The sequence below is a fragment of the Rhizobium freirei PRF 81 genome, assembly GCF_000359745.1.
GTDB lineage: Bacteria > Pseudomonadota > Alphaproteobacteria > Rhizobiales > Rhizobiaceae > Rhizobium > Rhizobium freirei.
Genome location: NZ_AQHN01000056.1, coordinates 452,501 through 495,851 on the forward strand (window position 1 = coordinate 452,501; position 43,351 = coordinate 495,851).

Sequence of the window (43,351 nt, forward strand, 5' to 3'; positions counted from 1 at the left end):
CTCGGCAACGAGCCGCCAATCCTGGCCGACGGCAGGCGAGCTCCGGATCGGCGCGAGGTTTCCCTGCGATGGCTTTCCGGCACCTTCCTCACCGGCCTCACCTCCAGCATATTGATGGGTGTCGCCCTGTTTGCAGCGCTCGACGGGCGCCAGCAGCTAGCCATCCCCGCCGAGGCCTATGCGATATGGGACAATCATGACGCCACGGACAAACAGGTCACCCGCGGCGGCCGCCTGATCTCGACCGCGATCGCCTCCAAGCCTTCCGACCGCAACATTCTGGAAGTGTCGACCGTGGTGCGTGACGGCGACAAGGAAGTGGTGCGTCGCCAGCCCTTCGCGCATGTGAAGATCGCGCTCGCCACCAACCGCGCCGCCAGCGAAAGCTATCCGCCCTTCGACCCGCTGGCGATCTTTTCCACCGACGAAAACATACCGCAGCCCGCCAACCGCACCGGGGCAATCTATGGATCGGACGTCGAATCCGAGGTCAGCCTCAAGACCATATCCTTTCCGACCAAGGACATCCCCTTCCAGCTCGCCGGCTCCATGTCGCTTGAGGAAGTCGAGGAGAATGTCCGCTCCAACGGTTCGGTCCTGGCTGAGAGCAACACCCAGCTCTCGGCACTGTATTATGTGGACCCGCGCCGCTTCGCCAATGACGACGCCGATGTCGACCTGACGGCTGTCCTGGCGGCCCGCATCGTCGAGGAAAACATGTCGGTCTCCGCCTCGCAGGCTGTGACCCCGCAGACCGAGGAGTTTGCCGACGACATCATCCCCGTTCGGCAAAACATGACGATTGCGGCGGCGTTGACCAATACGGGCTACCCGAAGGCCGATGCAGACGGCATTGCCGCAAAGATCCTTCCCGTCTTTGGCTCGTCCGATGTGTCGATCGGCGATGTGCTTCGCATCGGCATCCTTCAAAAAGGCGAGCAGGCAAGGATCATTCGCGCCAGCATCTATCGCGGCACCAAGCATCTGCTGACCATCGCGCAGAACGACCGTGGCGATTTCGTCGCGGGCAGCGCACCGCCGATGCTCGACGCGATCGCCACGGCCTTCGACAATGATGCTCCGGCTCTTGCCGCGGGCCGCGACCTGCCGAACGTCTATGACGGCATCTATCGCGCTGCCCTCTATTACGGCATGAGCAAGGAGATGGTGGCACAGATCGTCAAATTGCTTGCCAGCAATGTCGATTTCCAGGCCCAGTTGAAACCGACGGATTCGCTGGAAGCCTTTTTCTCGGTCACCGACGACAAGGGAATGGCGACGGCTGATTCCGAGCTGCTCTACGTCAATGCCAAATTTGGCGACACGGTTACGCGTTTCTATCGCTTCGAAGATCCAGCGGATCACTCGATCGACTTTTTCGACGAGGGCGGCAAGAGCATCCGGCAGTTCCTGCTACGCAACCCCGTTCCCACGGGCATCTTCAAGTCGGGCTTCGGCATGAGGCGCCATCCGATCCTCGGCTTTGCCCGCATGCATACCGGCGTCGACTGGGCTGCGCCGCGCGGCACGCCGATCATCGCCGCCGGCAACGGCATTGTCGAAAAGGCCGGCTGGGATTCCAGCGGTTTCGGCAACCAGACACTGGTCCGCCATGCGAATGGCTACGTCTCGTCCTATAATCACCAAAGCGCCATCGCCAAGGGCGTCGTGCCAGGTGCAAAGGTGGTTCAGGGTCAGGTCATCGGCTTCATCGGCTCGACGGGCCTGGCAACCGGCCCGCATCTGCACTACGAGCTGATCGTCAACGGCACCAAGGTCGATCCGCTGCGCATCCGCCTTCCCGGCGGCAAGTCGCTCGAAGGCGAGGCCCTCGCCAAATTCCAGGAAGAGCGCAAGCGCATCGATACGCTGCTCAGCGACGACAAAACGAAACAGGTCGCCAGCAAGTAGTAGTCGCGCGCAGCGCGGCAAGACGGTTTCCGGCAATGCGTGAAAGACGAAATGGCGGCACGAAGGCCGCCATCCGCACGTATTCCAAACATTGCCTGTCTTAGAGCGGTTCAGCTTTTCACGGAAACTCTGAACCGCTCTATCTCTTTGTTTTCTGGCAATTCCGGACGGAAAACCGCTACCCACTTTTCCTGGAATTGCGCTAGGCCGCTTCGTTTACGGCCTGACGCGGGCGGAACAGCAATCTGTCCGAACCGCTGGTGACCTTGACCATCGAACCATCCGGAACCTGCCCGGACAGGATCTGCTCGGCGAGCGGATCCTGGACATATTTCTGGATCACCCGTTTCAGCGGCCGCGCGCCATAGACGGGATCGTAGCCCTTGTTGGCGAGCCAATTGCGGGCATCCTCGTCGAGTTCGAGCGTGATCTTGCGTTCCGACAGCAGCTTCAGCAGGCGCTCCAGCTGAATATCGACGATCGCGCCCATCTCATCGCGCTTCAGGCGATGGAACAGGATGATCTCGTCAACACGGTTCAGGAATTCGGGCCGGAAATGCGACCGGACCACATCCATCACCTGCTCGCGCACCTGATCGCTATCATCACCCTCCTTCAACTGGGTCAGGTACTCGGCGCCCAGGTTGGAGGTCATGATGATCATCGTGTTGCGGAAGTCGACCGTGCGGCCCTGTCCGTCCGTCAAACGTCCGTCGTCCAGAACCTGGAGCAGGATGTTGAAGACATCGGGATGCGCCTTCTCGATTTCGTCGAACAGCACGACCTGATAGGGCCGGCGGCGGACGGCTTCGGTCAGCGCACCACCTTCCTCATAGCCGACATAGCCGGGAGGGGCACCGATCAGCCGGGCCACGGAGTGCTTCTCCATGTATTCCGACATGTCGATACGCACCATCGCGGTGTCGTCATCGAAGAGGAAGCGGGCGAGCGCCTTGGTCAACTCCGTCTTGCCGACGCCGGTCGGGCCGAGGAAGATGAACGAGCCGATCGGCCGGTTCGGATCTTGCAGGCCGGCGCGCGAGCGGCGAACCGCACGCGAGACCGCCTGAACGGCATCGCCCTGGCCGACGACCCATTTTGCCAACTCGTCTTCCATCCGAAGCAGCTTGTCGCGTTCGCCTTCCAGCATCTTGTCCACGGGGATCCCGGTCCAGCGGGAAACCACCTGGGCAATGTTGTCGGCGGTGACAACTTCCTGCACCATGGAATCGCGGGCACTGTCCTGCTCTTCCGCAGCGTGAAGCTCTTTCTCCAGATCGGGAATGACGCCATAGGCGAGCTCGCCGGCGCGCTGGAATTCACCCTTGCGCTGAGCGATCGCCAGTTCGTTGCGGGCGTCGTCGAGCTGCTTCTTCAGATCGGCAGCAAGACCGAGTTTCTGCTTTTCGGCCTGCCAGCGCGCGGTCAGCGCATCGGCTTCCTCTTCCAGAGAAGCAAGATCCGTTTCCAGCCGCTTCAGCCGGTCGGCCGAGGCCTGGTCGGTTTCCTTCTTCAGCGCTTCGCGCTCGATCTTCAGCTGGATGATGCGTCGATCGAGTTCGTCGAGCTCTTCCGGCTTGGAATCCACCTGCATGCGCAGACGCGCTGCGGCCTCGTCCATCAGGTCGATGGCCTTGTCCGGCAGGAAGCGGTCGGTGATGTAGCGGTTCGACAGGGTCGCGGCGGCAACCAGCGCGGCATCGGCGATGCGCACCTTGTGATGCTGTTCGTATTTTTCCTTCAAGCCGCGCAGGATCGAGATCGTATCCTCGACCGTCGGCTCTTCGACCATGACGGGCTGGAAGCGGCGAGCAAGGGCCGGATCCTTCTCGACATGCTTGCGATATTCATCGAGCGTGGTTGCACCAACGCAGTGCAGCTCGCCGCGGGCAAGGGCCGGCTTCAGGAGGTTGGACGCATCCATGGCGCCGTCGGCCTTGCCGGCTCCGACCAGCGTGTGCATCTCGTCGATGAAGAGGATGATCTCGCCGTTTTCCGACTGCACTTCGTTGAGAACGGCCTTCAGCCGCTCTTCGAACTCGCCGCGGAACTTCGCACCGGCAATCAAGGCACCCATGTCGAGTGCCATCAGCTTCTTGTCCTTCAGCGATTCAGGAACGTCGCCGTTGACGATACGCAACGCCAGACCTTCGACGATCGCCGTCTTGCCGACGCCGGGTTCGCCGATCAATACGGGGTTGTTCTTCGTGCGGCGGGAAAGAACCTGAATGGTGCGGCGGATTTCGTCGTCGCGGCCGATCACCGGGTCGAGCTTGCCCTCGCGGGCCTCGGCGGTGAGGTCACGGGCATATTTCTTCAAGGAATCGAAGCCTTGCTCCGCATTGGCGGAGTCGGCCGTCCGGCCCTTGCGGATATCGTTGATGACCTGGTTGAGCGCAAGCGGGGTAACGCCAGCCTTTTTCAAAGTGGCCGAAGTCGAAGCCGTAGGCTCGATCGCCAATGCCTGCAAAAGGCGCTCGACGGTGACGAAACTGTCGCCGGCCTTCTTCGCGGCATCCTCGGCCGTGGCGAATACCTTGGCAAGCGGCTGCGCGAGATAAACCTGGCCATCGCCGCCGGAAACCTTCGGCAGCTTGGCAAGGGCCGCATCATTGGCAAGACGGGCAGCCTTGGCATCCCCACCGGCGCGCTCGATCAGCGAGGCGGCCATACCCTGATCGTCATCCAGAAGTACTTTCAGAACATGTTCGGGCGTGAACTGCTGATTGCCCTGCGCAAGCGCATATGTTTGGGCGGATTGCAGGAAACCGCGCACCCGCTCGGAGTATTTTTCAATATTCATATGAGACCTCCATGGACCGGCCTGCCCTGAACGGCGCAGGTCGATGATTGAGACTGAGCCCCCTTAATAGGCAGGCCCGGCCTTGCCGCCATTGAGATTTGCGGCAAAGCAGCTGAGCAGAATATGGGAGGATCGCTTGGAAGTTTAAAGGGTGCAAAAAGCGAAAAAACCAACGGATTTTGCCAGCGGAGCAACATCAGTATTGGGCCGGAAATGTCAAAGCCGGCAGCCACGGCGGGACGAATAGGATACCCACCCGGCCACCCCGCGAAAAAGGCGATGAAACAAAACGGGAGTGGCAGCACTATCTGCGCTGCCACTCCCGTTTCCATATTCGGGCTCTTCCCTCGGGAAAGGAGCGGATTATTCCGAGGCGGCGTCTGCCAAAGCCGGAGCCTCTCCCGATGCAGCCTCGCCCTGGCCTTCCGTGTCACCACCGGCGACGCGGCGCGGCTGACGGCGCGGGCGGTTGCCGGCGTTACGGCGGCGCGGCTGGCGCTCGGTCGCTGCAGCGGGCGTCTCTTCCTCGATCGCCACTTCCGCAGGAATACCCTCGATCACCGGCTGCGGACCTGTGCCATCGATCACTTCCGGCTCGCGAGCCGGAGCCGCAGCAACGGCTGGAGCAGGCTGCTGCTGACGGACCGGAGGCGGTGCCATCTGCGGCTGATCGTCCATCTCGTTCGCATCGATGTCATCGATGTCCCGGTCGGCCGCATCACGCTCGTTGTAATTGTGGTGCTCGTCGCGCTGATAGCGCTCCTGCATCTGCGCCTGGGCGCTGGCGATGATCCGATTGTAGTGCTCGGCATGCTGCAGGTAGTTTTCAGCCATGACGCGGTCGCCGGAGCTCTGGGCATCGCGAGCCAGAGCCGCATACTTCTCGGCGATGTGCTGGGCGGTTCCGCGAATCTTCACATCGGGACCGGAGCTGTCGTAGGTCCTAGTCAGCGGGTTTGAACCCTTGCGGTTGAAATTGTTGTTGTTATTTCCGCCGCCGCCGCCGTTGTTGTTACCACGCCCCCGACCGCGCTTGTTCTGCTGTCCTGGCCTCATAGATCCTTCACCTGAATTCTCTTCGTTGGGATAAAATTCATACACGACACCTGCCGCCGCGGTTCGGACATTCCCGAGCCAGGGCCTGCGTGCCGCAAGCAAACTGCGCTTTAAGCGCTGGTCTGCCGCTCGACTACGTCAGATTAACTGATCACGCATTGGGTTATCTTCAACCTTTGACACTCTTACCAAAGAGCGGATCCCCGAGGCTGTCCAAGAGAGGCGAATCGTCTCGCCTATTCCCAGCCGCCCAACGCGTGAGCGCAACCTATATTGCTTCATCAGGAAATCCAAGCTTTTTCTTCGCGATAACAACAGGGGTCCCACAAATCTGCGCCAAGATCTCGCGTTACTGATGAAACTTAAACACAAGCACCCGGTCGTTCTGGCCGTAGTCACGAACCGCCTCGACAAGGAAAAATCCCGCTCCTTCAAAAAGCGAAGTCACCGTTTCACGCTGATCGTAACCGATCTCAACTCCTAACATCCCATGTGGGTGTAGAAACCGCGCCGCATCCTTTGCGATCGCCCTGTATGCATCCAGCCCATCAACGCCCCCATCGAGGGCCGCGGGAGGATCGAAATCCTTTACTTCTGGAGCGAGAGTGGAAATGACACTGGACGCAATATAGGGCGGATTTGAGACAATCACATGAAATCGTTCGTGGATGGCTTCAAACCAGCTACCCTCCGCGGTCCTGAACCGCGCCGCCAGGCCATTTCGCTCAGCGTTCCCGCGAGCCGTCTCCAGCGCTTCGCCGGAAATATCGGAACCGACACCCGTCGCTTGCGGGCTTTCATGCAGCAGAGCCAAACAGATGGCTCCGGTTCCTGTTCCGATGTCCAGTATGTGGACATTGCCGATCTGGGATTCAAGGCGTCTGACATACGGAAGCATCGTATCGACGAGAATTTCCGTATCGGGTCGCGGCTCGAGCGTCGCCGGCGACAACCGCAGAGGGAGACCATAAAACTCACGTTCGCCGAGAATGCGATAGACTGGCTCATGATTGAGACGGCGGTCGATCGCCGCCCTTGCCGTCTCTGCGTCCCCAGCCGATACCGCATCCGAACCGCGCGTCACCAGCTCTGTGGACGAGAGATGGAGAAGACCGCCGACGAGGATGCGGGCCTCGGTTGCCGGATCGTCGAGATCGGCCTCGGCAAAGCGGACGCGCACCTCCTGCAGAAGTCCGGATACGGTCGGTCCCTGCCCGCCGCTCATGCCTGTTCGCCGAGCTGGGCGAGCTGGCTCGCCTGGTAATCCGCCAGAAGCGCATCGACCACCTCGTCGATCTCGCCTTCCATCATCCGGTCGAGCTTGTAGAGCGTCAGGTTGATACGGTGATCGGTAACGCGGCCCTGCGGGAAATTATAGGTGCGGATGCGCTCAGAGCGGTCGCCCGAGCCGACCTGGCTCTTGCGGTCGGCGGAACGCTCGCTGTCGGCGCGCTGACGCTCCATGTCGAACAGGCGCGAACGCAGGACCTGCATGGCCTTGGCACGGTTCTGGTGCTGCGACTTTTCCGAGCTCGTCACCACGATGCCGGAGGGGATGTGGGTGATACGTACGGCCGAGTCCGTGGTGTTGACATGCTGGCCACCGGCCCCCGAAGACCGCATCGTGTCGATACGGATATCCTCGGGCCGGATCTCGATGTCGATTTCCTCCGCTTCCGGCAGCACGGCGACCGTTGCCGCCGAAGTATGGATGCGTCCGCCCGCTTCGGTTTCCGGCACGCGCTGCACGCGATGGACGCCGGATTCGAACTTCAGCCGGGAAAATACGCCCTTGCCGCTGATGGTGGCGATGATTTCCTTATAGCCGCCCGCTTCGCCTTCGCTCGAGGAAAGGACTTCCACCTTCCAGCCGTTGCTGGCTGCAAAGCGTTCGTACATGCGAAAGAGATCGCCGGCGAACAATGCGGCCTCCGAACCGCCCGTACCGGCGCGGATTTCCAGGATCGCGCTCTTCTCGTCGGCCGCATCCTTCGGCAGCAGCAGGATCTGCATTTCCTGCTCGAGCGCTTCGATGCGCTCCTTGACCTCGGGCAACTCCATCTCGGCGAGATCGCGCATCTCCCGATCGACGGACTTGTCGGCGAGCATGGCGTCAAGATCGGCAGCCTCGGCGATGGCGCGCTCATAGTCGCGGATCTTGGTGACGACCGGCTGCAATTCGGAATATTCGGAAGCAAGCTTCACATAGACGTCCGCGGCCGGGCCGGCGGACATGCGCGCCTCGATTTCGCCGAAGCGGCGCTCCAATTCGCGCATTTTTTCAACGGGAAGCTTCGCCACCCTGGACTCCAATTCTTCTTATTATGTCTGTTGTGATGTGACGCACATGATCTTGCCTGGAACCACTTCGAGCCATTCAGGATCGCGCGCTAAAGCGGAATATTGTGGCTCTCGGCAAAGTGCATAAGGATATCACGCATCGACGTCGTCGGATGCTTGTCGTCCAAAGCCTCTTCCACAACCGTAGACAAGGCCTGGAGATCGAGCCCGAGCAGCATCGCCTTGACCGGGCCGATCGAAGCCGGCGACATCGACACCGAACGTAGGCCGATGCCCAGCAGGGCCATTGCCGAGATCGTCTTGCCGGCCAGCTCGCCGCAGAGCGTCACTGGTGTCTTGTTACGTTGCCCGGCCCGCACAATATCGCGCAGGATGCGCAGGAACGGACGTCCGAGCGAGTCGAAGCGATCCGATACGCGGGCATTGCCGCGGTCCACCGCCATCGAGAACTGGAAGAGGTCGTTGGAACCAATCGAGACGAAATCGACTTCCGCCATCAACTCGTCCAGCTGCCATAGCAGCGCCGGCACCTCCAGCATGGCGCCGAACTGCAGCTTGCGCGGCAGCCCGTGCCCAAAGCGTGACAGATGCTGCACTTCCTTCTGCAGGAGCTCGCGTACGGCCCTGATCTCGGAGACTTCCGTGACCATCGGCACCATCATCTTCAGCTCGGTGTCGGCCGCGGCCTTGAGCATAGCCCGAAGCTGCGTGCGCAACAGGCCCGGCCGGTCGAGCGACAGACGAATGGCGCGCCAGCCGAGAGCCGGGTTTTCTTCCTCATGCGCGCGGAAATAGGGCACGACCTTGTCGCCGCCGATATCCAGCGTCCGGAAGGTGACGACGCGCCCGCCCGCCTGTTTCATCACATTGCGATAGAATGCTTCCTGCTCTTCCGCCTTCGGCATGGTCGAGGCGATCATGAACTGCAGCTCGGTGCGGAAGAGGCCGATGCCCTCCGCGCCAGATTCGGCAAGCTGCGGCAGGTCGACGAGCAGGCCGGCATTCATCAGCAGCGAAACGCGCTGCCCGTCCTTGGTCACCGGTTCAACCGAACGCAAAGCCCGGAACTGCTCCTGACGGCGAGCGCGGAAACGCACCTTCTCTTCGTAGGAGCGCTGGTGATCGGCCATCGGCCGGAGATGCACGTGGCCGCCATCGCCATCGATAATGACGGAATCGCCGTTTTCAGCCAGCGCTACGACGCCGGCCGCCTGCCCGACGACGGGAATGCCCATGGCACGAGCGACGATGACGACATGGCTCGTCACGGCTCCTTCTTCCAGCACCAGACCGCGGATATTGGCACGCGGATAATCGAGCAGTTCCGCCGCACCCATGGCGCGCGCAAAGATAACGGCGTCGTTCGGGAAACCTTCGGCACTGGTGCGGCCCGAGTGGCCGATGAGCTGCCGGAGCAACCGGTTCGCCAGATCCTCGAAATCGTGCATGCGCTCGCGAAGATAGGGGTCGGTCAGGCGCATCATGCGCGCTTTCGTATCGCTCTGCACCTTTTCGACCGCGGCTTCGGCCGTCAGACCGTTGCGCACGGCCTCCTCGAGCTTGCGCACCCAACCCTGGTCGTGCGCGAACATGCGGTAGGTCTCGAGCACCTCGCGATGCTCGCCCTCCATGGAGACGTCGCGGCGCGACAGCATGTCGTCGATCGAGATGCGCAGCGAGCCGAGCGCTTCCGCCAGCCGCCCGATTTCCTTGTCGGCATCCTCGTTCAAAAGGTTGGTGACGACGATGCGCGGCTCGTGCAGCACGACATAACCGAGGCCAATGCCTTCATTATAGGTGTCGCCATCGATGGTGACGGAGCGCGTAAGATCGAGCTCAAGGCCTGGCTTGGTGATCTTCTTCAGCTCACCGGTGGCGATCATCTCGGCGAGCACCATGGCCGTCGTTTCGAGCGCCTCCAGCTCTTCCTCGCGGTAGTTCCGGCTCGCCTTGTTCTGAACGACGAGAACGCCGAGCGAGCGGCCGGTGCGCAGGATCGGCACGCCGAGGAAGGAGTGATAGATCTCTTCGCCAGTTTCCGGCAGGTAGCGGAAGGCGGGATGCGATTGCGCGTCCGAAAGGTTTAGCGGCTGGGCGGAGGCGGCGATCGTACCGACAAGGCCCTGCCCCATCTTCAGTTGCGAGAGGTGGACGGCCTCCTTCTTCAGGCCCTCGGTCGCATAGAGTTCGAGGACACCGTCTGCGCGCAGCACATAGACCGAGCAGACCTCGGCGACCATGTTGCTGGCAATCTGGCGGACGATCCGGTCAAGGCGCTCCTGCGGCTCCAGCGGCTCCGCCATCAACTCGCGTAGCCGCTTGAGCAGAACGCGTGGACCGCCGGATAGGTCTCTCATTGCGCCACTAGCTCCCGAATCAAGATGTCTTGCCCGCGTCAGGGTCGGCCGAAACTCGCCTCCGCAACGGTCCGCCGTCAGCAGTCCTGAATCAACTCTTATCCAGACCGTAGCAGGAATGCAAAGTCCTGACTGCGAGTTCTGCATAAGGACCGTCAATCAGGATGGAAATCTTGATTTCTGACGTCGTAATGGCCTTGATGTTGATGCCTTTTTCGGCAAGTGCCCGGAAAGCGGTCGCAGCCACGCCCGCATGCGAGCGCATGCCGATGCCGATGACAGACACCTTGACCAGACCTGATTCGCTCTGGACGACGTCGTAACCGATCTTTTCCTTGTTCTCGCCAAGGACACGCAGCGCCTTCTCGGCATCGCCCGAGGGAACCGTGAAGGTCATATCGGTCTTGGAGCCGTCCTCGGAAATGTTCTGGACGATCATGTCGACGTTGATGTGGCTCTCGGCCAACGGCCCGAAGATGGCGGCGGAAACGCCCGGCCGGTCGTCAAGACGGCGCAACGAGATCTGAGCCTCATCCTTGGCATAGGCAATGCCGGTGACTACTTCCTGTTCCACGATTTCTTCCTCGTCACAAATCAGCGTTCCGGGCGGATTGAGCAGATCGCCCATGCCCGGAGCATCGGGATCTTCGAAGGAGGAGCGCACGAAGGTGCGAACCTTAAAGACCATAGCCAGCTCGACCGAACGCACCTGCAGCACTTTCGCACCGAGAGACGCCATTTCGAGCATTTCCTCGAAGGCGATCTTCTTCAGGCGGCGCGCCTTCGGCTCGATGCGCGGATCGGTGGTGTATACCCCGTCGACATCGGTATAGATATCACAGCGGTCGGCCTTGACGGCGGCGGCGATCGCGACCGCCGACGTATCGGAACCGCCGCGGCCGAGCGTCGAGACACGGTTGTCCGGACCAAGGCCCTGGAAGCCGGCGACGACAGCCACCTGGCCTTCCTTCATGCGGCGAACCATCTCGCCGCCGTCGATGTCGAGAATGCGCGCAGCGCCGTGGGCGTTGTCCGTTCGGATCGGAATCTGCCAGCCCTGCCAGGAACGGGCATTGATGCCCATGGCCTGCAGCGCGATCGCCAGCAGACCGGACGTCACCTGCTCGCCGGAAGCCACGACCGCGTCATATTCGCGCGCATCGTAGATCGAGTGATTGGCGCCGGCCACTTTCGGTATGTTCTGGACCCAGCCGACCAGTTCGTTGGTCTTGCCGGACATGGCAGAAACGACGACCGCGACCTCATGGCCTGCGTCGACTTCACGTTTCACATGGCGTGCGACGTTCTTGATACGGTCCAGATCCGCGACGGAGGTTCCGCCGAATTTCATCACGATACGTGCCATGTGCCTCTACCAGTACCCAGCGCCGGGCGGCCGAAATGCGATAAGCCCGGCATGCAAAATCACCCTTCCGGTTCGATAGCCGGAAAAGCTTGATCTCAATGGGGCCGTCTCTTAGCGAGTTTGAAAGGCGGGTGCAATAGCTTGGCTCATTCGGCACCGGAATACCTTCTATCAATACTCCACTTTTAGGCTCGACCAGAGCTTATTGAGGATGACGCCTTCCTTGGGGATATTTTCCTTGTTGAGGAAGGTAGCGACGAGAAGGCCGCCCCCTGGCTTCCCCGTTGCGACGATTTCGTAATCCATGACATCGTTGTCCGTCGTCGTCTCGGCCTTGACGCCTTTCAGCACGCTGCCGCCGGGAAGCGTGCGCTGCGTGGCTTCCTTCGTTATTTTCGCGCCGCCGCTGATGCTTTCCTGCACCATCTGCTGCAGTACGAAATCGGTGATGCTGGTGGGATTGAGGCCTTTATATTCCTGGACGATGATGCCGGTGCCGATCGGCGTCATCAGCGCATATTGCTGCACGCCACCGCCGAGATCCGTTTTCGCGACCGTAAACTTGCCGTCATGATCGAAGGAGAACTTGCCGCCGGTAAAGGTCACGGTTTCGCTGCGCTGCAGCGCCACCGAAACCTCGCGGCCGTCCTTCATGGTCACGTCGAGCGTATCGCCGGGATTGATACCCACCTCGACACCATCGATCGTGAGGCGAAACCCCTTGCCGTCCCCGGCGTTTGCTTGGCCCGCCACGAGGCAGCCGATGGCTATAGCGGTCGCGAGACGGAGTGGTCTCATGAGGAACTCCTCTATAAGCCGGTCGATCGGAATCGATCCCGGTTCTGAAAGTCCATGTTACACCCCGGCGTTTGATCGGCCATAAGATACCTCCATGTCAACCTCCGCATCGCAATTCACGCCTCGAGATCAAGATACCTCACAGATGATCGAAGGTCGCAGGCCCTTGACATCGGGTGTCGATCGTCCGACTTCACCCATTGAGTGGAATTATTGCTTGCAGTCGCCCGAACCACGGAACGACGCAAATCACGGAGTGAACCATGAGCGAAACGGTAAAGAGCACGATCGACCAGAGCGAAGTGGACCGTTTCTCCGCCATGGCGGCGGAATGGTGGAGCCCGACCGGCAAGTTCAAGCCGCTGCACAAATTCAACCCGGTTCGCCTTGCCTATATCCGCGACCGCGCCTGCGAGAATTTCGACCGCGACCCGAAGAGCAGCCGGCCGCTTGAAGGTCTACGCGTGCTTGATATCGGCTGCGGCGGCGGATTGCTGTCGGAGCCGATGGCGCGCATGGGCGCCGAGGTCGTCGGCGCCGATCCCTCCGAAAAGAATATCGGTATCGCCTCGACCCATGCGAAGGCCTCCGGCGTTCCGGTCGACTATCGCGCCGTAACGGCCGAGCAGCTGGCCGAAGCCGGCGAGACCTTCGATATTGTACTGAACATGGAAGTGGTCGAGCACGTCGCCGATGTGGAATTCTTCCTCACCACCTGCGCGAAGATGGTGCGCCCCGGCGGATTGATGTTCGTCGCCACCATCAACCGCACCATGAAAGCAGCAGCACTCGCCATCTTCGCCGCCGAGAACGTGCTTCGCTGGCTGCCGCGCGGCACGCATCAATATGAAAAGCTCGTTCGTCCGGAAGAGATCGAAAAGCCGCTCGCCGCCAATGAATTGGAGATCATCGCCCGTACCGGTGTGTTCTATTCGCCGCTGCAGGACCGATGGAACCTGTCAAAAGACATGGACGTGAATTACATGATGCTGGCGAAGCGGGCAAAATTCAGCTGAAGACGCGCAGTCGAGCGAGACGGATTCCTAGACCTTCAAGGCCACCACATGCGCCAGCAAATCGCCCTGGCCTTCGGCATTGAGCGCTGCAATGTCCTTAACCCGGCCTCGGTCGACGTTGACTGAATTGCCATCAGGCCCATAGGGCTGCTTGAACGTAAACGCTGCTGCGCTCGCTCCGCGATCGTGAAGAAGTTCCAGCCGCTCCGCACCATCCCTCCATTGCGGAACGGCGCCAGCATCCACCCACCAGAGCACCAGCGGCGGCCAGTTTTGCCTGACGTTCCAGTGCCGCGCATGTTTCAGCGCATCGGCATGCACGCCGCTATAGCTAAACGCCATCAGCGATTCGATATCTGCCCAGAGCGATAGCGACGATGGGGCGACGGCAAAACCGCTTCCCTCGATGAAACGCGGAAAGACCTGTTCGCCCCAACAGGCGACGCCAGGCTCGCCGGCATAGCCGGAGCGGCCAATGAAACCATGCGCTCGGGCGGCAGCCTCGAAATTCGCCGCTTCGCGCAGGCGAAACCCTTCGACGGCAGGGCTTTCATAGGCCGCGACATGCAGCCCGAAATTATACATCGCGAGATGTTTGCCAGCCTGTGCCGGCATCAGTTGATATCGTCGGGCAGTACGGGGATGGCGGCGATCTCGATGCCCTCTTCAACAAGAGCCTGCGCCTCGTCCGGCGTTGCCTTGCCGATGATCCCGCGCGCATCCGCCTCGCCATAATGGATCTTACGGGCTTCTTCGGGGAATTTCGTGCCGACATCCTCAGCATTGGCCTTGATGGCCTCGACCGCTTCCTTGAGCTTGACCATCGCCTCCTTGCGCGCGGCGTCCATGGCCAGCGTCTGCATCTCGTCCTTCTTACGCGCGGTCGAAACCGAAGGCGCCATCAGAAGCTTGGAGATCGCAGCCGAATTGCAAACCGGGCACGTCAGAAAACCGCTTGCGACCTGACGGTCGAAATCGGCGCTTTCAGAAAACCAGCCCTCGAATTCATGGGCGTTCTCACAGCTAAGCGAATAGCGGATCAAGCAGCGACGCCTCCAGCCGCCGGCGTCGCGATCTTCTCCAGCGAAAATTCGCGCGCATTCTTCAGGTTCGGAATTTTGTCGTGCGCTGATTTCACAGCAGCAACGTCGATCTCGGCGATGACGACGGCCTCGCCCGTGCCGCCGGCTGATGCCAGCACCTTGCCCCAGGGATCGATGATCATCGAGTGACCGAAGGTTTCGCGGCCGTCCTCATGCGTGCCGGCCTGCGCGGCGGCAATCACGAACATGCCGTTTTCGATGGCGCGGGCGCGCAACAGGATTTCCCAATGCGCCTCGCCGGTCTGCTTGGTGAAGGCGGCAGGCACCGTCATCACCTGGGCGCCGGCAACGGCCTGGGCGCGGAACAGCTGCGGAAAGCGCACGTCGTAGCAGATGGAAAAGCCGAGTTCGGCAAAAGGCAGCGAGGTGATGCGCGCCTCAGATCCCGGCCGATAGACGGCGCTTTCGCGCCAGCTCTCGCCATTGTCGAGATCGACATCGAACATATGGATCTTGTCGTAACGATTGATCAGCTTGCCGTCAGGACCGAAGAGAAAACCGCGATTGGCGATCTTGCCGTCATCGAGCGCGATGGCGGTCGAGCCGATATGAAGGTATATGCCGAGTTCCTTTGCCAGCTCGGACGCCGTCTTGACGATGATATCGCCGGCCTCGTCGCGCAAGACTGCGCGCAGACCCGGCCGATCCTTCTGTACCGCACCCGTCATTTCCGGGGTCTGCACATAAACAGCTCCCTGCGAGGCAGCGTCACGCACGAGACGCGCCATGGCGACGGCGTTCTTCACCGGATCGACACCGGAGCACATCTGAATGGCGGCGGCTTTGAAACTCATCGTCGTCTCCCTTGCGAAGCGTCTTAGGCGGCCAGCATCGGATCGAGCTTGCCGGCCCGATCGAGCGCATGGATATCGTCGCAGCCGCCGACATGCTCGTCATTGATGAAGATCTGCGGGAAGGTCGAGGCACCGTTCGCCTTCGCGATCATCTCCTGACGCGCTTCCGGTGAATAGGTCGCATTGTGCTCGACATAATCGACGCCCTTGGATTCGAGCAGGGACTTCGCGCGAGCACAGTAGCCGCAGAACTCACGCGTATAAATAATGACGGATGCCATGATCCACTCCGGAAAAACTCAGATTTATTGTCATATAAGATGGCCGACGACCCTTGCAAAGGTCAAAACAGTGACATCCGCCGCGCCGGCTTTCTTCAACGCACGTGTCGCCGCGGCCACCGTCGCGCCCGTGGTATAGACGTCATCGACCAGTACGATACGCCGGCCGAACACGTCGGCGGCCCGATGCTCGGAGACCGCGAATGCGCCCCGCACATTGTCCTGCCGCGCCTTGGCGCCGAGACCGACCTGCTGGCTCGTGCGCTTCACTCGCAACAGCGTCGCGGCAAGCAGCGGCTTTCCCGAGAGGCGGGCAACATGACGCGCCAGTTCGGCGGCCTGATTGTACTTGCGCGAAAACAGCCGCGCGCGATGCAAGGGCACCGGGATGATCGCGTCGCAGGCGGCGACCATGCCGTCGCTGGCGCGCAGCATCCAGCCGGCCATCATCGGCGCCAGATCGGTGCGGTCGCGATATTTCAGGCTGAGAACGAGATCGCGCACGATGCCGTCGTGAACGGCGGCGGAGCGCAGCCGGTCGAAAGCGGGCGGATCGGCGATCGCCTCGGCGCTGAGAATCCCCGCGCCGAGATCGTGGGAAAACGGGCTGCCCAATACCTCGCAATAGGGCCGCTCGATGAAACGGATGCCGGACCAGCAGGCGGGGCAAAGACCGCGATGCGCTCCGACCGCAACCCCGCAGCCTGGGCAGGCAGGCGGATAGATCAGATCCGCCAGCACCTGCCAGGGCCGCGTCAGCCCGACCCGTAGCGTCGATAAAGTGATTTCGCGCCCCATCATCCCCATATGATTGACACTAGCTTTTTCCCGCAGGCTTTGCGAAGGAAAACGCGCGTGCCCGGCACGCCTCGCCGAAATGATCATATTGCAGGAAACCGCCATGGAAATCGTGTTCGACCAAGCGCTGCTTGCAGCCCGCAAGCAACGGGCACTGAGACAAGGCGACCCGAGGGCGGCATTTCTGCTCGATATCGCAGCAAGCGAGCTGGCGGAGCGGCTTTCCGTCATCGAACGGCACTTCGACGAAGCCGTGGAGCTTCACGGAACAACCGGCGTCGCGGCACGTCTGGCATTGGCAACCGGTAAGATCGGCAATTTGCGCCGGATCGAAAACGTAGCGGGTTTTGCCGCACCCGGCGAGGATGTCACCGAGGCGCCGCTGGAGGAATTGCCGCTGGAGGCGAATTCCGTCAATCTCGTCCTCTCCCCGCTCAACCTGCATGTCACCAACGACACGCCCGGCGTTTTCATCCAGATCCGCCGCGCTTTGAAGGCCGACGGCCTTTTCCTGGCGGCAATCCCGGGCTTGGGCACGCTGCAGGAGCTGCGCGAGGTACTGCTCGCGACCGAAATCGAACTGACGGGCGGCGCCAGCCCGCGCGTCATCCCCTTTGCCGATGTCCGCGATGTCGGCGGCCTATTGCAGCGAGCCGGCTTTACCCTGCCCGTGATAGACGCCGAAACCTATACCGTGCGTTATGACAATCTCTTTGCCTTGATGCGCGACCTGCGCGCCATGGGAATGACCAATCCGCTTGCCGAACGCAGCCGCAAACCGCTGACGCGCGCCTTTTTCCTGCGTGCGGCAGAACTCTACGCCGAACGCTATTCCGATGCCGATGGCCGGATCAGAGCGACCTTCTCGATCGTCTACGCATCCGGATGGACACCGCATGAGAGCCAGCAGAAGCCGCTGCAGCCGGGCTCGGCAAAGGCACGGCTTGCCGACGCGCTCAAAGTCGAAGAACACAAGCTGAAACAATAAAGCGCGATCGCCTCAGTTCGCCGCGGTGGACGAGGCCTGAACCGTGTTGGACAACAGGCTGAACGTGTTCGAAAGGCTGCCGCCGAAGGCGCCGACGCCGCTGATGATCGCAGCCGACATGAGCGCGGCGATGAGGCCGTATTCAATCACCGTGGCACCGGTCTTGTCATTGAAAAAACGCCGTACGGAACGCATAGGCTCAAAGCTCCCCAGCCGCAGCATTGGACATCAACATCTCGTGAATCCGATGCTCGTCATGGCATCTGGCAGGCTATGCTTATGCAACCGTCAGCAGCCGCTATCGGCTCCGTAACCTTGAACGATGCAGACCGAACCCGGCTCTTGCTGCAGCACGCTGCGGCGGATCGTATAACGCTTGCCGTTTTCAGTCTGAGGGATCGACCCCGTCGTAATATTGTCGAGATCCGGCGCACTTGCAAGCACGCGCGACTTGGATTTGTCGGAGAGCATCGGCGTCAGGATAAGCGAAAGCGCGACCGCCGCCGTACCGAACAGCAGAGCGATATTCAACGCGCCCGTCTTGCGCGACGTGGAATAGGACTGCTCTTTTTCCTGAACAGCTTTCCAGAAATCGTCGTCCATTATGTCAAGCCTTCTTTAACGCACCCAACAATCGCTTGATTGAGAGAATTGAATGCCAGAAGGTCATAAACGATCCCTTAATATCCACATGCAAATTAATGAGACGTAAAATTCCGGGACAGTGCCTGATTCGGCCTATGAGGCTGATTTCAAATGGCTAATTTTCGTTAACCATACTTCCCATGTGCGATGGTTGAGCGCGCCCAAAAGCATGCGCCAACTTCCCCAAACCATTTGTCCTGCCATATGTCGTCTAATCCCCTCATTGCGAGCAAGCACAAGAGGTAAAATTGCTCAAAGCACGATAAAGTTGAAAATGCCCGCCGCCCGTCTTGATAGGACATATAAAACAGATATCATTACTATGAGTTGTAGGGGCTAATATAATGGTAGGTTTGCTTAAGGCCGCTGGCGGTTTGCTTATTGTCTTTGCGATTCTGGCCGCTGTCACGATGTTTTTCATGGGCGGCACAGCCGGCCTTTTCGCCGTGCTTTCTGGTGCCGTTTCAGCCGCCTTTGGCGGTATTCTGACCATTGCTTTCGGATCGATGCTCGAACATCTGGAGACGATCAGTCGCCATTCACCGGGACAAACCGAACTGTTGAACGAGCTGCTACGCCAAGGCGCGAAGGAAAGCTCGCCTCATCGGGATTCGATCAAAACGCCGAAGCCGAGCCTCGAACAGCTCAGCAAGTCGAACTTCATCTTTAAGGAAATCTGACCCGATGCCATTTCCGGCGAAGCTAAATGCCGGAAATCGCGCTTAAAGCAGATCCTGCAGGAAGGGGATCAGCGGCTCGTCGGCCGGCGGCATCGGATAGTCACGCAGGGCCTGCGGCCGCACCCATTTGAGCGCCTGCCCTTCCCGGCCGTGCGGGATTCCTTCGTAACGCCGGCAGATATAAAGCGGCATCAGCAGATGGAAGGTTTCGTAGGTGTGGCTGGCAAAGGTCAGCGGCGCGAGGCAAGCGATCTTCGTCTGGATGCCGAGCTCTTCCTGCAGCTCGCGCACCAGCGTCTCCTCAGGCGTCTCGCCGACCTCGACCTTGCCGCCCGGGAACTCCCAGAGGCCGGCCAGCGACTTGCCCTCGGGGCGTTGCGCCAGAAGAATGCGGCCATCGGTATCGATGAGCGCGCAGGCGGCAACGAGAACGATCTTGCGGCCAGCCTCGCTCATACTTCCCCCGGAGAACGCCAGTAACAATAACGATAGGCCTCGCGGAACCCGAAACGGGCATATAGCGCCAGTGCCGGCTCGTTGGTGGCGCCCACCTGCAGCCAGGCGGTCTTGGCGCTGCGCATCCGCGCCCAGCGCAGTGCCGACGTCAAGATCTCCGCGCCCAGGCCCTTGCGCCGATGCTGCGGCGAAACCGCAACCGACATCACGCCGGCAAGATCATTGTCCTGCACGCAAAGCGTCGTCGCCACGGGCCCGGCGTCGTCATTCTCGATGACGAAAAGACCCGAAGGCGGCTTGATGCTGCTCACCACCTCCGCCAGCGCAGGCTTCATCGCCGGATCGGCGCCGTCGACCATCAGGCTGGCATCGACATAACGGCCGACATCATGGCTCGGCAGGTGATCCAGCATGTCGGGCAGCTCGAGGTCGACGAGGTCAGCGGTCATGACGATCGTCTCGTCGAAGCGTGTCCAGCCGCGCTCCCGCAGAAGATCGATGAGCTTCGGCGAGGCCAGCGGCGTCTCGCGCACCACCATCGGCCTGCCATAGGCTTCGAACTTGCGCTGCGCCTTCGCCAGCCGGATTTCGAGATCGCGATGATCGGAAGGATCGAGCGGCACGACGGAGTTGAGCCGCTTCGAGGGATGGCCCGCCGTCAGCCGAACCTGCCAGCTGCCGTCATACTGCACGGAAGAGGCAGGCCAGGCCCGAAAGCCGACGGCTTCGAGCCTGCGCACCAAGGGCAGCTTGTTTATCGTGGACTGCGCATGCATCAGCGAGGTATCAGCTCCGGTAGTCGCCATTGATGGCAACATATTCCTTGGTGAGGTCGCAGGTCCAGACCGTCGCGCGACCATTGCCGAGGCCGATATCGACCTTTACCGGAATATCCTGCTGCTTCATGACATTCGAGGCCGCTTCCTCGGAATAGGAAGCGTCGCGCTCGCCGTTGACGGCAACGCGCACGTCGCCAAACCATATGGCCAGCCTGTCGCGATCCGCCATTTCGCCGGCCTTGCCGACAGCCATGACGACGCGGCCCCAATTGGCGTCCTCGCCGGCAGCCGCGGTCTTGACCAGCGGCGAATTGGCGATCGACAGCGCGATGCGCTTGGCGGCAGCATCGTTTTCGGCGCCCGTCACGGTGATTTCGAGCATCTTGGTCGCGCCTTCGCCGTCGCGAACGACCTGAATGGCGAGATCCTTAAGGAGATCGTTGAGCGCTGCGCGGAAGCCGGCAAGCTGCGGATCGTCGGCACGATCGATATGCGCCTGTCCATCAGCCGCAGCAGCGCCGGTGGCAAACAGCATCAGCGTATCGGAGGTCGAGGTATCGCTATCAACGGTCATGGAGTTGAAGCTTGGGCCGACGCCGTCGGACAGCAGCGCCTGAAGAGCGGCAGAGGAAATGTCGGCATCGGTGACGACGAAAGAAAGCATCGTCGCCATGTCGGGCGCGATCATGCCGGCGCCCTTGGCAATGCCGTTGATGGTGACCTTGACGCCGCCGATGTCGGCGCTGCGGGTCGCGACCTTCGGATAGGTGTCCGTGGTCATGATCGCCTTGGCGGCCTCGAACCAGAAATCGTCCACTGCATCCTTCGCCATCGTGTCGAGCACGCCGGCAAATTTCGTTGCATCGAGAGGCTCGCCGATGACGCCGGTGGAGGCGAGATAGACTTCGTTTTCACCGCAGCCGACGGCCGCAGCAGCGGACTTCGCGGTCAGCTCGGTCGCCTGTCGGCCCTTCAGGCCGGTAAAGGCATTGGCATTGCCGGAATTGACGACGACGGCGCGGGCGCTGCCATGGGCCAGGTTCTTCCGGCAGAAATCGACCGGAGCCGAAGGACACTTCGAACGGGTGAAGACGCCGGCGACGGCTGCTGGCTTGTCGAAGACCATCAGCAGGACATCGGTGCGGTTCTTGTACTTGATGCCGGCGGATGCCGTGGTCATGCGCACGCCGCGAAGCGCGGGCACGGAAACGAAAGATTTGGGAGCGAGCGGGGAAACGGAACCGGACATGAGAGCCACCTGATGTGAAAGGCCCGGAAAATCCGGGCCTTGATGATCCTGTTTGCGATTGCTTACTGCTGCGGCTGAACGCCAGGCGCGACGGCATCATCTGCCGGAGCCGCGTCCTGCTGCTTCTGCGCATCCTCATAGGCTTTGCTGAGCGCCGGGTCGCTGATGGCGACCTTGCTGTCCTGCTTGGCCTTGTTCAGAAGCTCAAGATACTTGTCGCGCATGACGAGCTGACGAACCTGGTCCTTGACCTGCTCGAACGGCGGAGGAGGAGCATTGCGCTTGTCCTCGACCTTGATGACGTGCCAGCCGAAATCGGTCTTGACCGGCGCCTTGGTGTAGGTGCCGACCGGCAGGGCGAATGCCGCGTCTTCGAATTCCTTGACCATGCGGCCATGGCCAAAGTAGCCGAGATCGCCGCCATCGGCCTTGTTCGGATCCGTGGACTTTTCCTTGGCAAGCGCTGCGAAATCCTTGCCGCCGTCGAGTTCCTTGATGATTGCCTTGGCTTCGTCCTCGGTCTTCACCAGGATGTGGCGGGCATGCACTTCTTCCTGCTTCGGCAGGGCAGCAACTTCCTTGTCGTAGCGAGCCTTGACTTCATCATCCTTGATGGCGTCGGCAACATGCGCCTTGAAATAGGCGTTGTGCAGCTCGCGGTCACGCAGATAGGCCATGTGCGCCTGGAAATCCGGCGTCTGGTCGAGCTTCTCGGCGGCGGCCTTCTGCGACAACAGCTTGACATCGATCGAAGCGGAGAGCGCGGCGACCTTCTTCTGGTCGTCCGGAAGCTGGCCGAGCTGCGGATCGAGATTGGCAATCGCCAGATCAAGTTCAGATTGATGGATTTCGACATCGCCGACCTTGGCGACGACGGCATCCTTGGCATCGGCCGCAAAAGCCGGCGCCTGGAAGGTAATGATCGTTGCGAAAGCAACCGCGGCAAGTTTGTTGTATTTCAACATAAGATAACCCTTCGGTGGTCACGACCGGCTCGACAGATGGGAATCCGGCGCAAAAAGCCTTCAGCAGGAGAATGTGGCCTTTGTGTATCGGCCAAATCCCGTTGACATCAATCGACCCCCCTCTTATCTGTCACGCAACCTCGCGTCCAGAACAGTTTCCGGCCGTTTTATGCTATACTCCTGTTTTTTTGGGAGTGGATAAAGCAGGCAACGGCCGGATGAAATCTCAGAAAGGACCAGTCACATGGTCAGCCTAGGTGGAATTGCCCGCAAGTTGTTCGGCTCGTCCAACGACCGCCGCGTCAAGTCGTTCCAGCCGAATGTCGTTGCCATCAATGCACTCGAACAGCAGATGCGTGCGCTGTCCGATGAAGCTTTGGCCGCCAAGACGGTTGAGTTCCGCCAGCAGCTCGCCGATGGCAAGGCGCTCGACGACCTCCTCGTTCCCGCTTTTGCGGTGGCACGCGAGGCATCGCGCCGCGTTCTCGGCATGCGACCTTTTGACGTGCAGCTCGTCGGCGGCATGATCCTTCATTCCAATGCCATCGCCGAAATGAAGACCGGCGAAGGCAAGACGCTCGTGGCGACCCTGCCTGTCTATCTGAACGCGCTCGCCGGCAAGGGCGTGCATGTCGTCACGGTCAACGACTACCTGGCACAGCGCGATAGCGCCACCATGGGCCGGCTCTACGGCTTCCTCGGCCTGACCACAGGCGTCATCATCCATGGCCTGTCCGACGAAGAGCGCCGCGACGCCTATGCCTGCGACATCACCTACGGCACCAACAACGAGCTCGGCTTCGATTATCTGCGCGACAACATGAAATATGATCGCGGCCAAATGGTTCAGCGTGGCCACAGCTTCGCCATCGTCGACGAAGTGGATTCCATTCTCATCGACGAAGCGCGCACGCCGCTGATCATTTCCGGTCCGCTCGACGACCGCTCCGACCTGTACACGACGATCGACGCGTTCATCCCGCGCCTTTCGAAGGAAGATTACGAAATCGACGAAAAGCAGCGCTCTGCCAACTTCTCCGAAGACGGCACCGAGAAGCTGGAAAACATGCTGAACGAGGCCGGCCTGCTGAAGGGTGAATCGCTTTACGACGTCGAAAACGTCGCCATCGTTCACCACGTCAACAATGCGCTGAAGGCCCACAAGCTGTTCCAGCGCGACAAGGACTACATCGTCCGCAACGACGAAGTCGTCATCATCGACGAGTTCACCGGCCGCATGATGCCGGGACGCCGCTATTCGGACGGTCAGCACCAGGCGCTCGAAGCCAAGGAGCGGGTGCAGATCCAGCCGGAAAACCAGACGCTGGCGCAGATCACCTTCCAGAACTACTTCCGCATGTACGGCAAGCTCGCCGGCATGACCGGTACGGCATCGACGGAAGCGGAGGAATTCGGCAACATCTACGGCCTCGACGTCATCGAGGTGCCGACCAACCTGCCGATCAAGCGCATCGACGAGGATGACGAAGTCTATCGGACGCATGAAGAGAAATACAAGGCGATCATCGCCGAAATTCTGGACGCGCATAAGCGTGGCCAACCGGTACTCGTCGGCACCACATCGATCGAAAAGTCGGAACTCCTTGCCGATCTGATGCGCAAGCAGGGCTTCAACAATTTTCAGGTTCTGAACGCCCGCTACCATGAGCAGGAAGCTTATATCGTTGCCCAGGCCGGCGTTCCCGGCGCGGTGACGATTGCCACCAACATGGCTGGCCGCGGCACCGACATCCAGCTCGGCGGCAACCTCGAAATGCGTGTGGAGCGCGACCTTCACGAAGTCGAACCCGGTCCGGAGCGCGACGCCGCAATCGCCAGGATTGCCGAAGAGATCAAGGAGCTCAAGCAGAAGTCGCTTGCCGCCGGCGGTCTCTACGTCATCGCCAGCGAGCGCCATGAAAGCCGCCGTATCGACAACCAGCTCCGCGGCCGTTCCGGCCGTCAGGGCGACCCCGGCCGTTCGAAATTCTACCTGTCGCTTCAGGACGACCTGATGCGCATCTTCGGCTCCGACCGCATGGACGGCATGCTGCAGAAGCTCGGTCTCAAGGAAGGCGAAGCCATCGTCCACCCCTGGATCAACAAGGCTCTGGAACGCGCGCAGAAGAAGGTCGAAGCCCGCAACTTCGATATCCGCAAGAACGTCCTGAAGTATGACGACGTGCTGAACGACCAGCGCAAGGTTATCTTCGAGCAGCGCGTCGAGCTGATGGATGCGACCGACCTCTCCGAAACCGTAGGCGACATGCGCCACGAGGTCATCGAGGATCTGGTCACGAGACATATCCCCGAGCGCGCCTATGCCGAACAGTGGGATGCCGACGGCCTGAAGACAGGCGTTGCCAACTTCTTCGATCTCGACATGCCGGTTCACGACTGGGTCAAGGAAGAAGGCATCGGCGAAGACGACATCCGCACCCGCCTGACCGAAGCAGCCGAAAAGGCCGCAAATGAGAAGGCCGAACGCTTCGGCCCCGAGATCATGACCTATGTCGAGCGCTCCATCGTGCTGCAGACCCTGGACAATCTCTGGCGCGAGCACATCGTCAACCTCGACCATCTGCGTTCGGTCATCGGCTTCCGTGGCTATGCCCAGCGCGATCCGCTGCAGGAATACAAGGCAGAAGCTTTCGAGCTGTTCCAGTCACTCTTGAACAACCTGCGCCAGGCTGTCACCGCCCAGCTTTCACGCGTCGAGCTCGTGCAGCAACCAGTTGAACCGGAAACCCCGCCGATGCAGGGTCGCCATATCGACGCCACGACGGGCGAGGACGAATTCACCTCGCTCAGCCTGGTGAACGAAAGCTTCGTGCAGCCGGAAAACCGCGACCCGCGCAATCCGGCAACCTGGGGTCGCGTCGGCCGCAACGAGGCCTGCCCGTGCGGCTCCGGCAAGAAATACAAGCATTGCCACGGCGCCTTCGAAAGCACCGAAGTCGTCTGACGTTTCGTTCTTTTAAAAATCAGAGAGATGCCGCCTTCGGGCGGCATTTTTCGTTTCGGCGGACCGCCATCCACCCATTGCTTTCGAGGTATCGAAAGAACCTATTCTTAACCCTCCTCTGCCAAGACTAGGGCGAGTTTGGGATCATATTTAAAGTATTGCGTGTTGATCATGGCGGTCTTTCAAACAGCGGAGAGAATGCTGCCGTCCGCATTGCGGGCTGTAGCGACGCCATATCTGCGCAAACTTGCCGACATCCTCACCAGCCGCGATGAAAAAGCCGTTTCGCAGCGCATGGCGCTGATCGCATTCACCATCCGCATCGCGGGCGCAGCCCTCGCCTTCCTGTCGCAGATCATCCTCGCCCGTTTGATGGGCCGGTTTGAATACGGCGTCTTCGTCTTCGTCTGGGTGCTGATGATCCTGTTCGGCAACCTTGCCTGTCTCGGCTTCCCGACCGCCATCATCCGCTTCCTGCCGCAATACGACGCAAGCGGCAATCATGCTGCCCTTCGCGGCCTCAATGCCACGGCCCGGCTGTTCGTCGTCGCGCTGTCCGGCACGCTTGCCTTGCTCGCGGCCGCCCTGGTCTATGCCTTGCGTGGCGCCATCGAACATTATTACGTCATGCCGATCCTGCTCGGCCTGATCGCTGTGCCGATGATCGCGCTGGGGGACGTTCTCGACGGCACGGCCCGCGCCAAGCACTGGCCGATCATGGCATTGAGCCCAACCTTCCTGATCCGCCCGACGCTGATCCTCCTCTTCATGGTCGCTGCCGTCCTGGCCGGCGCACCGCGCGATGCCGTCACTGCCATGATGGCGGCGCTGGCCGGCGCCTTTACCAGCGTCCTGCTTCAATATCTCGCCGTGACGCTCCGTCTGCGCCGCCACTACCCGAACGGCGCGAAGACCGTCGAGTTCAAGGCCTGGCTGACCGTCGCCTTTCCGATATTCCTGGTGGAAGGCGTCGGCTACCTCTTCACCAATTCCGACGTGATCGTGGTCGGGATCTTCCTCGATCCGGAGGAGGTCGCCGTCTATTTCGCCGCCGCCAAGACCATGGCACTCGTCCATTTCATCTATTTCGCCGTCAAGGCAGCCATCGGCCCGCGCTTCGCGACCATTATTGCCGAGAACGACCAGGCCAAGCTTGCTGCCTTCGCCACCGAAGCAACCCGCTGGACCTTCCTTCCGGCGCTCGCCATCGGCCTTCTCGTTCTGGCGGCGGGCCAGCTTCTGTTGTCGCTCTTCGGCTCTGCATTCACCGAGGGTCAGATCGTGATGGCTATTCTTCTCGGCGGCATTCTCGCCAAAGCATTGGTCGGTCCGGCCGAAGTGCTGCTGACCATGGCGGATAAGCAAATGATCTGCGTCTATCTCTATGCCGTCGCGCTCATCGCCAATATCGGCCTGAACGTCCTCCTTATCCCGCATTTCGGTATCGAGGGCGCGGCCATGGCCGGTGCCGCCGCCATGGCGCTCGAAGCCTTGCTGCTGCATATCGCCGTGCGCAAGACGCTCGGCATCACACTCTTCGCCCTCATCCGCCGCCCAACGGTGCCACCGACAACGAGCGGGGCTCTCTAGACCATGACGCGCCCTCCCTATACCCAAACGACCGACAGCCGGGTCAATGCCCTGACACACACGCTCGCAGCGCTGCACTTCGAAACGCCGAAAGCAGAGGCACGGGTCGAAGTCGGCCGCTCCGGCCGCGAGCTTTGCCTCTACCCCGGCAAGCTTGGCTATGAACTGCAGGACGAACTGGATTTTCTGTCCAATCGTGCCATGGAGCCGAACGTCTTCTTCTCGGGCCGCTTCCTGGCGCCCGCCATGCCTCGCCTGGAGGACCGGCAGGTTCGCCTGGCCCTGATGCGCGATAATAGCAGCACCCGCAGCCGTATCCGCCTGCTGATGCCTTTTACGGTCGACAAGCCGGGCTTTGCGATCGGCCCCTCGATCATCCGCGTCTGGTCCAACTCCTTCGGCCCGCTCGGTACGCCCCTCGTCGACGCCGAGGATGCGGGCGAAACGCTCGACAATCTCTTCGAAGGACTGGGGCGACCTCAGTTGCACCTGCCGACGGCGCTCGTGCTGCCGGACCTGCGCCTGAACGGCCGCTTCGCCCAAATGGCCAAGGTGGTGGCCATCGGCCGCAATCTGCCCATCACCGTGGCAAACCCCTTCCAGCGTCCCATGCTCCACAGCAATGAGGATGCGATCGCCTATCTGAAGCGAACGATTTCCAACGCCCATTTGCGCGAAATGCGCCGGCAGTGGCGCCTGCTGGAGAGCCAAGGAGATGTCTCCTACAACGTAGCGCGCCAACCGCGCGACATTCACCTGCGCATGGAGGAATTCCTGGCGCTGGAGGCAAGCGGCTGGAAAGGCAAGAAGCGCTCGGCGCTGGTCGCGGACCGCCATCATGCCGCCTTCGCCCGCGAGGCGATCTCGAATCTCGCCGCCGTCGACGCCGTCCGCATTCACACCATCGATCTCAACGGCAAGGCTATCGCCTCGATGATCGTGCTGATCATGGGTGGCGAGGCCTATACCTGGAAGACCGCCTATGACGAAGCCTACGCCCGCTATTCGCCAGGCAAGCTGCTGATGGGCGAGCTGACGGAGTGGCATCTCGACGACGCCAACGTCGTCCGTTCAGACTCCTGCGCCGTGCCGGATCATCCGATCATGAGCCGCTTCTGGCACGAGCGCGAAGACATGGGTACGCTGATCATCGGCCTGACGCCGAACGGCGACCGCGATGTCCGGCAGATCGCCACGCAGCTGCATATGTATCGCAGCACCCGCAACATGGCGAAGCTGCTGCGCGAAAAGATCCTCTCGCTCACGAAGCGCTGACCTCCGCAATCGCCCGCTCGCGCAGCAGGCGGCGGATCACCTTGCCCGAGGTCGTCAGCGGCAGGCCGTCGACGAATTCGATCTCGCGCGGATATTCGTGCATGGAAAGCCGCGTCTTCACCCATTCGCGGATTTCGGCGGCCAGTGCCTCGCTTGGCTCACGGCCGGGCACAAGGACGACATAGGCCTTGACGATCTCCGTGCGCACCGGATCCGGCTTTCCCACAGCCGCGGCAAGCTGCACGGCGGGATGGCCACCGAGGCAATCCTCGATCTCACTTGGGCCGATGCGGTAGCCCGAGGAGGTGATGACGTCGTCGTCGCGGCCGACGAAGGAAATATAGCCCTCCGCATCCTGCCGGCCGATATCGCCGGTCAGCAGCCAGTCATTGGCGAATTTCGCTTCCGTCGCCGCCTCGTTCTGCCAGTAGCCCAGGAACATCACCGGATCGGGCCGCTTGATCGCGATCTGTCCGCTTTCCCCCACGGGAACCTCGACGCCATCGGCGTCGACGATCGCTACCTGATGGCCGGGCACCGGTTTGCCCGTCGACCCGCCGCGGCTGACGCCGAAGGCGGCACTGGACGAGAGTACGAAATTGCATTCCGTCTGACCGAAGAACTCATTAACGCTGACACCAAGCGCGGATCGGGCCCATTCGAAGGTTTCACGGCCGAGCGCCTCGCCGGCCGAACCGATGGTGCGCAGTCTGAGGTCGTAGCACGCCCGCGGATTGTCGACGGCCTTCAAGAGCCGCAGCGCCGTCGGCGGGATGAAGGCATTGCGCACCTCCATCTCGGCCATGATGCGGAAGGCCATGTGCGGATCGAATTTTTGCGCGGGAGAGGAAACGACGGGAACGCCGAGCATCAGGCTCGGCAGAAGCGCATTCAGAAGACCGCCCGCCCAGGCCCAGTCCGATGGTGTCCAGAGCCGGTCGCCGGCCTGCGGAAAGCCCTCATGGGCGAATTGCATGCCCGGAATATGCCCCGGCAGGACGCGATGGCCATGCAGCGCCCCCTTGGGCGGGCCGGTCGTGCCCGAGGTGAAGATCATCAATGCCGGATCGTCCGGGCCGGTATCCGCCACTTCGAACAAGGATGGATGCGCCGCCACCAGATCGGCAAAGCCGGAGACGCCATCTTCGGCGCCATCGATGCCGATCACCTGTGTCAGCTCCGGCAGCCGGTCCCTGATCGGACGCAGCCGCTCGAGGCCGAACCGGTTGGTCACGATCGCCGACGCCCCGGACGCCTGCAGCCGGTATTCCAGCGCCTCCGCACCGAACAGCAACGCCAGCGGCAGCGCGATCGCCCCCATCTTGTAGATCGCCACATGCGCCACGACCGTCTCGAAGCTCTGCGGCAGCAGCAGCGCTACGCGATCTCCGCGACGCACGCCGAGTGCGACCAGTGCATTGGCGAAGGAAGCGGAGCGGTCCCGCAACTCGCCATAGGTCATGAAAAAGTGATTGCCGTCCGGATTGAAATGCTGGAGGCAGACCCGATCGGGCTCACGCTTGGCCCAGGCATCGCAAACAGCATGTCCCATGTTGAATTTCGCCGGAATCTCCCAACGAAAGTCACGATAGAGGGCTTCATAAGTATCTTGCGGGGGCAATTTCATGCGGAATTCCAAAAATGGTGCAGCGCAGCTAACACCTGTCGCCTCCGGGGTTCAAGGAAACATTTGAGATTGCCATCTTCTCCGGCGGGCGAATCGCCTTATTTATTGAAGAATACTTCGAAGCTCTTCGCGAACCGATGCGTCGACCGACGGCATCCTTGCGTCGCCGATTGAGTTTGGCGAAGCACGTTCCACCGTCCCCTCCCAGGCGGGCCTCTTTGCGCCGGATAATCGAATAGACGGAGAATATCGATGGAACACGTAAAACTCGGCAGGACAGGTCTTGAAGTCTCACGCATCTGCCTGGGTTGCATGACCTATGGCGATCCCAACAAGGGCACGCACGCCTGGTCGCTGAAGGAGGAGGACAGCCGTCCGCTGCTGCGCCAGGCGATCGAAGCCGGCATCAACTTCCTCGATACGGCCAACACCTATTCCGATGGCTCTTCGGAGGAAATCGTCGGCCGCGCCATCAAGGATTTCGCGCGGCGCGAGGATATTGTGCTCGCCACCAAGGTGTTCAATCGCATGCGCCCCGGCCCGAACGGCGCCGGCCTCTCACGCAAGGCGATCTTCGACGAGATCGACAACAGCCTGCGGCGCCTCGGCACCGACTATGTCGACCTCTACCAGATCCATCGCTGGGACTATACGACGCCGATCGAGGAAACGCTGGAGGCGCTGCATGATGTCGTGAAGGCCGGCAAGGCCCGCTATATCGGCGCCTCCTCCATGTACGCCTGGCAGTTCGCCAAGGCGATCTACACGTCGCGCCTGAACGGCTGGACGGAATTCGTCAGCATGCAGGACCACCTGAACCTGCTCTACCGCGAGGAGGAGCGCGAGATGCTGCCCTTCTGCGAGGACCAGAAGATCGCCGTGATCCCGTGGAGCCCGCTCGCCCGCGGCCGCCTGACCCGCGACTGGGACGAGGCGACTGCCCGCACACAATCCGACGAGTTCGGCAAGACGCTTTATACGCAGGCACTCGAGGCCGACCGCAGGATCGTCGATGCCGTCGGCGCGGTGGCCAAGGCACGCGGCATCCCGCGCGCGCAGATCGCAACCGCCTGGATTCTGCAGAAGAGCGCCATTACCGCACCGATCATCGGCGCCTCCAAGCCCGGTCACATCACGGACGCCGTTGCTTCTCTGGAAGTCAAATTGACACCGGAGGAGATCGATGCGCTGGAATCGCCCTACGTCCCGCACGGGGTTGCGGGGTTTAAGTGAGCTGGGGTTTGAAGCGGGTCAGGCGCGTTCATCGCTGTTGCGACAGACGTGCCTGGCCCCTCACCCCAGCCCTCTCCCCGCAGATGCGGGGAGAGGGGGTTATTGCGTGCAATCATTCCCCTTCGGATCAAGACAGAACGACAGATACGGAGCGGTCCCCTCTCCCCGCAAGCGGGGAGAGGGTTAGGGTGAGGGGCACTCCCACCCTCTGAAGCCGATTGAGCCCGCGTCAAATCGCGCAAAAGTGACTTCACGATCGGGTCACGGTTGAGGCTTAACTGGTCAAGGTTCTTACGTCCGAGGATGATATCTAATGATCACGGTTCCCTTCGAAGCGCGGCGCTTTCAATCGACCGCGGCCTATTACCTGCGTTATCGCATTCCCTATCCGGACAGGCTGATTGCCCGCGTCGCCGAACGCAGCGGCCTGAAACCCGGCGATCATGTGCTGGATCTCGGCTGCGGTCCCGGCCAGCTCGGCATCGCCTTCGCGCGGCTGCAGGGCGCAGCCGTCACCGCCATGGACCCGGAGCCGGAAATGCTCGGCGAAGTCGCGGCCGGTGCGAAGGTGGCCGGTATCGATATCACCATCCGGCAGGGCTCCTCTTATGGTCTTGGGCCCGATATCGGCCGCCTGAATCTTTGCGTCATGGGCCGTTCCTTTCACTGGATGGACAGGCCGGCAACGCTTGATGCGCTGGACAGGCTGATCGAGCCGGGCGGCGCCGTCGTTCTCTTCCACGACAAGAGCATCCTGGCGGAGCCGGACTGGCGTGAGATTCTCGAACCGCTGGCAGAAATCTATTCGCCCGAACGGCATGCGGACCGGCTGCTGCGCAAGAGCAAGGCATGGGCGCCGCATGAGGCCATGCTGCTCGCCTCCCCCTTCCGCAATCTCGAGCGCATCGGCATCGTCTCGGAATATACAAGAGACATCGAGGACATCGTCGGCCGCGTCTTCTCGATGTCGTCAACCTCGCCTCAGGCGCTCGGGGAAAAGGCCGCCGACTTCGAAGCTGCTTTGCGCGCCAGGCTTCTGGAAGCCGCACCTGACGGCAAGTTCAAGGAAATCGTCGAGGCGAACGGGCTGCTCGCTTTCCGCGATTGAATTCATGAAGATGGCGCGGTCGGGTAAAGCATCCGGCCGCTTTGCCGTCTTGGGCTCAGGCCTCATCCCTATCCGGCTGGGGCGTCAGCTCCTGCCGGGTCGCCGACAGGAATTCCTGCGACAATTCGGGACTGTCCATCGCCCGTGCCAGGATGACAGCGCCGACCATGGCCGAGAGGCTGGCAAATGCCTTGCGCCGTCGATCCTCGGGGGTCTCACCCGGCACAATATCCTCCAGCACCTCTACCAATCCGATGAGGCCGCCGGTGAAGGTGGACTGCATTTCAGGACCGTGACGGCTGACCTCCTGCGTCAGTGCTGCGAAGACGCAGCCGGTCGCATGCTCGACCACGTTGCGATGCGAGAGATAATGGGCAAGCAGGGCTTCCAGCGGCTGCTCGGGCGAACTTGCCGCGACCTCTTTCCAGCGCTCCAGCGAGCGCGCCACCAGCGCCTTGCTCGCCTCGCAGGCAAGCTCATCCTTCGAATCGAAATGGCCGTAAAAGCCGCCATGCGTCAGGCCGGCCGCCTTCATGATGTCGGCGACACCGATGCCGTCGAAACCCTTCTCGCGGAAGAGCTCGCCCGCCACAGCAAGGATCTTCTCGCGATTCTTAGCGAATTTTTCCCGGCTCACTCTCATCAAAAAACTCCATCAGAGCATCAATAAATCTGTATTGACAATTTACATGATGATCATCATCAATACAAAACAAATATGATAGCAATCATGTAAATGCCTTTGCACAAACGTTCAAGCCGGGAGAACGGCAAGACGCTAGAAGCGGATATGGTACCCCCCTGGCCGTCCGCGATCGAGCGATCTCGCAGCGCCCCCGTACCAGACGTCAAGCCACGCAACCCTATCGGAACGCACCCTATGGTTTCCACTGTCCTTGCTTCGACGCTCGCCCGGCGCAACATCCATTACGGATGGGTCGTCGTCGCCGCCACCTTCCTCACCATGCTGGTCACGGCCGGCGCCATGGGCGCGCCCGGCGTGCTCATCAAGCCGCTGGAAGACGAGTTCGGCTGGAGCACCTCCTCCATTTCATCGGCGCTCGCAGTCCGCCTCGTGCTGTTCGGCCTGATGGGTCCCTTCGCCGCTGCCTTCATGAACCATTTCGGCGTGCGCAAGGTCATTGTCTTCGCGCTAGGCACCATTTGCTTCGGCTTCATCGGCTCACTGTTCATGACGCAAGTCTGGCAGCTGCTTTTGTGCTGGGGCATCATCATCGGCTTCGGCACGGGGCTGACCGCCATGGTGCTGGCGGCGACCGTCTCCACGCGCTGGTTCACCAAGCATCGCGGCCTCGTCATCGGCATGCTCTCGGCAAGCTCGGCCACCGGGCAGCTTGTCTTCCTGCCATTGATGGCCGAGCTGACGACGCGGTACGGCTGGCGCGCGACGGTGATCTTCGTCTGCGGCATGATCGTCGTTGCCGCCTTCGTCGTGCTGCTCCTGATGCGTGACCGCCCCTCGGACGTCAATCTGCCGCTGGTCGGCGAAATCCACATCACGCCGCCGCCGCCGGCGACCAGAAACCTGAAGGCCGCGCTTGCCTCGCCGCTTGCAATTCTGCGGGAAGCATCGACGACCTCGACCTTCTGGATCCTGTTTGCCACCTTCTTCATCTGCGGCCTGTCGACCAACGGCCTGATCCAGACGCATTTCGTCACCCTCTGCGGCGATTTCGGCATCGTGCCGGTGGCAGCCGCCAGCGTGCTCGCCGTCATGGGCATCTTCGATTTCGTCGGCACGATCGGCTCCGGCTGGCTTTCCGACCGCTTCGACAATCGCTGGCTGCTCTTCTGGTATTACGGCCTGCGCGGCCTGTCGCTGGTCTACCTGCCCTTCAGCAACTTCACCTTCTACGGCCTGTCGATCTTCGCCGTCTTCTACGGCCTCGACTGGATCGCCACCGTGCCGCCGACCGTCAAGATCGCCGCCGACCGTTTTGGCCGCGAAAAGGCCGGCCTCGTCTTCGGCTGGGTCTTTGCCGGCCATCAGCTGGGTGCCGCCACCGCCGCCTATGGCGCCGGCCTCACCCGCACGGAGCTCAACACCTACCTCCCCGCCTTCTTCGTCGCCGGCGCCTTCTGCCTGCTCGCCGCGATCCTGGCGATCACGCTGCAAAAGTCCGGCTCCACCAGCAAAGAACCGGCCATGGCTCACTGAGCCCCAAACGGCAAAAAGCCCGTGGCGTCCACACGCCATGGGCCAAACCGCAACCCTGCGGAAACACTCGCAATATCTGCCGACCCGGCTTGCGCGCCCCGCCGCTCACATGCTAGACAGCCGCCTCGTCAGTATCCCGTTGCCCCATTGGCGGAATTGGTAGACGCGCTCGACTCAAAATCGAGTTTCGAAAGAAGTGCTGGTTCGACTCCGGCATGGGGCACCATCCATAGATTGCAGGATTGATTCCATTTAGGAATTTACTCGTCTCTGCCTCACAGCCATCAACGGAAAAATGCGTGGGACAAGTGTTGCAAAATCATGGCGTCGGCCTGCCAGCAACTCGTCTTGCGTCTGCCATTGGAATATCCGATTGCCTTACGTCAGTCCGCAGCCTTTCCGCCCAAATAATTCGATGAAATCAATTTAGAGGTTCCCCGCAGCCTTGCGAAATACCACCCAAAGTGTATGTTTTATGCGCTATCAGGGGGTGACAATGGACGGTGAAGGCAACGAACCCACGATTCCGGAGGTCCGCCTTAGGGATTTGGGAGAAGCAAACCCCTATCTTCACTTTGTCGTTTCAGAAGCATACGCATCCGCCGCTGCTGCTATCGTTTATTGTTTCGCAAGAGCAATTGCATTTCTCTTACAGCTTGTGGACAAGCGATTGCCGCTGGATGATGGCGGCCCCATGAATTTTCTGGAGCAGGTAATGGCTTGGGGTGGTGTAATCGCAACTGCTACGGTATTTCTTGTCATTACGTCCTATCAGTTGATAGTTCTGATAAAGCGCCTATACAAGGGAGTGTCCCAATGAATAGCGACGCAATCTTTAGCTTTGGCAGAGAAGAAACAAAGAGAAACTTTGGCTTTAGATTGAGACGCCCTCAGTCTCAAAATGACCTATTCTTTGGTTTTGCTTTACGCGTCGTAATTGGCATCGTGGCGATTATATTCCCTGTGGTCCCTTTAACTCTGTGGGGATGGCTTAGCAGCTGGCACCTGAGCAATACAATGCTAGCAGCCTACGGATTCACAATTGCGACGATGGTGCTCGTGGGTGAGCATTTCAGATCGCGAGTGTTCGAAAGAGTGCTACGTTCAAACCCCCGACAAGAACACCTCGAGATTGATCGCACTTTCATCACTGATGCGCTGGCCGAGGTGTTCCCACAACCTGAACGGCGCAGTTTGGTAAGAATGCGCTACATGGCCAAGGTCAAGCATTTGCTAGACGTCGGGATAGCGACTATCAGCCTTTTGTCACTATGGCCCATTTTTGTGGTTGTCTCTTGCCTTATCATTTTTGAGCGATCGGGAAGCGTCATAGTGACAGACACCGCCTCTGACGTTTTCGGTAGAAAAGTTAAGAGGTACCGTTTTAGAACGGTATCGCGAACGGGAGAAGTAACGGCTGTCGGGAAGTTTTTACGCACAACGTCTCTTGACGAGCTTCCTCTTTTATTCAACGTGGCCCGCGGCACAATGTCATTTGTTGGGCCGCGACTAACGATTCAGAAGATTGAAGCAATTCCACTTCCAGATTCAGTTAGATACTTCAAACCAGGTCTGTTAGACCCCGTAATTAGCAAATCAACGCGCGTCGAAACAGTAAGCTTGACACTCTATACAAGAAGAGTAGCCAATTATTGCCTATCCTGGTGGCCTGGCTACGATGTGCCGCTTTTGCTTCGGGAAATAAGGGGCTCCCTTTCACGCGCTGGCAGAATTTAGCGCTCCTGCTTATTCATCTTTGAGTGAAAGCTTGTGAATGGCGCCTGCTGCAATTTTCTTGCGGCGGGCTTTTTTTGTGTACCGGGTTGTCTGGCCCTTAGTTGTCCAGCCGAAAATCGACATCAGCTCTTCGTCAGTGGCGCCGTTCTCGGCCACGATTGTTGCCCCAGCTTTGCGCAATCCATGAGTTGAGCAATGGAATAGCTTTGCCTCGTTACACCAATCCCGCATTTTGTTTCCGAGCCCCTTTGTCGTGAAGGACCGTTTTAAATATTTCGATTATCAGGCGCTCGCGCACCTATGCGCAGGAGGTGACTATATGTTTGGACCTCAGGAGCACTTACTTCCGAACTTAATCGCAGGAAACAAGGGAATACCTAACTTCTCTTACGATCGCGGAAACCCCTATATCAATTTACCCTCCATATCGACTATGCGACATGGGTAAGGGCAGCGGTTTGCAATCCGTCGAAGCAAAGGAGCGCGTAGCCCATAGATTATGCGTTTTCATCTGCAGTGATCGAGGCTCGCTATCAATCCGACCAAATCGCTAAGCGTCCTCCCCAAGCCCCACCATCACGAAAAATTTTGATTTTGTGCGGCTTCCGCCACTCCCCGACCATTTACAGCCATAATCCTGCCCCCTAAAGGTTTGCAACGCAGCAAAAGGGGGCAGTATGCTTCGTAGACTTTACGACTGGACCATGTCGCTTGCCGGCCGCAAATCTGCGGAAATCTGGTTGGCCGTTATCGCCTTTGTCGAGAGCTCCATCTTTCTCGTTCCCGCCGATGTCCTGTTCCTGCCGATGTCGCTCGCCAAGCCGGAGCGCGCCTGGCGCTATGCGCTGACGGCGACGGTCGCCTCCGTGCTCGGCGGCATTGCCGGCTGGGCGCTCGGCTATTACGCCTTTGAGGCCATCGCCAAGCCGATCCTCGAATTCTACGGCAAGCTCGACGCCTTCAACCAGATGAGCGCCGGCGTCACCTACGGATGGGTCCTGCTGCTGCTGGTCACATCGGGTCTGGCGCATCTGCCGCCGATCAAGGTGGTGACGATCCTGTCCGGCGTCGCCCATATCGATCTCGGCCTGTTCATCGTCTCGGCCATCGTCGCCCGCGGCGCGCGCTTCTTCTTCCTGGCTTTCCTGCTGCGCCGCTATGGCGAATCCATCCGCCATTTCATCGAGAAGCGCCTCGGCCAGATCGTCATGGCAGCCGCCGCCGTTCTCATCGCCCTTTACGGCATCTTCCATTTTGCCCTGGCAAGTTGACCAAGGAGCCACCCCGCATGTCCACGACTTCGCCTTCCTCCCGCGCCGGCCTCGGCTATAGCGCATTGCTGACGATCGGCATGATCGTCGTCATCGGCTCGGCGCTCGGATTCGAGCATATCGGCGGCTATATCCCTTGCGCGCTCTGCCTGGAGCAGCGCCAGCCCTATTATTACGGCATTCCAGTCGCCATCGTCGCGGCGCTCACGGCCGTTGCCGGCCTGCCCTCCTGGATCACCCGCGGGCTGCTGATCATCGCCGGCCTGATGATGGTTGTCGGTGGCGGCATCGGCGTCTATCACGCGGGCGTCGAATGGCACTTCTGGGAAGGCCCGACCACCTGCTCGACATCGGCCAGCAGCGTCACGCAGAATGCCGGCGACCTGCTCGGCCAATTGAACAGCATCAAGGGCCCGTCCTGCACGGAAGCGGCGCTGCGCGTCCTCGGTCTGTCGATGGCCGGCTGGAATGTGATCGCCAGCGTTATTCTGGCGATAATTGCTTTTGTAGGTGCGAAGAAGGCTGCTTGATTGAATGAGACCGGCCAGGCCAGCGAGCGGTTGCCGCAGCTATGTGCCTGGCCCCTCACCCCAACCTTCCCCCGCAGGCGGGGCGAGGGCTAGGGTGAGGGGCCGCGCGCATAAGCGAAACTCACCCGACCTTCCCGGAAAATCAATCTTACGGCTGCAGTTCCGAATCCCAGTAGAGATAGTCGAGCCAGCTGTCGTGCAGATAGTTCGGCGGGAAGAGCCGGCCGTTGTTGTGCAGGTCCTGCACGCTTGGCTGGTATGGCTTCTGCGCCGGGAACATGCCGGCCTGCTTCGGCAGCTTGCTGCCCTTGCGCAGGTTGCACGGCGAGCAGGCTGCCACCACATTTTCCCAGGTCGTCTCGCCGCCATGGGCGCGCGGAATGACGTGGTCGAAGGTCAGATCGTCATGGGAGCCGCAATACTGGCATTCGAACCGGTCGCGCAGGAAGACGTTGAACCGGGTGAAGGCGGGATTGCGGGACGGCTGCACATATGTCTTCAGGCACACGACGCTCGGCAGCCGCATGGAGAAGCTCGGCGACGAAACGCTGTGGTCATATTCTGCGATGATATTCACACGGTCAAGGAAGACCGCCTTGATCGCGTCCTGCCAGGACCAGAGCGACAAGGGATAATAACTCAGCGGTCTGTAGTCAGCGTTCAGGACGAGCGCCGGCAGGGACTGCGGGGAGACTGCAATCGTCAAGGAACCCTCCTGATCGATTCGGCATCTACACCTGTATATTAGGCCGGTTGTTACAGGATTGTGAAGTCCAATAAATTCAGTGCAAAGCAGCGATCCGGAGAGGCGGCCGATTAAACTATAGGCAGCGCATCCCGCCGCGTCTTCACGGCGTAATAAGCCCAGAAAAGCCGGGCTGCGACCGAGCGCCAGGGCGCCCAAACCGCAGCTTCTCGGGCGACAGCCTTGGCCAAGGGCCTGACGTCATGGCCGAAAGCCATGCCGACGGCCGCCTGCAGCGCCACGTCGCCCGCCGGAAACACATCTGCGTGACCGCCGCAGAACATCAGGTAGACCTCGGCCGTCCAGGGGCCGATTCCCTTAATGGACGTCAGCTCGGAAAGCGCCTTTTCCGGTGATTCGGCGCTGAGCGCATGCAGATCGAGGCCGCCGCCGGCAACCGCATCGGCCACGCGCGCCAATGTGTCGTGCTTGATTCGCGAGAGGCCGAAGGTTCGCCATGTCTCGGGCTCCAGGCCCGCATAGCCTTCGGCGGTCACATCGCCCATCCCGGCGATCATCTTCCCCCAGATCGCATCGGCGCTGGCGCGGGAGACGACCTGCGAAACGATGATGTGGGCAAGCCCTTCGAAGCCCGGTTCGCGCAGACGCAAGGGCAAAGCGCCCGCCTCTGCGGCAACTGGCCGCAGGCGCGGATCAAGCTCCAATAGGGCAGCGAGTCCCTGTTCGATATCGCGCTCGTCGCGAATGATCTGCATGACGTCTCGTAGTCCCCGGTTCAGATTCGTGGCAGAAGAAAGCATGATCGAGATTTCCCGTCAAAAGCCGAAATTCCGCTTTGCTCCGAGCCCCAACGGCCCATTGCATCTCGGCCATGCGCTGTCGGCCATCCTCAACCACGACATGGCGGCAAAAGCCGGCGGCGATTTCCTGCTGCGCATCGAAGACATAGATCAGACGCGCTGCACACCCGATTTCGAAAAAGGCATCTACACCGATCTTTCCTGGCTCGGCCTTCGCTGGCAGGAGCCGGTGCGCCGGCAGTCCGAACATTTCCCGGCCTATCAGGAAGCGCTGCAGACGCTTATCGAACGCGGCCTCGTCTACCCGGCCTTCCTGACGCGCGGCGAAGTCAAGGCACGCGTCGCAGCTTTCGGGGCGAATAGCGAATCCTGGCAGCGCGACCCGGACGGCACGCCGCTCTATCCCTCTGACGATCGCGAGCGCAGCGCGGCCGAGCGGCAGCGCCTGCTGGCATCGGGCATGAAACATGCCTGGCGTCTCGACATGGAAAAGGCGCGTGCGGCAGGCGGGCCGCTCCACTGGCAGGAAAGCGGCGATGGCGAGACGGGCGTCATCTCTGCCGACCCGGCCGCCTGGGGCGATGTCGTGCTGTCGCGCTCCGATGCACCCTCAAGCTATCATCTTTCTGTCGTCGTCGACGACGCGGTGCAGGGCATCACAAATGTCGTGCGCGGGCTCGACCTCTTCCACGCCACCTCGATCCATCGCCTGCTGCAGACGCTGCTTGGCCTGCCGGAACCGCTCTATCACCATCACCGCCTGCTCCTCGGCAGCGACGGCAAGAAGCTGTCCAAGAGCATGGGCGATACGGGCATTGCCGAATGGCGCCGACAGGGCTTGTCACCGGCGGAGCTTCGCCGCCGCATCGGCCTCTGATTCGGAGGATGGCTTCTCCGCCGGTGCCTCGGCAGCGGCGCGGCCCGCCGCCTTGCCGAAAAGCAGCCGCCGCACGCGGAATTTCATCAGCGCCGCGTTGATCTCCGCCCCCATGATGAAGATCACGGCCAGCATATAGAGGAAGATCAGCACGATCATCACCGACGCCAAGCCGGCATAGGTGGCGGTGTAATTGGCGAAGGTCGAGAGATAATAGGCAAAGAGCAGCGCCCCGACCGACCAGAAGATCAAGGTCAGCAAGACGCCGGGAATAACATCGAGCAGCCGCCTGCGCCCGGCCGCGAGCCACAGATGCAGGATCATCAGCCCCGCCAGAAGCAGGAAGATCGTGCCGTAGATACGCCAGCTGAAGACGATGTCGAGGATATCGGCGAGCTTCGGCAGCCATTGCCGGGTGTAGTTGAGCGCCAGCGGCACGGCGACGAGGAGAATGCTGAGGATCGCGAAGATCAGCACCGCGATGAGCACATAGCCGAGGCTCGCGAGGCGGTTGAAATACCACGGCCGGGTTTCTGGCACACGATAGGCGCGGTTCAGCGAGATGCGCAGCGCCTCGACGCCATTCGAGGCGAAGTAGGCGGCTGCAAGCACGGAGATCGTCAAAAGGCCGCCGCGCGGTATGGTCAGCACCTGCACGACCTGATCGGCGAGCGGCTTGGCGATCGCCTCCGGCCAAGTGTCGAAAATCAGATGCACCGCCGTCGACGAAAACTGGCTGGCGCCGAGAAAGCTTGCGAGCGCGGTGCCGAAGATCAGGAAAGGGAAAACCGCGAGCAACGTCGAAAGCGCGACATGGCTCGCCATGGCGAACCCGTCATCCTCGACGAAATGGAACACTGCGTCGTAGATCACCTTGTAAATCGTCCGCAGGGCTGTCGGCATTCCATCTCCGCCTGACATCGGCATTCACCTGCCGGTTGTCGATTGTGTCGGGTCCCTGAATATGGGAAACGAGACCTGATTTGTACAGGAATCATCCCATGACGGAACAACGCATTATCCTGTTGACTGGTTGCTCCTCCGGAATCGGCGCCCATTGCGCGCGGGCGCTGAAGGCTGATGGATGGCGCGTGTTTGCAACCGTGCGCAGGCAAGAGGATCTGGCTCCGCTCGAGGCCGACGGCATCGAGGCGCTTCTCCTCGATTACACCCGTCCCGAGACGATTTCCGCCACCGTCGCAACGGTGCGCGAGCGCACGGGCGATCGCATCGACGCGCTCTTCAACAATGGCGCCTACGGCCAGACCGGCGCCGTCGAGGACCTGACGACCGACGTGCTGCGCGAACAGTTCGAGACGAACTTTTTCGGCTGGCACGAGCTGACGCGCCAGATCATTCCGCTGATGCGCAGACAGGGCCACGGCCGCATCGTCAATTGCTCGTCCATCCTTGGACTGATCCCCTATCGCTTCCGTGGCGCCTATACCGCCTCGAAATTCGCGCTCGAGGGGCTGACGATCACGCTCAGGATGGAGCTGCAGGACAGCGGCATCCATGTGAGCCTGATCGAACCTGGTCCGATTGCGACACGCTTCACCGCCAATGCGCTCGCCAAGGTTCACGAGCATATCGACCTCGAAGGTTCCGTCCATGCCGCCGAATACCGGCGGCAGCTCAGGCGCCTGGATGGCTCGGGGCCTATCAATAAGCACAAATTAGGCCCCGAAGCGGTCTATGATGTGCTAAAATCAGCTTTGAATGTGAAAAGCCCGCGGCCACATTATCTGGTAACGACGCCTGCCAAGCAGGGCGTCCTCTTGAAAAGGCTATTGCCGGCTAACCTTTTCTATCGTCTGATGCGCCGGCTGGACTGAAGCAATCCCGGGAAAGTGCGGAGCGGTTTTCCGCACGGAATTGCATAGGAATCTTGAAATGGAGCGGCTCGGAAATTCCGGGAAAGGCTGAACCGCTTTGAAGACAAGGATGGAGGAGCCATGTCGACCGTCACCTATACCGCCGCCATCATTGTCATGGGCCTCGTCGCGATCGTTCTCGTTCGCGGCCTGCTGAACATGATGAAAGGCGACAATCCCAACCTTTCGAACCGGCTGATGCAGCTGCGCGTCCTGCTGCAGGCTGTCGCGGTCATTCTGATCATGCTGACGCTGTGGCTGACCGGCGGCGGCCGCCCGGCCTAGAGCCGGATGATTTTAGGTCGAATCGACGTAAAATCTGAATCCGCTCTAGAATCAAAGAAGTAGAGCAATTCCAGGAAAAGTGCGTAGCGCTTTTCCGTCCGGAATTGCGTAAAACAGGGGGGTAGAGCGCTTCGCGACCCGAAGAAAAGCGAAAGGCTCTAACCACAGGAAGACGATGGTCAAGCTCAACAAGATCTATACCAAGACCGGCGATGACGGCACCACAGGTCTTGTCGCCGGCCCGAGACGCCTGAAGCACGACTTGCGCGTTGAAAGCTACGGCACAGTCGACGAGACCAATTCCGCCATCGGCGTCGCCCGGCTGCATATGGCCGACATGCCCACTCTCGATGCCATGCTGATGCGGATCCAGAACGATCTCTTCGATCTCGGCGCCGATCTTTCGACGCCTGAAACGGACGAGCCCCCTGCCTATGAGCCGTTGCGCATCGTCGACCATCAGGTCGAACGTCTCGAACGCCATATAGACGCGCTCAATGCCGATCTTGAGCCTTTGAAATCTTTCGTTCTCCCGGCCGGCAGCCCGGCTTCCGCCCATCTGCACCTTGCCCGCACGATTGCCCGGCGCGCGGAACGCCTCATGGTGGCGCTGTCGCGCAGCGAGGGCGAACGCGTGAGCCCGGCGGCGCTGAAATATGTCAACCGGCTCTCCGATTTTCTCTTCGTCGCCGCCCGCCACGCCAATAATCATGGCCGCGCCGATGTGCTGTGGGTTCCGGGTAAAAATCGGTAGCGACGCGCGCCAATCAACGGAAGCAGGCATATTGACGTTAACGTAAACGTTATTTATGCGTTTAAAGCAATTCGTCTCTCTGCGGCCTGGAAGCGTTGTATTTGGGAAAAAAACGCGTATCCATGTCGCCATTCGACAAATGGAATGGCGCTTGGCAGCGCATGTTCTTGGGCAGTCATGTTGAAGGAAGGATT

General features: G+C 60.6%; 42 protein-coding genes and 1 tRNA gene (1 of these 43 only partly in view). 19 read left to right on the top strand and 24 right to left on the bottom strand.

From position 1 onward, the window contains the following. On the top strand, positions 1 to 1,911 hold the 3' portion of the coding sequence (locus RHSP_RS14115; protein WP_004117984.1) for a M23 family metallopeptidase. Its footprint begins 30 nt before the window's first position; only the last 1,911 of its 1,941 coding nucleotides appear in the window; its start codon lies beyond the left edge, outside the window; the stop codon is at positions 1,909 to 1,911. A 202-nt stretch (positions 1,912 to 2,113) separates the two neighbouring features. Here the strand turns inward: RHSP_RS14115 and clpB are convergent, their stop codons facing one another. The 7 genes from clpB to RHSP_RS14150 form a co-directional block, all read right to left on the bottom strand. After that, on the bottom strand, positions 2,114 to 4,714 hold the full coding sequence (clpB, locus tag RHSP_RS14120; RefSeq protein ID WP_037151849.1) for an ATP-dependent chaperone ClpB: 2,601 nt from the start codon (positions 4,712 to 4,714) through the stop codon (positions 2,114 to 2,116). A gap of 363 nt (positions 4,715 to 5,077) precedes the next feature. Continuing rightward, a complete protein-coding gene (locus RHSP_RS14125) occupies positions 5,078 to 5,770 on the bottom strand; it encodes a DUF4167 domain-containing protein (RefSeq protein WP_037151852.1) in 693 nt (230 codons plus the stop codon). Between the two features lie 349 nt (positions 5,771 to 6,119). Then, entirely contained in the window at positions 6,120 to 6,995 is an 876-nt protein-coding gene (gene prmC, locus RHSP_RS14130; protein ID WP_004117994.1) for a peptide chain release factor N(5)-glutamine methyltransferase, read from the bottom strand. Then, the gene (prfA, locus tag RHSP_RS14135; protein WP_037151855.1) at positions 6,992 to 8,071 is read right to left on the bottom strand and encodes a peptide chain release factor 1; all 1,080 of its coding nucleotides are present in this window, start codon (positions 8,069 to 8,071) and stop codon (positions 6,992 to 6,994) included. Before prfA ends, prmC begins: the two co-directional genes overlap by 4 nt. A gap of 89 nt (positions 8,072 to 8,160) precedes the next feature. Further along, complete coding sequence (gene ptsP, locus RHSP_RS14140; RefSeq protein ID WP_004117996.1) at positions 8,161 to 10,428, bottom strand: phosphoenolpyruvate--protein phosphotransferase; 2,268 nt, start codon at positions 10,426 to 10,428, stop codon at positions 8,161 to 8,163. A 91-nt stretch (positions 10,429 to 10,519) separates the two neighbouring features. Further along, positions 10,520 to 11,794, bottom strand: a complete 1,275-nt coding sequence (locus RHSP_RS14145; protein ID WP_037151860.1) for an aspartate kinase — start codon at positions 11,792 to 11,794, stop codon at positions 10,520 to 10,522. 171 nt (positions 11,795 to 11,965) lie between these two features. Beyond that, entirely contained in the window at positions 11,966 to 12,592 is a 627-nt protein-coding gene (locus RHSP_RS14150; protein ID WP_004117999.1) for a hypothetical protein, read from the bottom strand. 263 nt (positions 12,593 to 12,855) lie between these two features. On the opposite strand from RHSP_RS14150, the gene ubiG reads away from it, so the two are divergent. Beyond that, positions 12,856 to 13,608 carry a bifunctional 2-polyprenyl-6-hydroxyphenol methylase/3-demethylubiquinol 3-O-methyltransferase UbiG gene (gene ubiG / locus RHSP_RS14155; RefSeq protein ID WP_004118000.1) on the top strand — a complete coding sequence of 251 codons (753 nt, stop codon included), beginning with the start codon at positions 12,856 to 12,858 and terminating at the stop codon, positions 13,606 to 13,608. Positions 13,609 to 13,635: 27 nt separating this feature from the next. On the opposite strand, the gene RHSP_RS14160 is transcribed toward ubiG, so the two are convergent. Genes RHSP_RS14160 through RHSP_RS14180 form a run of 5 tightly spaced genes read right to left on the bottom strand, consistent with a single transcriptional unit; the run spans position 13,636 to position 16,593 of the window. Further along, positions 13,636 to 14,223, bottom strand: coding sequence for a DUF3291 domain-containing protein (locus RHSP_RS14160; protein ID WP_004118002.1), 588 nt, complete (start codon positions 14,221 to 14,223; stop codon positions 13,636 to 13,638). Then, positions 14,223 to 14,651 carry a DUF1178 family protein gene (locus tag RHSP_RS14165; protein ID WP_004118004.1) on the bottom strand — a complete coding sequence of 143 codons (429 nt, stop codon included), beginning with the start codon at positions 14,649 to 14,651 and terminating at the stop codon, positions 14,223 to 14,225. Before RHSP_RS14165 ends, RHSP_RS14160 begins: the two co-directional genes overlap by 1 nt. Then, positions 14,648 to 15,505: a carbon-nitrogen hydrolase family protein gene (locus tag RHSP_RS14170; RefSeq protein ID WP_004118006.1), complete on the bottom strand. Its 858-nt coding sequence runs from the start codon at positions 15,503 to 15,505 to the stop codon at positions 14,648 to 14,650. The genes RHSP_RS14165 and RHSP_RS14170 overlap by 4 nt, the downstream gene beginning before the upstream one ends. Before the next feature lie 23 nt (positions 15,506 to 15,528). Continuing rightward, on the bottom strand, positions 15,529 to 15,786 hold the full coding sequence (gene grxC, locus RHSP_RS14175) for a glutaredoxin 3 (RefSeq protein WP_004118008.1): 258 nt from the start codon (positions 15,784 to 15,786) through the stop codon (positions 15,529 to 15,531). Between the two features lie 30 nt (positions 15,787 to 15,816). Then, positions 15,817 to 16,593 (bottom strand): ComF family protein, encoded by a 777-nt coding sequence (locus tag RHSP_RS14180; RefSeq protein WP_004118012.1) that lies wholly within the window; start codon positions 16,591 to 16,593, stop codon positions 15,817 to 15,819. Between the two features lie 94 nt (positions 16,594 to 16,687). On the opposite strand from RHSP_RS14180, the gene RHSP_RS14185 reads away from it, so the two are divergent. After that, positions 16,688 to 17,572: a class I SAM-dependent methyltransferase gene (locus RHSP_RS14185; RefSeq protein WP_004118014.1), complete on the top strand. Its 885-nt coding sequence runs from the start codon at positions 16,688 to 16,690 to the stop codon at positions 17,570 to 17,572. Positions 17,573 to 17,584: 12 nt separating this feature from the next. On the opposite strand, the gene RHSP_RS14190 is transcribed toward RHSP_RS14185, so the two are convergent. Then, positions 17,585 to 17,767, bottom strand: coding sequence for a Flp family type IVb pilin (locus RHSP_RS14190; RefSeq protein WP_004118016.1), 183 nt, complete (start codon positions 17,765 to 17,767; stop codon positions 17,585 to 17,587). Between the two features lie 93 nt (positions 17,768 to 17,860). Continuing rightward, positions 17,861 to 18,175, bottom strand: coding sequence for a hypothetical protein (locus RHSP_RS14195; RefSeq protein WP_004118019.1), 315 nt, complete (start codon positions 18,173 to 18,175; stop codon positions 17,861 to 17,863). 386 nt (positions 18,176 to 18,561) lie between these two features. Between RHSP_RS14195 and RHSP_RS14200 the strand changes: the two genes are divergently transcribed. Further along, the gene (locus tag RHSP_RS14200; RefSeq protein WP_004118023.1) at positions 18,562 to 18,897 is read left to right on the top strand and encodes a hypothetical protein; all 336 of its coding nucleotides are present in this window, start codon (positions 18,562 to 18,564) and stop codon (positions 18,895 to 18,897) included. A 42-nt stretch (positions 18,898 to 18,939) separates the two neighbouring features. On the opposite strand, the gene mutT is transcribed toward RHSP_RS14200, so the two are convergent. The 4 genes from mutT to RHSP_RS14220 form a co-directional block, all read right to left on the bottom strand. After that, positions 18,940 to 19,353: an 8-oxo-dGTP diphosphatase MutT gene (gene mutT / locus RHSP_RS14205; protein WP_004118024.1), complete on the bottom strand. Its 414-nt coding sequence runs from the start codon at positions 19,351 to 19,353 to the stop codon at positions 18,940 to 18,942. Next, on the bottom strand, positions 19,350 to 20,159 hold the full coding sequence (locus RHSP_RS14210; RefSeq protein ID WP_037151865.1) for a GNAT family N-acetyltransferase: 810 nt from the start codon (positions 20,157 to 20,159) through the stop codon (positions 19,350 to 19,352). Before RHSP_RS14210 ends, mutT begins: the two co-directional genes overlap by 4 nt. Continuing rightward, complete coding sequence (gene argJ / locus RHSP_RS14215) at positions 20,140 to 21,381, bottom strand: bifunctional glutamate N-acetyltransferase/amino-acid acetyltransferase ArgJ (protein ID WP_037151868.1); 1,242 nt, start codon at positions 21,379 to 21,381, stop codon at positions 20,140 to 20,142. The genes RHSP_RS14210 and argJ overlap by 20 nt, the downstream gene beginning before the upstream one ends. A gap of 62 nt (positions 21,382 to 21,443) precedes the next feature. Further along, the gene (locus RHSP_RS14220; RefSeq protein ID WP_037151872.1) at positions 21,444 to 22,346 is read right to left on the bottom strand and encodes a peptidylprolyl isomerase; all 903 of its coding nucleotides are present in this window, start codon (positions 22,344 to 22,346) and stop codon (positions 21,444 to 21,446) included. A 244-nt stretch (positions 22,347 to 22,590) separates the two neighbouring features. Between RHSP_RS14220 and secA the strand changes: the two genes are divergently transcribed. From secA to RHSP_RS14235, 3 genes are all read left to right on the top strand, one after another. Continuing rightward, on the top strand, positions 22,591 to 25,311 hold the full coding sequence (gene secA, locus RHSP_RS14225) for a preprotein translocase subunit SecA (RefSeq protein ID WP_037151875.1): 2,721 nt from the start codon (positions 22,591 to 22,593) through the stop codon (positions 25,309 to 25,311). 162 nt (positions 25,312 to 25,473) lie between these two features. Next, positions 25,474 to 26,901: an oligosaccharide flippase family protein gene (locus RHSP_RS14230; protein ID WP_004118038.1), complete on the top strand. Its 1,428-nt coding sequence runs from the start codon at positions 25,474 to 25,476 to the stop codon at positions 26,899 to 26,901. A 3-nt stretch (positions 26,902 to 26,904) separates the two neighbouring features. Beyond that, positions 26,905 to 28,176, top strand: coding sequence for a GNAT family N-acetyltransferase (locus RHSP_RS14235; protein WP_004118040.1), 1,272 nt, complete (start codon positions 26,905 to 26,907; stop codon positions 28,174 to 28,176). On the opposite strand, the gene RHSP_RS14240 is transcribed toward RHSP_RS14235, so the two are convergent. After that, positions 28,163 to 29,803 (bottom strand): AMP-binding protein, encoded by a 1,641-nt coding sequence (locus RHSP_RS14240; RefSeq protein WP_037151882.1) that lies wholly within the window; start codon positions 29,801 to 29,803, stop codon positions 28,163 to 28,165. The genes RHSP_RS14235 and RHSP_RS14240 overlap by 14 nt on opposite strands. A 252-nt stretch (positions 29,804 to 30,055) precedes the next feature. Here RHSP_RS14240 and RHSP_RS14245 point away from each other — a divergent pair, with 252 nt between their 5' ends. Further along, entirely contained in the window at positions 30,056 to 31,036 is a 981-nt protein-coding gene (locus RHSP_RS14245; protein ID WP_004118044.1) for an aldo/keto reductase, read from the top strand. Between the two features lie 313 nt (positions 31,037 to 31,349). Next, entirely contained in the window at positions 31,350 to 32,144 is a 795-nt protein-coding gene (locus tag RHSP_RS14250) for a class I SAM-dependent methyltransferase (RefSeq protein WP_037151885.1), read from the top strand. Between the two features lie 55 nt (positions 32,145 to 32,199). Here the strand turns inward: RHSP_RS14250 and RHSP_RS14255 are convergent, their stop codons facing one another. Then, entirely contained in the window at positions 32,200 to 32,787 is a 588-nt protein-coding gene (locus tag RHSP_RS14255; protein WP_037151888.1) for a TetR/AcrR family transcriptional regulator, read from the bottom strand. A 237-nt stretch (positions 32,788 to 33,024) separates the two neighbouring features. Between RHSP_RS14255 and RHSP_RS14260 the strand changes: the two genes are divergently transcribed. The 4 genes from RHSP_RS14260 to RHSP_RS35120 all read left to right on the top strand — a co-directional run bounded on the left by RHSP_RS14260 (position 33,025) and on the right by RHSP_RS35120 (position 36,060). Then, positions 33,025 to 34,323, top strand: a complete 1,299-nt coding sequence (locus RHSP_RS14260; protein ID WP_037151890.1) for an MFS transporter — start codon at positions 33,025 to 33,027, stop codon at positions 34,321 to 34,323. Positions 34,324 to 34,464: 141 nt separating this feature from the next. Then, positions 34,465 to 34,549: transfer RNA gene (locus tag RHSP_RS14265), tRNA-Leu, on the top strand. A 270-nt stretch (positions 34,550 to 34,819) separates the two neighbouring features. Beyond that, positions 34,820 to 35,143 (top strand): hypothetical protein, encoded by a 324-nt coding sequence (locus RHSP_RS14270; protein ID WP_004118051.1) that lies wholly within the window; start codon positions 34,820 to 34,822, stop codon positions 35,141 to 35,143. Between the two features lie 392 nt (positions 35,144 to 35,535). Further along, positions 35,536 to 36,060 carry a sugar transferase gene (locus RHSP_RS35120; protein WP_240535425.1) on the top strand — a complete coding sequence of 175 codons (525 nt, stop codon included), beginning with the start codon at positions 35,536 to 35,538 and terminating at the stop codon, positions 36,058 to 36,060. A gap of 9 nt (positions 36,061 to 36,069) precedes the next feature. On the opposite strand, the gene RHSP_RS14280 is transcribed toward RHSP_RS35120, so the two are convergent. Beyond that, the gene (locus RHSP_RS14280; RefSeq protein ID WP_051074078.1) at positions 36,070 to 36,291 is read right to left on the bottom strand and encodes a tyrosine-type recombinase/integrase; all 222 of its coding nucleotides are present in this window, start codon (positions 36,289 to 36,291) and stop codon (positions 36,070 to 36,072) included. Positions 36,292 to 36,737: 446 nt separating this feature from the next. On the opposite strand from RHSP_RS14280, the gene RHSP_RS14285 reads away from it, so the two are divergent. Continuing rightward, entirely contained in the window at positions 36,738 to 37,331 is a 594-nt protein-coding gene (locus RHSP_RS14285) for a YqaA family protein (protein ID WP_004118055.1), read from the top strand. A 17-nt stretch (positions 37,332 to 37,348) separates the two neighbouring features. After that, the gene (locus RHSP_RS14290) at positions 37,349 to 37,861 is read left to right on the top strand and encodes a disulfide bond formation protein B (protein WP_004118057.1); all 513 of its coding nucleotides are present in this window, start codon (positions 37,349 to 37,351) and stop codon (positions 37,859 to 37,861) included. A 148-nt stretch (positions 37,862 to 38,009) separates the two neighbouring features. On the opposite strand, the gene RHSP_RS14295 is transcribed toward RHSP_RS14290, so the two are convergent. After that, positions 38,010 to 38,567 (bottom strand): HNH endonuclease, encoded by a 558-nt coding sequence (locus RHSP_RS14295; protein WP_004118063.1) that lies wholly within the window; start codon positions 38,565 to 38,567, stop codon positions 38,010 to 38,012. Positions 38,568 to 38,677: 110 nt separating this feature from the next. After that, entirely contained in the window at positions 38,678 to 39,367 is a 690-nt protein-coding gene (locus RHSP_RS14300; RefSeq protein ID WP_200863260.1) for a DNA-3-methyladenine glycosylase family protein, read from the bottom strand. On the opposite strand from RHSP_RS14300, the gene gluQRS reads away from it, so the two are divergent. After that, on the top strand, positions 39,366 to 40,244 hold the full coding sequence (gene gluQRS / locus RHSP_RS14305; protein ID WP_037151897.1) for a tRNA glutamyl-Q(34) synthetase GluQRS: 879 nt from the start codon (positions 39,366 to 39,368) through the stop codon (positions 40,242 to 40,244). The genes RHSP_RS14300 and gluQRS overlap by 2 nt on opposite strands. On the opposite strand, the gene RHSP_RS14310 is transcribed toward gluQRS, so the two are convergent. Further along, complete coding sequence (locus RHSP_RS14310) at positions 40,209 to 41,147, bottom strand: YihY/virulence factor BrkB family protein (RefSeq protein ID WP_037151899.1); 939 nt, start codon at positions 41,145 to 41,147, stop codon at positions 40,209 to 40,211. The genes gluQRS and RHSP_RS14310 overlap by 36 nt on opposite strands. Before the next feature lie 98 nt (positions 41,148 to 41,245). Between RHSP_RS14310 and RHSP_RS14315 the strand changes: the two genes are divergently transcribed. The 3 genes from RHSP_RS14315 (at position 41,246) to RHSP_RS14325 (ending at position 43,157) form a co-directional block, all read left to right on the top strand. Beyond that, the gene (locus RHSP_RS14315) at positions 41,246 to 42,079 is read left to right on the top strand and encodes an SDR family oxidoreductase (protein ID WP_004118071.1); all 834 of its coding nucleotides are present in this window, start codon (positions 41,246 to 41,248) and stop codon (positions 42,077 to 42,079) included. Between the two features lie 120 nt (positions 42,080 to 42,199). Beyond that, entirely contained in the window at positions 42,200 to 42,403 is a 204-nt protein-coding gene (locus RHSP_RS14320) for a twin transmembrane helix small protein (RefSeq protein WP_037151902.1), read from the top strand. Between the two features lie 175 nt (positions 42,404 to 42,578). Beyond that, positions 42,579 to 43,157 (top strand): cob(I)yrinic acid a,c-diamide adenosyltransferase, encoded by a 579-nt coding sequence (locus RHSP_RS14325; RefSeq protein WP_004118074.1) that lies wholly within the window; start codon positions 42,579 to 42,581, stop codon positions 43,155 to 43,157. Positions 43,158 to 43,351: the final 194 nt, after the last annotated feature.

Excerpts from the sequence above, each read along its gene's own strand:
- grxC (WP_004118008.1), bottom strand. The coding sequence starts at position 15,786 with ATGGCATCCGTCATTATTTATACGCGTGAGTTCTGCGGCTACTGTGCT.
- RHSP_RS14170 (WP_004118006.1), bottom strand. The coding sequence starts at position 15,505 with ATGAGTTTCAAAGCCGCCGCCATTCAGATGTGCTCCGGTGTCGATCCG.
- RHSP_RS14160 (WP_004118002.1), bottom strand. The coding sequence starts at position 14,223 with ATGCCGGCACAGGCTGGCAAACATCTCGCGATGTATAATTTCGGGCTG.
- argJ (WP_037151868.1), bottom strand. The coding sequence starts at position 21,381 with ATGTCCGGTTCCGTTTCCCCGCTCGCTCCCAAATCTTTCGTTTCCGTG.
- RHSP_RS14280 (WP_051074078.1), bottom strand. The coding sequence starts at position 36,291 with ATGCGGGATTGGTGTAACGAGGCAAAGCTATTCCATTGCTCAACTCAT.
- RHSP_RS14220 (WP_037151872.1), bottom strand. The coding sequence starts at position 22,346 with ATGTTGAAATACAACAAACTTGCCGCGGTTGCTTTCGCAACGATCATT.
- RHSP_RS14125 (WP_037151852.1), bottom strand. The coding sequence starts at position 5,770 with ATGAGGCCAGGACAGCAGAACAAGCGCGGTCGGGGGCGTGGTAACAAC.
- RHSP_RS35120 (WP_240535425.1), top strand. The coding sequence starts at position 35,536 with ATGGCCAAGGTCAAGCATTTGCTAGACGTCGGGATAGCGACTATCAGC.
- RHSP_RS14180 (WP_004118012.1), bottom strand. The coding sequence starts at position 16,593 with ATGGGGATGATGGGGCGCGAAATCACTTTATCGACGCTACGGGTCGGG.
- secA (WP_037151875.1), top strand. The coding sequence starts at position 22,591 with ATGGTCAGCCTAGGTGGAATTGCCCGCAAGTTGTTCGGCTCGTCCAAC.
- RHSP_RS14270 (WP_004118051.1), top strand. The coding sequence starts at position 34,820 with ATGGACGGTGAAGGCAACGAACCCACGATTCCGGAGGTCCGCCTTAGG.
- mutT (WP_004118024.1), bottom strand. The coding sequence starts at position 19,353 with ATGAGCGAGGCTGGCCGCAAGATCGTTCTCGTTGCCGCCTGCGCGCTC.
- RHSP_RS14325 (WP_004118074.1), top strand. The coding sequence starts at position 42,579 with ATGGTCAAGCTCAACAAGATCTATACCAAGACCGGCGATGACGGCACC.
- RHSP_RS14210 (WP_037151865.1), bottom strand. The coding sequence starts at position 20,159 with ATGGCGACTACCGGAGCTGATACCTCGCTGATGCATGCGCAGTCCACG.
- prmC (WP_004117994.1), bottom strand. The coding sequence starts at position 6,995 with ATGAGCGGCGGGCAGGGACCGACCGTATCCGGACTTCTGCAGGAGGTG.
- RHSP_RS14260 (WP_037151890.1), top strand. The coding sequence starts at position 33,025 with ATGGTTTCCACTGTCCTTGCTTCGACGCTCGCCCGGCGCAACATCCAT.
- RHSP_RS14150 (WP_004117999.1), bottom strand. The coding sequence starts at position 12,592 with ATGAGACCACTCCGTCTCGCGACCGCTATAGCCATCGGCTGCCTCGTG.
- RHSP_RS14255 (WP_037151888.1), bottom strand. The coding sequence starts at position 32,787 with ATGAGAGTGAGCCGGGAAAAATTCGCTAAGAATCGCGAGAAGATCCTT.
- RHSP_RS14145 (WP_037151860.1), bottom strand. The coding sequence starts at position 11,794 with ATGGCACGTATCGTGATGAAATTCGGCGGAACCTCCGTCGCGGATCTG.
- clpB (WP_037151849.1), bottom strand. The coding sequence starts at position 4,714 with ATGAATATTGAAAAATACTCCGAGCGGGTGCGCGGTTTCCTGCAATCC.
- gluQRS (WP_037151897.1), top strand. The coding sequence starts at position 39,366 with ATGATCGAGATTTCCCGTCAAAAGCCGAAATTCCGCTTTGCTCCGAGC.
- RHSP_RS14185 (WP_004118014.1), top strand. The coding sequence starts at position 16,688 with ATGGAAATCGTGTTCGACCAAGCGCTGCTTGCAGCCCGCAAGCAACGG.
- RHSP_RS14240 (WP_037151882.1), bottom strand. The coding sequence starts at position 29,803 with ATGAAATTGCCCCCGCAAGATACTTATGAAGCCCTCTATCGTGACTTT.
- RHSP_RS14245 (WP_004118044.1), top strand. The coding sequence starts at position 30,056 with ATGGAACACGTAAAACTCGGCAGGACAGGTCTTGAAGTCTCACGCATC.
- ptsP (WP_004117996.1), bottom strand. The coding sequence starts at position 10,428 with ATGAGAGACCTATCCGGCGGTCCACGCGTTCTGCTCAAGCGGCTACGC.
- RHSP_RS14290 (WP_004118057.1), top strand. The coding sequence starts at position 37,349 with ATGTCCACGACTTCGCCTTCCTCCCGCGCCGGCCTCGGCTATAGCGCA.
- ubiG (WP_004118000.1), top strand. The coding sequence starts at position 12,856 with ATGAGCGAAACGGTAAAGAGCACGATCGACCAGAGCGAAGTGGACCGT.
- RHSP_RS14315 (WP_004118071.1), top strand. The coding sequence starts at position 41,246 with ATGACGGAACAACGCATTATCCTGTTGACTGGTTGCTCCTCCGGAATC.
- RHSP_RS14195 (WP_004118019.1), bottom strand. The coding sequence starts at position 18,175 with ATGGACGACGATTTCTGGAAAGCTGTTCAGGAAAAAGAGCAGTCCTAT.
- RHSP_RS14190 (WP_004118016.1), bottom strand. The coding sequence starts at position 17,767 with ATGCGTTCCGTACGGCGTTTTTTCAATGACAAGACCGGTGCCACGGTG.
- RHSP_RS14320 (WP_037151902.1), top strand. The coding sequence starts at position 42,200 with ATGTCGACCGTCACCTATACCGCCGCCATCATTGTCATGGGCCTCGTC.
- RHSP_RS14285 (WP_004118055.1), top strand. The coding sequence starts at position 36,738 with ATGCTTCGTAGACTTTACGACTGGACCATGTCGCTTGCCGGCCGCAAA.
- RHSP_RS14250 (WP_037151885.1), top strand. The coding sequence starts at position 31,350 with ATGATCACGGTTCCCTTCGAAGCGCGGCGCTTTCAATCGACCGCGGCC.
- RHSP_RS14235 (WP_004118040.1), top strand. The coding sequence starts at position 26,905 with ATGACGCGCCCTCCCTATACCCAAACGACCGACAGCCGGGTCAATGCC.
- RHSP_RS14200 (WP_004118023.1), top strand. The coding sequence starts at position 18,562 with ATGGTAGGTTTGCTTAAGGCCGCTGGCGGTTTGCTTATTGTCTTTGCG.
- RHSP_RS14310 (WP_037151899.1), bottom strand. The coding sequence starts at position 41,147 with ATGCCGACAGCCCTGCGGACGATTTACAAGGTGATCTACGACGCAGTG.
- RHSP_RS14300 (WP_200863260.1), bottom strand. The coding sequence starts at position 39,367 with ATGCTTTCTTCTGCCACGAATCTGAACCGGGGACTACGAGACGTCATG.